This is a genomic window from Microbacterium sp. X-17 (assembly GCF_039615055.1).
In genome coordinates this window covers 268,250-324,942 of the sequence record NZ_JBDHNI010000001.1, presented here as the reverse complement: position 1 = coordinate 324,942, position 56,693 = coordinate 268,250, and the positions used below count along the sequence as shown (strand labels likewise).

The 56,693-nt window shown below is 68.6% G+C and carries 54 protein-coding genes and 4 tRNA genes (1 of these 58 cut by a window edge); 23 read left to right on the top strand and 35 right to left on the bottom strand.

What is annotated here, in order from left to right; all coding sequences use genetic code 11:
• The 6 genes from ABCS02_RS01525 to ABCS02_RS01500 all read right to left on the bottom strand — a co-directional run.
• Positions 1–652, bottom strand: partial view of an RICIN domain-containing protein gene (locus ABCS02_RS01525; protein ID WP_345833845.1) — the start only. Its footprint begins 1,163 nt before the window's first position; only the first 652 of its 1,815 coding nucleotides appear in the window; the start codon lies at positions 650–652; the stop codon falls past the left edge of the window.
• A gap of 173 nt (positions 653–825) precedes the next feature.
• Positions 826–3,714 (bottom strand): carbohydrate-binding protein, encoded by a 2,889-nt coding sequence (locus ABCS02_RS01520; RefSeq protein WP_345833844.1) that lies wholly within the window; start codon positions 3,712–3,714, stop codon positions 826–828.
• A gap of 166 nt (positions 3,715–3,880) precedes the next feature.
• Positions 3,881–5,221, bottom strand: coding sequence for a sugar ABC transporter substrate-binding protein (locus ABCS02_RS01515; RefSeq protein ID WP_345833843.1), 1,341 nt, complete (start codon positions 5,219–5,221; stop codon positions 3,881–3,883).
• A gap of 96 nt (positions 5,222–5,317) precedes the next feature.
• Entirely contained in the window at positions 5,318–6,127 is an 810-nt protein-coding gene (locus ABCS02_RS01510) for a carbohydrate ABC transporter permease (protein WP_345835156.1), read from the bottom strand.
• A gap of 104 nt (positions 6,128–6,231) precedes the next feature.
• Complete coding sequence (locus ABCS02_RS01505; protein ID WP_345833842.1) at positions 6,232–7,152, bottom strand: sugar ABC transporter permease; 921 nt, start codon at positions 7,150–7,152, stop codon at positions 6,232–6,234.
• A gap of 8 nt (positions 7,153–7,160) precedes the next feature.
• Positions 7,161–9,218: a beta-galactosidase gene (locus tag ABCS02_RS01500; protein WP_345833841.1), complete on the bottom strand. Its 2,058-nt coding sequence runs from the start codon at positions 9,216–9,218 to the stop codon at positions 7,161–7,163.
• A 203-nt stretch (positions 9,219–9,421) separates the two neighbouring features.
• On the opposite strand from ABCS02_RS01500, the gene ABCS02_RS01495 reads away from it, so the two are divergent.
• Positions 9,422–10,456, top strand: a complete 1,035-nt coding sequence (locus tag ABCS02_RS01495) for a substrate-binding domain-containing protein (protein WP_345833840.1) — start codon at positions 9,422–9,424, stop codon at positions 10,454–10,456.
• A gap of 211 nt (positions 10,457–10,667) precedes the next feature.
• Positions 10,668–12,077 carry a ricin-type beta-trefoil lectin domain protein gene (locus tag ABCS02_RS01490; RefSeq protein WP_345833839.1) on the top strand — a complete coding sequence of 470 codons (1,410 nt, stop codon included), beginning with the start codon at positions 10,668–10,670 and terminating at the stop codon, positions 12,075–12,077.
• A gap of 732 nt (positions 12,078–12,809) precedes the next feature.
• On the opposite strand, the gene ABCS02_RS01485 is transcribed toward ABCS02_RS01490, so the two are convergent.
• Both ABCS02_RS01485 and ABCS02_RS01480 read right to left on the bottom strand, forming a co-directional pair.
• Positions 12,810–13,004 carry a hypothetical protein gene (locus ABCS02_RS01485; protein WP_345833838.1) on the bottom strand — a complete coding sequence of 65 codons (195 nt, stop codon included), beginning with the start codon at positions 13,002–13,004 and terminating at the stop codon, positions 12,810–12,812.
• A gap of 88 nt (positions 13,005–13,092) precedes the next feature.
• A complete protein-coding gene (locus ABCS02_RS01480; RefSeq protein ID WP_345833837.1) occupies positions 13,093–13,311 on the bottom strand; it encodes a hypothetical protein in 219 nt (72 codons plus the stop codon).
• Between the two features lie 522 nt (positions 13,312–13,833).
• On the opposite strand from ABCS02_RS01480, the gene ABCS02_RS01475 reads away from it, so the two are divergent.
• Positions 13,834–14,121, top strand: coding sequence for a hypothetical protein (locus ABCS02_RS01475; protein WP_345833836.1), 288 nt, complete (start codon positions 13,834–13,836; stop codon positions 14,119–14,121).
• Between the two features lie 385 nt (positions 14,122–14,506).
• Positions 14,507–17,350, top strand: coding sequence for an AAA family ATPase (locus ABCS02_RS01470; RefSeq protein WP_345833835.1), 2,844 nt, complete (start codon positions 14,507–14,509; stop codon positions 17,348–17,350).
• Positions 17,351–17,358: 8 nt separating this feature from the next.
• On the opposite strand, the gene ABCS02_RS01465 is transcribed toward ABCS02_RS01470, so the two are convergent.
• On the bottom strand, positions 17,359–17,658 hold the full coding sequence (locus ABCS02_RS01465; protein WP_345833834.1) for a hypothetical protein: 300 nt from the start codon (positions 17,656–17,658) through the stop codon (positions 17,359–17,361).
• A 198-nt stretch (positions 17,659–17,856) separates the two neighbouring features.
• On the opposite strand from ABCS02_RS01465, the gene ABCS02_RS01460 reads away from it, so the two are divergent.
• Together ABCS02_RS01460 and ABCS02_RS01455 are read left to right on the top strand one after the other, a co-directional pair.
• The gene (locus tag ABCS02_RS01460; RefSeq protein WP_345833833.1) at positions 17,857–18,933 is read left to right on the top strand and encodes a site-specific integrase; all 1,077 of its coding nucleotides are present in this window, start codon (positions 17,857–17,859) and stop codon (positions 18,931–18,933) included.
• Positions 18,934–19,025: 92 nt separating this feature from the next.
• Positions 19,026–19,775, top strand: coding sequence for an NYN domain-containing protein (locus ABCS02_RS01455; protein ID WP_345833832.1), 750 nt, complete (start codon positions 19,026–19,028; stop codon positions 19,773–19,775).
• A gap of 269 nt (positions 19,776–20,044) precedes the next feature.
• Here ABCS02_RS01455 and ABCS02_RS01450 read toward each other — a convergent pair.
• Positions 20,045–20,134, bottom strand: a tRNA-Ser gene (locus tag ABCS02_RS01450).
• A 102-nt stretch (positions 20,135–20,236) separates the two neighbouring features.
• On the opposite strand from ABCS02_RS01450, the gene ABCS02_RS01445 reads away from it, so the two are divergent.
• Positions 20,237–21,001 carry an SGNH/GDSL hydrolase family protein gene (locus ABCS02_RS01445; RefSeq protein WP_345833831.1) on the top strand — a complete coding sequence of 255 codons (765 nt, stop codon included), beginning with the start codon at positions 20,237–20,239 and terminating at the stop codon, positions 20,999–21,001.
• Here ABCS02_RS01445 and ABCS02_RS01440 read toward each other — a convergent pair.
• The 6 genes from ABCS02_RS01440 to ABCS02_RS01415 form a co-directional block, all read right to left on the bottom strand.
• Complete coding sequence (locus ABCS02_RS01440) at positions 20,998–21,936, bottom strand: alpha/beta hydrolase (RefSeq protein WP_345833830.1); 939 nt, start codon at positions 21,934–21,936, stop codon at positions 20,998–21,000. The two genes, ABCS02_RS01445 and ABCS02_RS01440, sit on opposite strands and share 4 nt — an antisense overlap.
• A 286-nt stretch (positions 21,937–22,222) precedes the next feature.
• Complete coding sequence (radA, locus tag ABCS02_RS01435; RefSeq protein ID WP_345833829.1) at positions 22,223–23,584, bottom strand: DNA repair protein RadA; 1,362 nt, start codon at positions 23,582–23,584, stop codon at positions 22,223–22,225.
• A gap of 115 nt (positions 23,585–23,699) precedes the next feature.
• Positions 23,700–24,332: a hypothetical protein gene (locus ABCS02_RS01430; RefSeq protein ID WP_345833828.1), complete on the bottom strand. Its 633-nt coding sequence runs from the start codon at positions 24,330–24,332 to the stop codon at positions 23,700–23,702.
• Positions 24,333–24,377: 45 nt separating this feature from the next.
• On the bottom strand, positions 24,378–24,890 hold the full coding sequence (locus tag ABCS02_RS01425) for an amino-acid N-acetyltransferase (protein ID WP_345833827.1): 513 nt from the start codon (positions 24,888–24,890) through the stop codon (positions 24,378–24,380).
• An 87-nt stretch (positions 24,891–24,977) separates the two neighbouring features.
• A complete protein-coding gene (locus ABCS02_RS01420; protein ID WP_345833826.1) occupies positions 24,978–27,506 on the bottom strand; it encodes an ATP-dependent Clp protease ATP-binding subunit in 2,529 nt (842 codons plus the stop codon).
• 104 nt (positions 27,507–27,610) lie between these two features.
• Positions 27,611–28,042, bottom strand: a complete 432-nt coding sequence (locus ABCS02_RS01415) for a hypothetical protein (protein ID WP_345833825.1) — start codon at positions 28,040–28,042, stop codon at positions 27,611–27,613.
• 42 nt (positions 28,043–28,084) lie between these two features.
• Between ABCS02_RS01415 and ABCS02_RS01410 the strand changes: the two genes are divergently transcribed.
• The 3 genes from ABCS02_RS01410 (at position 28,085) to ABCS02_RS01400 (ending at position 29,951) form a co-directional block, all read left to right on the top strand.
• Positions 28,085–29,065 carry a pirin family protein gene (locus ABCS02_RS01410; RefSeq protein ID WP_345833824.1) on the top strand — a complete coding sequence of 327 codons (981 nt, stop codon included), beginning with the start codon at positions 28,085–28,087 and terminating at the stop codon, positions 29,063–29,065.
• Positions 29,066–29,166: 101 nt separating this feature from the next.
• Positions 29,167–29,493 carry a hypothetical protein gene (locus tag ABCS02_RS01405; RefSeq protein ID WP_345833823.1) on the top strand — a complete coding sequence of 109 codons (327 nt, stop codon included), beginning with the start codon at positions 29,167–29,169 and terminating at the stop codon, positions 29,491–29,493.
• On the top strand, positions 29,490–29,951 hold the full coding sequence (locus tag ABCS02_RS01400) for a type II toxin-antitoxin system VapC family toxin (protein WP_345833822.1): 462 nt from the start codon (positions 29,490–29,492) through the stop codon (positions 29,949–29,951). The genes ABCS02_RS01405 and ABCS02_RS01400 overlap by 4 nt, the downstream gene beginning before the upstream one ends.
• Here ABCS02_RS01400 and cls read toward each other — a convergent pair.
• Positions 29,932–31,410, bottom strand: coding sequence for a cardiolipin synthase (gene cls, locus ABCS02_RS01395; RefSeq protein ID WP_345833821.1), 1,479 nt, complete (start codon positions 31,408–31,410; stop codon positions 29,932–29,934). The genes ABCS02_RS01400 and cls overlap by 20 nt on opposite strands.
• 86 nt (positions 31,411–31,496) lie before the next feature.
• On the bottom strand, positions 31,497–31,670 hold the full coding sequence (locus ABCS02_RS01390; protein ID WP_185276234.1) for a hypothetical protein: 174 nt from the start codon (positions 31,668–31,670) through the stop codon (positions 31,497–31,499).
• Between the two features lie 27 nt (positions 31,671–31,697).
• Between ABCS02_RS01390 and ABCS02_RS01385 the strand changes: the two genes are divergently transcribed.
• Positions 31,698–32,609, top strand: a complete 912-nt coding sequence (locus ABCS02_RS01385) for a cytochrome c oxidase assembly protein (RefSeq protein WP_345833820.1) — start codon at positions 31,698–31,700, stop codon at positions 32,607–32,609.
• Between the two features lie 6 nt (positions 32,610–32,615).
• Here ABCS02_RS01385 and lysS read toward each other — a convergent pair whose 3' ends face one another.
• From lysS to tilS, 15 genes are all read right to left on the bottom strand, one after another.
• On the bottom strand, positions 32,616–34,142 hold the full coding sequence (lysS, locus tag ABCS02_RS01380; RefSeq protein WP_345833819.1) for a lysine--tRNA ligase: 1,527 nt from the start codon (positions 34,140–34,142) through the stop codon (positions 32,616–32,618).
• A gap of 50 nt (positions 34,143–34,192) precedes the next feature.
• Complete coding sequence (gene panC, locus ABCS02_RS01375; protein WP_345833818.1) at positions 34,193–35,068, bottom strand: pantoate--beta-alanine ligase; 876 nt, start codon at positions 35,066–35,068, stop codon at positions 34,193–34,195.
• Positions 35,069–35,141: 73 nt separating this feature from the next.
• Positions 35,142–35,948: a Rossmann-like and DUF2520 domain-containing protein gene (locus ABCS02_RS01370; protein WP_345833817.1), complete on the bottom strand. Its 807-nt coding sequence runs from the start codon at positions 35,946–35,948 to the stop codon at positions 35,142–35,144.
• Positions 35,945–37,633, bottom strand: coding sequence for a PH domain-containing protein (locus ABCS02_RS01365; RefSeq protein ID WP_345833816.1), 1,689 nt, complete (start codon positions 37,631–37,633; stop codon positions 35,945–35,947). Before ABCS02_RS01365 ends, ABCS02_RS01370 begins: the two co-directional genes overlap by 4 nt.
• The gene (locus ABCS02_RS01360; protein WP_345833815.1) at positions 37,630–38,115 is read right to left on the bottom strand and encodes a PH domain-containing protein; all 486 of its coding nucleotides are present in this window, start codon (positions 38,113–38,115) and stop codon (positions 37,630–37,632) included. Before ABCS02_RS01360 ends, ABCS02_RS01365 begins: the two co-directional genes overlap by 4 nt.
• Entirely contained in the window at positions 38,099–38,578 is a 480-nt protein-coding gene (locus tag ABCS02_RS01355) for a DUF3180 domain-containing protein (protein WP_345833814.1), read from the bottom strand. Before ABCS02_RS01355 ends, ABCS02_RS01360 begins: the two co-directional genes overlap by 17 nt.
• Positions 38,575–39,123 carry a 2-amino-4-hydroxy-6-hydroxymethyldihydropteridine diphosphokinase gene (folK, locus tag ABCS02_RS01350; protein WP_345833813.1) on the bottom strand — a complete coding sequence of 183 codons (549 nt, stop codon included), beginning with the start codon at positions 39,121–39,123 and terminating at the stop codon, positions 38,575–38,577. The genes ABCS02_RS01355 and folK overlap by 4 nt, the downstream gene beginning before the upstream one ends.
• Positions 39,120–39,518, bottom strand: coding sequence for a dihydroneopterin aldolase (gene folB, locus ABCS02_RS01345; RefSeq protein ID WP_345833812.1), 399 nt, complete (start codon positions 39,516–39,518; stop codon positions 39,120–39,122). The genes folK and folB overlap by 4 nt, the downstream gene beginning before the upstream one ends.
• Positions 39,511–40,314 carry a dihydropteroate synthase gene (gene folP, locus ABCS02_RS01340; protein ID WP_345833811.1) on the bottom strand — a complete coding sequence of 268 codons (804 nt, stop codon included), beginning with the start codon at positions 40,312–40,314 and terminating at the stop codon, positions 39,511–39,513. The genes folB and folP overlap by 8 nt, the downstream gene beginning before the upstream one ends.
• Positions 40,311–40,898, bottom strand: coding sequence for a GTP cyclohydrolase I FolE (gene folE, locus ABCS02_RS01335; RefSeq protein WP_345833810.1), 588 nt, complete (start codon positions 40,896–40,898; stop codon positions 40,311–40,313). The genes folP and folE overlap by 4 nt, the downstream gene beginning before the upstream one ends.
• A 12-nt stretch (positions 40,899–40,910) precedes the next feature.
• Positions 40,911–42,914, bottom strand: a complete 2,004-nt coding sequence (ftsH, locus tag ABCS02_RS01330; protein ID WP_345833809.1) for an ATP-dependent zinc metalloprotease FtsH — start codon at positions 42,912–42,914, stop codon at positions 40,911–40,913.
• A gap of 110 nt (positions 42,915–43,024) precedes the next feature.
• Positions 43,025–43,375, bottom strand: a complete 351-nt coding sequence (locus ABCS02_RS01325) for a nuclear transport factor 2 family protein (protein ID WP_345833808.1) — start codon at positions 43,373–43,375, stop codon at positions 43,025–43,027.
• 137 nt (positions 43,376–43,512) lie between these two features.
• Positions 43,513–43,938, bottom strand: coding sequence for a DUF1801 domain-containing protein (locus ABCS02_RS01320; protein WP_345833807.1), 426 nt, complete (start codon positions 43,936–43,938; stop codon positions 43,513–43,515).
• Between the two features lie 12 nt (positions 43,939–43,950).
• Positions 43,951–44,502 (bottom strand): hypoxanthine phosphoribosyltransferase, encoded by a 552-nt coding sequence (gene hpt / locus ABCS02_RS01315; protein ID WP_345833806.1) that lies wholly within the window; start codon positions 44,500–44,502, stop codon positions 43,951–43,953.
• A gap of 16 nt (positions 44,503–44,518) precedes the next feature.
• Entirely contained in the window at positions 44,519–45,622 is a 1,104-nt protein-coding gene (tilS, locus tag ABCS02_RS01310; RefSeq protein ID WP_345833805.1) for a tRNA lysidine(34) synthetase TilS, read from the bottom strand.
• A gap of 44 nt (positions 45,623–45,666) precedes the next feature.
• Between tilS and ABCS02_RS01305 the strand changes: the two genes are divergently transcribed.
• On the top strand, positions 45,667–46,158 hold the full coding sequence (locus ABCS02_RS01305; RefSeq protein WP_345833804.1) for an inorganic diphosphatase: 492 nt from the start codon (positions 45,667–45,669) through the stop codon (positions 46,156–46,158).
• Positions 46,159–46,249: 91 nt separating this feature from the next.
• Here ABCS02_RS01305 and ABCS02_RS01300 read toward each other — a convergent pair whose 3' ends face one another.
• Positions 46,250–47,569 carry an NlpC/P60 family protein gene (locus ABCS02_RS01300; RefSeq protein ID WP_345833803.1) on the bottom strand — a complete coding sequence of 440 codons (1,320 nt, stop codon included), beginning with the start codon at positions 47,567–47,569 and terminating at the stop codon, positions 46,250–46,252.
• Entirely contained in the window at positions 47,562–48,821 is a 1,260-nt protein-coding gene (locus ABCS02_RS01295; protein WP_345833802.1) for a M23 family metallopeptidase, read from the bottom strand. The genes ABCS02_RS01300 and ABCS02_RS01295 overlap by 8 nt, the downstream gene beginning before the upstream one ends.
• A gap of 346 nt (positions 48,822–49,167) precedes the next feature.
• Here ABCS02_RS01295 and ABCS02_RS01290 point away from each other — a divergent pair.
• The 11 genes from ABCS02_RS01290 to ABCS02_RS01240 all read left to right on the top strand — a co-directional run bounded on the left by ABCS02_RS01290 (position 49,168) and on the right by ABCS02_RS01240 (position 56,603).
• Positions 49,168–49,240, top strand: a tRNA-Glu gene (locus ABCS02_RS01290).
• 39 nt (positions 49,241–49,279) lie between these two features.
• A tRNA-Asp gene (locus ABCS02_RS01285) sits at positions 49,280–49,356 on the top strand.
• Positions 49,357–49,415: 59 nt separating this feature from the next.
• A tRNA-Phe gene (locus tag ABCS02_RS01280) sits at positions 49,416–49,488 on the top strand.
• A gap of 261 nt (positions 49,489–49,749) precedes the next feature.
• Positions 49,750–51,426, top strand: a complete 1,677-nt coding sequence (locus tag ABCS02_RS01275) for an ATP-binding protein (RefSeq protein ID WP_345833801.1) — start codon at positions 49,750–49,752, stop codon at positions 51,424–51,426.
• Positions 51,423–52,034 (top strand): response regulator transcription factor, encoded by a 612-nt coding sequence (locus ABCS02_RS01270; RefSeq protein WP_345833800.1) that lies wholly within the window; start codon positions 51,423–51,425, stop codon positions 52,032–52,034. The genes ABCS02_RS01275 and ABCS02_RS01270 overlap by 4 nt, the downstream gene beginning before the upstream one ends.
• Before the next feature lie 209 nt (positions 52,035–52,243).
• Positions 52,244–53,206 carry a hypothetical protein gene (locus ABCS02_RS01265; protein WP_345833799.1) on the top strand — a complete coding sequence of 321 codons (963 nt, stop codon included), beginning with the start codon at positions 52,244–52,246 and terminating at the stop codon, positions 53,204–53,206.
• Between the two features lie 147 nt (positions 53,207–53,353).
• Positions 53,354–54,334: a hypothetical protein gene (locus ABCS02_RS01260; RefSeq protein WP_345833798.1), complete on the top strand. Its 981-nt coding sequence runs from the start codon at positions 53,354–53,356 to the stop codon at positions 54,332–54,334.
• Between the two features lie 27 nt (positions 54,335–54,361).
• A complete protein-coding gene (locus ABCS02_RS01255) occupies positions 54,362–54,667 on the top strand; it encodes a hypothetical protein (RefSeq protein ID WP_345833797.1) in 306 nt (101 codons plus the stop codon).
• Between the two features lie 210 nt (positions 54,668–54,877).
• Positions 54,878–55,600: a hypothetical protein gene (locus ABCS02_RS01250; protein ID WP_345833796.1), complete on the top strand. Its 723-nt coding sequence runs from the start codon at positions 54,878–54,880 to the stop codon at positions 55,598–55,600.
• Positions 55,597–56,013 carry a phage holin family protein gene (locus ABCS02_RS01245; RefSeq protein WP_345833795.1) on the top strand — a complete coding sequence of 139 codons (417 nt, stop codon included), beginning with the start codon at positions 55,597–55,599 and terminating at the stop codon, positions 56,011–56,013. The genes ABCS02_RS01250 and ABCS02_RS01245 overlap by 4 nt, the downstream gene beginning before the upstream one ends.
• Positions 56,010–56,603, top strand: coding sequence for a DUF3618 domain-containing protein (locus ABCS02_RS01240; protein WP_345833794.1), 594 nt, complete (start codon positions 56,010–56,012; stop codon positions 56,601–56,603). The genes ABCS02_RS01245 and ABCS02_RS01240 overlap by 4 nt, the downstream gene beginning before the upstream one ends.
• Positions 56,604–56,693: the final 90 nt, after the last annotated feature.

Sequence of the window (56,693 nt, the reverse complement as noted above, 5' to 3'; positions counted from 1 at the left end):
CGTTCGAGACGTTCTGGCCGATCGCGCCGGCGCTCCCGCCTTGCCAGCTGCCAGTGGTGACGACGTTGAGGAAGTTCCACGACGCACCGCTGTCGGTACTGGAGTACAGGGCGATGGCCATGTCTTTTCGGTCACCGTCATTGGTGGGCACCCAGCTCGGGTTGGCGGCCTTCTGCTCGAGGTAGTAGTAGTCGTCGCCGGAAACGACGGCCGCCATGACGAGCGTGCCTGCGGCGAGATTGCCGACCTGCTGGGGAAGCACGTACAGGTAGGGGTTGGTCCAGGCGCTGGTGTACTTCGCGATGGACGGGTCGCTGGACAGGTAGGCGGGGGCCTGGACCTGCGAGAGCAGCTGCCAGGTGGTTCCGTCGTCGTCGCTCTTGTAGACCGGCAGGGTCTGGCCGACGGCACTGCCGGAGGAGGGCACCGTGGACTGTTCGAAAGAGGCGACGAGTCGCCCGCTGGAGAGTTGCGCGGCCTTCGGGTAGATCGCGCAGTTGCCGCGACCCTTCAGACATGCCTGGTTGGACGGCAGCTGATAGATGGTTCCGGGGGTGGGGCTGTATGCCTGCGCCGAGATCGCGGTCGCGACGACCAATGCCGTGGCGGCGATCAGACTTCCGATGGCGCGGCGGATGGTGGATTTCTTCATAACCTCTTCCTTGGGGTTCTGAATCCGGGACGCGGACCGTCCCGTGCTGCCGGAGCGCTGTCGGCGCTCCGGCTCCCTGGCCGACGGCACCGATGACAACCGCCGACCAGGAAGTATCCGCCCGAGTGAGGGTGCGGGATCTTCGTCGCACACCCTCACTCGGCATGTGAGCGTCAGCTCAGGGGTGCCCAGGGGCCGTTTGCGCTGCCGGGAACCTGATTGCGGGAGTACCACTTGGCGACGTAGATGACGCCGTTGTAGCTCGCCTTGTCGCCGGCGTTGAAGACGCGCGAGGGTGTCCATAGTGCGGTTCCGTCGGGTGCGGTGGCGATCTCCTCCCACGGGCCGGTGGTCGAGCCCGGGGTCTCACCGCGGGTGTACCAATCGGCGCGGAACGTTCTGCCCTGATAGAGGACAGTGTCGCCGGCGAGGAACACCCGCGATGCCGTCCAGACGGTTGCACCGCTCTCGGTCATCGCCTGCTGCTGCCACGCGCCGGTGGTGGTGGACCCGGGCGTCTCGCCCTTGGTGTACCAGCCGGCCTTGTAGACCGAGCCGTTGTAGCTGACGATGTCGCCGGTCTGATAGGCCGTTGTCTTGTTCCACGCAGCCGGAAGGACGACGGTCACCTTCGTGGAGGTGCTCGCAGCCTGAACCGTGTCACTGCCGGAGTAGGTCGCGGTGAGGGGGTGGTCGCCGGCGGCGAGGCCGACGGGGAGCGTGAACGTGGCGGTGCCGTTGTTCAGTGTCGCGAGACCTCGATCGGTTGTTCCCTCGGTCAGTGCGACCTGGCCGGTCACCGGCAGCGGTGAGCTGACGGTGACGGTGACGGTGACGGTGGCCGCGGTTCCCCAGTTGCTGGTGACGGCGGGGGCGCTGACCGTCGCTGCGACTTTGCCGGTGGTGCCGGTGTCCCAGAGCAGCGGGGTGCCGTCGAAGACGACGGCGACCTTATAGGTCAAGTTGAACGGGAGGCTGGCTGGCAGTGTGACCGAGCCCTTCTGATCCGGCCCGAACGCGACGCTGCCAAGATCCGTTGCGGCGCCGTCGCTGCCGAACAGGTAGGCGTGACCAGTGACGTTCGCGTGCAGGAGGTTTCCGGCCGGGTCGGTGGCCGTCGCGTCTAGCGGGAGGGTGCCGCCTGCGCCCACGGGCGCATCGCCGACCAATGCCGTGGACTGGGTGCCGGGGGTGAGGTCGCCGACCGCTGGGGCCTGCTGGATGAGGGTCCAGTCCTGTGTTCCGTCGCCGTTGGTCGAGGGCTGCAGGGTCAGGCTTGCGCCCGAGGCCGAGCCGGTGAGGAAGAGCGACGGGTTCTGCACGCTCTGGAAGTACACGGTGCCGTCGGCTTTGGTGTGCAGCGAGAACAGACCGTTGGCGGTGTTGTCTACCCACTGCCCGATCCGCTGGCCGGTCGTCGCGTTCCCGGTCCAGCTCGCCGCAGCACGTCCTCCGGACTTGTTCAGCAGCGTGACGTTGCCGTCCTGTTTGGTCGTAATGTGCCAGAGCTGGGTGTCGGCGTTGGCCGCCGATCCGGCGTCTTCGAGGCGGACGTCGGGGACGTCGTGGTTGCCGATGTTCGCGTCAGTAGTGTTGTTCGTCGTGCCGATGACCTGGCCCGTCTTCTTGTTGACGATCTGGTAGTACGCCCCGTCAGAGTGCCCGAAGTCGACGTCGGCGTAGCGGATGATCGCGGAGCTGGAGGCCCCGCCCCAGGTCCCCTGGAGGATCTCGAGGCGTCCGGTGCCGGCCACGTATTGGAGGTTGCGGCTGTAGCCGGAGCCGAGTGTGGTCTGGTACTGGGTCCAGACGCCGTCGCTGCGCCCGGACTGATTGACCCAGACATCGCCGCTTCCGCTGGCGTTGTAGGCGAGGGCGCCGTCTGGCATCCGGATCAGGACGGGGCTGCCGCCCCAGGAGAGTCCGCGCGAGCCTGCGGCGTACGGGAGCACCCCCTGGCTGCCGTTCGCGTGGCTGATCTCATCGCCGGCCGCGCCGCCGACGGAGAAGAACTTCAGGGGGTCGTCCGCGATCTTGACGCGGACGTTCGCGCCGCCGCCCCAGTACTCGTAGGTGAGCATCCATTTGCCATCAGCGGTCTGGACGACGTTGGCCATGCCGGGACGGCCGCCGCCTATTTCCGATGTGCCGTTCGCCGCGGTGAAGGTCGTGCCCGACACGTCCACGACGGGCGCGCTCCAGGCGCTGCCGCTGGTTCCGTCCCAGGTGCGGTGGGCGAGGATCTGCGCGCCCGGGTCGGGTGCGGTCGCGTTGGCCGAATCCAGTGTCGCAACGCCCGTGATGGGGTCGTAGCCGGTGTAGTCGTTCTCGTCGGAGTAGTAGGTCACGAGCTGGCCCTGGTAGGCCATCAGATAGGGCTCCCAGACCGGGTCGACCTGCTTGTAGGTATTGGCAGCCGCGATATTGTGGCCGATCGCTCCGGCGCTGCCGCCTTGCCAGCCGCCCTGCGCGACGATGTTGTCGAAGCTCCAGTTCGTGCCGCCGTCGGTGCTGGAGTAGAGGGCGATGGCGACGTTGCTGCGGTCGCCGTCGTTGTTCGGAACCCAGTTCGGGTTGGCCGCCTTATGTTCGGTGTAGTACGCGTCGTCACCGGAGACGACCGCGGCCAGCACGAGAGTGCCCTTCTTCAGAGTGCCCACGTCCTCGGGCAGGACATAGAGGTAGGGGTTGGTCCAGGCGCTGACGTACTTCGCGTAGGCCGGGTCGGAGGACATGTAGGCCGGAGCCTTCACCTCGGAGAGGTGGCTCCACGTGGTCCCATAGTCCCCGCTGGTGTAGATGGGAATCGTCTGGCCGTCTGCGCTGCCGGAGGCAGGGACGGTGGAATTCTCGAAGGCGGCGACCAGCCGCCCGTCGGGCAGCTGCGCGGACTTCGGGTAGACGGCACAGTTGCCGAGCCCCTTGAGGCACTGCGCGTTGCCGAGGTTGAACAGGACTCCGCCGGTCGGGGCGTACGCCTGCGCGCTGGTCATCGGGATGACCGCGAGGGCGGATGCGGTCAGGACGACGCTGAGCGCCGTCGCGATTCGTGTTCTTTTCATTGCCCCTCCAGTGGGGTCTGGGGAGACGATGCGACGCGCGCGAGCGTTCCTCGCCAGGGCGTCGTCGACCGTCGTGAGGTCTGGTGCGTGGGCAGCTCGAACCGCGAGCCGTAAGAATGGGCGGTGGTGCCGGCGCCCTCTTCGCGCCGGCACCACCTGCTCGGTGTTACTTGTTGACCTTGAAGCCCTGGCTGTTGCCGTAGGTGACAAGGTTGTCCTGCCAGGCCTTGAGGCCCGCGTTGAGGTCGCTCTTGGCGGCGTACTCCTTGCCGACGGTGTCGGGGAAGACACTGTTGGCGTAGACCTGGAACGGCAGGTACTCCCAGCCCTTGGCGACGTGCTTGGAGGCGTCGACCAGGACCTTGTTGATCTGCTGGCCACCGAAGTAGGCCGGTGCTTCGTTCAGGAACGAATCCGCGTTGAGCTGGGCGGTGGTGGACGGGAAGCCGCCGCTCTTCAGGAACACATCGATCGAGCTGTTCGAGCTGTTCAGCCAGCGCAGGAACGCCGCCGCGAGGGCCGGGTTCTTGCTGCCCTTGATCACGGACTGGGCGCTGCCGCCGTTCTCCGCAGTGGTCGGGCTGCCGTCGTAGCTGGGCAGCGGGGCGACGCGCCACTGGCCATTGCCGTCCTTGACCGAGCCCTCCAGGATGCCGGGCATCCACGCGCCGGTGACGATGGTGGAGAGGGTGCCGTTGCCGAGCGCCTTGAACCAGTCGTCGCTCCAGGTCGGGATGTCCGAGAGCAGGCCCGGCTCGAGCATCTTGTTCCAGGTGTCGGCCCACTTCTTGGTGCCGGCGTCCTGGAGGTTGATGGTGACGTTGGTCCCGTTGGTCTTGTACGGGTGTCCGCCGGCCTGCCAGATCAGCGGGTCCGCGAAGCCGGGGTCGCCGGCGTCGTTGGTGATGTACTTCGTCGGGTCCGCCTGGTGCAGCTTGGCGGCGTCGGCAACGTATTCGTCCCAGGTGGTCGGGACGGTCAGGCCGTACTTGTCGAAGATGGTCTTGTTGTAAAGCAGCACCATGGGGCCGGAGTCCTGCGGGAGACCGTAGATGCCGTTGTCGATGTTGACTGCGCCCCAGGTGGAGGCGGTGTACTTGCTCTGCAGCGAACCGAAGCCGTACTGCTGCAGGTTGGTCAGGCCGCCGGAGAGGGCGAACTGCTGGAGCGCGTAGTACTCGACCTGGGCGACGTCGGGCGCGCCGGAGCCGGCCTTGATCGCGTTCTGCAGCTTGGTGTACTCGGCGGTGGCTGTGCCGGCGTTGACGACCTTCACCTTTACGTTCGGGTACGCCTTCATGAATGCGTCGGCCTGGGCCTGTCCGGACGGGGTCCAGGTCCAGTAGGTGAGGTCGCCACCCTTCTTGAGCGCGGCGTCCAGGTCGGAGGACGAGCCGCCGCTGGAGCCGGAGGTGCCGCTGCAGGCGGCGAGGGAGACAGCCGCGACCGCGGCCACGGCCAGGGCCGCGAGCCCGCGTCGGCGGACGCCCTTGCGGAGGTTGAACATGTGATGTCCTTTCACTTCATTGTGCGTGAGGGTGCAGGTCACCCGTTGCGGTTCGAGAAGGGAGGGGGTGAGACGGCGTCTGGCAGTGTTCTCGGGTCACTGCTTGACGCTTCCAGCGCTCAGGCCGGACTGCCAGAAGCGCTGCAAGAACAGGAAGATGATCACGATCGGGACGATGGTGATCAGGGACCCGGTGATGACCAGGTTGTAGATCGGCTGGGCGGAGACGCCGGTCGCCTGGGCGCTCCACTGGTTGAGGCCGACGGTGAGCGGGTACCAGGTGGGGTCGCTGAGCATGATCAGGGGCAGGAAGTAGTTGTTCCAGGTGGCCACGATGGAGAACAGGGCCACGGTGACGACGCCCGGTGTGAGCAGTCTGAGCGAGATGGTGAAGAAGGTGCGCATCTCGCTGGCGCCGTCGATCCGTGCGGCCTCCAGCAGCTCGGTGGGCACCGAGTCGATCGTGTAGACCCAAATCAGATAGAGCCCGAACGGGGTGATCAGGGACGGGATGATGATCGACCAGGGGGTGTTCGTGAGCCCGATCTGGCTGAAAAGAAGGAACGTAGGGACGGCGAGCGCTGTGCCGGGCACCGCGACGGCGCCGAGCACGACTGCGAAATAGGCTTTCTTGCCGGGGAACTTGTATTTCGCCAACCCGTAGCCAGCGAGCGTTGCGAGCAGTGTCGCGCCGCCTGCGCCGACGACGACGTAGAGCAGGGTGTTGCCGAGCCAGCGTAGGAAGATGCCGTCCTTGTAGGTGAATGTCTCGACGATGTTGTCCCAGAGGGCGAAGTGGCTGCCGAAGCCGAGGCCGAAGCTGCTGAACAGGTCGTTTTGGGTCTTGCTGGCATTGATGACCAGCCAGGCCAGGGGCACGATCGCATACAGCAGGAACAGCACCATGATTATCGTCAGGACGACGGACTTGCGCGGACGGTCGAACGCGTAGCGGCGGCGACGCGCGTGCGGGTTGACGGTGCGCAGGGTGCTGGAAGGGCGCAGGGTGGTCATCGGTCTTCCTTCCGGGTTCCGCGCAGCTGGACGACGTAGGCGATCACCGCAGTGATGACGCCCATGACGATGGCGATGGTGGCGGCGTAGTTGAACTGCTGGCCGGCGAAGGACAGGTTGTAGGCGTACATGTTCGGCGTGAAGTAGGACGTGATGGCGTTGTTCGCCAGCGGCTTGAGCACGTTGGGCTCGTTGAAGAGCTGGAAGCTGCCGATGATCGAGAAGATCGTCGCGATCACGATCGCGCCGCGCGCGGCCGGGAGCTTGATCGCCCGGATCACTTGGAAGCCACGAGCCCCATCGATCTCTGCTGCCTCGTACAGGTCAGCGGGGATGGTCTTCAAAGCGGAGTAGAAGATCAGCATGTTGTAGCCGACGTACTCCCAGGTGACGATGTTGCCGATCGACGCGAGGATCCAATGCGTCGAGAACGGCTGCAGCACTTGGCTGCCGAGGAGCTGGTTGATGTTCGCGGTCAGCCCGAAGTTGTTGCCGTACATGAAACCCCACAACAGCACGGCCACGACCGCCGGCACCGCGTACGGGAGGAAGATCGCCATTCGGAACAGGCCGGTCGCGTAGAGGCGCGCGCTGTCGATGGCGAGAGCGGCGACCAGCGCGAGGATCAGCATGATCGGCACCTGGACAAGCAGGAACAGCACCACCCGGCCGAAGCCGTCCCAGAACTGCGGGTCGGCTAATGCCTGAACGTAGTTGTCGAGGCCGACGAAGCTGTTGCCGCCGATCATCCGGTTTTGGAACAGGCTCAGGTAGAGCGCGTATCCCAGTGGGGCGATGAAGACGAGGACGAACACCGCTGCGAATGGGCCGGTGAACTGCCAGCCGCGCCAGTCCTTCTTGGCTTTGCGGTGCACGGGGATGCTCCTGCTCAGTTCGACGGGTCGAGTCTCTTGCATGACGGCCATCATCGGCCCCCTTCCTCGGAGTGGAAGACGCGCACGTCCCAGGCAGCGAGTTCGATGGTTGCTCCGTCGCGAAGCGCCGTACCAGACGTCGCGTCGGTCAGTGATGCCGATAGAGCTACCGTTTGCGGTTCCCAGCTCCAGTTGAAGATGAACCAGTAGCGGCGGCCGGCTGCGGTGCCCGACGAAACGGTGACAGGGAGCCCCGTGAGGCCGAACGGGCTCGTCCGTGTCGATTCGATGGCTGCGGCGGCGATCGAGGACGCGTACGCGGCGTCCGGCACAGTGCCGACAACCGTGATCCGGCCCGCACCGTGCGCGTTCGTCGTCGACGCTGCGAAGTCCTTGAAGCGCGGGTGGTCATAGGTTGCGAGGGCCCGTGCGCCAGTCGGGCGGAGACCGTCGATCCAGAAGGTGGCCGCGGACCCGTCTGCCAGGTCGCCGGCGAGCGACTCGACCGGAACGGGCGACTCGAGGTTGGAGTACTCCTCGTACCGCACCCCGGCTGGACCAGCCAGCCCAGCGGGAGCGACCTCTACGCGGACACGCGCCTCGTCGTCGGCGTAGGCGGTGCGGGGTCCGAGGATCAAGTGGCCGCCCGCTGCCGCATACTCCCGGAGCAAGGTGAGGTCTTCGTCGGTGCTGATGTAGAGACCTGCCGCGATGAGAACCGGGTAGCGGTCGGCGAGAGTTGCGCCGCCGAGCGCGCGTGCCTGCTCGACATGCAGGATCCGGGCCTGGTACCCGGCGTCGATCACACCACGGTGGAAGGCGTCCACGATGTGCTCGTACGACTCGTCGTCGGGCTGGTCATCGCGCCCGAACGGCGGCATGAACTGCAGGGCGTAACGACTGGAAGTGGACCAGAGGATCGCGGCGTCCGCGTCGGGGACGTAGCCGTCCAAGCCTCCGCGCAGCGCCTTGAGCTGGCGGCCGATTTCACTGACCTCGTCATAGACACGGCCGGGGACCAGGCTGTGCGGAAGGACCCCGCCCCAGTAGGTCTCCGTCCCGTACGGCAGGGTGTGCCAGTGCCAGTACTCGATCATCGCCGCACCGCGCGAGATGAACGCGAACGCCGCCTGCCGCAACTGCCCCGGGTAGGGCGGGAAGTTGCAGAACGGACCGTCGATCGACTGCGCGTTGGTCTCGGTGATGAGGTACCGCTGCTGCTTCGACGAGAACATCCGGTCGGCCTGGCGGAACAAGCCGGCCACTCCGGTGGTCGTCCAGTAGTTGAGCTGACTGAGTTCCTTGGACGCGTCGAGGCGGTCCTGCATCCCGTAATACGGGTTGCCGGAGCCGACATCGAGGGTCTCGAACACGGTGCGGTCGTCGACGCCGCGCCGCGGGTACTGCAGGCAAGTGGTGACGAACTGATCGTCGCGGGCGTACTCGCGCACGATCTCGGCCTGCCAGGCGATGAAGTCGGTGGTGACCTGGGCCTGGTACCGGCGCCAGGCGAGGTCGTACTGCGGGAACGTGTTGCCGTCCGGCCGCCAGAGCTCGCTCCAGTCGCCGATGCGGTGCGACCAGTAGGTGAGGCCCCACTCCCGGTTCAGCGTTTCGACGTCGCCGTACTTCTCGCGGAGCGAGCGGATGAAGCCGGTGAAGACGCCGTGGTTGTGCAGCAGCTCCAGGCCCGGCTCGTTGTCGACCTGGTAACCGATGACCGCCGGGTGCGAGGCGTAGCGGGCGATGATGCGACGGATGACACGCTCGGCATGGAAACGGAACGTCGGGTGCGAGTAGTCGACCTCCTGGCGGGCGCCCCAGGCGATGCGCTCACCGGTCTTCCGCTCCCCCGCGATCTCCGGATACGCCGTCTGCAGCCACGGCGGCACCGCGTACGTCGGGGTGCCCAGGATCACACGGATGCCGCGGGCGTGCGCGGCGTCGAGGATGCGCTGCATCCACTCCAGGTCGAACTCGCCGTCGCGCGGCTCCCAGGTCGACCAGACCGACTCGCCGACGCGGATCACGTTGACGCTCGCGCTCACCATCAGATCAAGATCGAGTTCGAGCCGGTCCGTCTGGTGGTACTCGGCGTAGTACGCCACCCCGAAAAGGATCTCGGGCGGAAGCGTTGGCGTCGTCGCGGGCATCTAGGTGGAACTCCGTTGTCTCGATTTCTAACTGTTCTCGGTAACAGTTTGCGGGAATGGCTATATTGTTACCGATAAAAGTACGGATCGCAAGTCGATCGGAAAATCCCCGACGACGGGGATCAGATACTCTGCTATGCACCAGAAGGGGGCCATCAATGTCGGAGGCGGTCGAGGCGAACCCGATTCACGCGAACGGGCCACGAAGAAGCGCCACTATCTACGACATCGCCGCCGCCGCCGGCGTCTCCCACCAGTCCGTCAGCCGCTACATGCGCGGCATGGACATGCGCGAGTCAACCAAGACCAAGATCGAGAAGGCACTCGAAACGCTCAGCTATCGGCCGAACCTCACCGCCCGCGCTCTCATCACCGGCCGCTCCCATCGGATCGGCGCACTGACCCACGAGATCAACCAGTACGGCCCCAGCCTCATCATCCAAGGCGCGACCACGGCCGCACGCCAAGCCGGCTATCTGCTCGATGTCGTGTCACTGGACATGGGAAACGTGGACGAGCTCAACGAAGCTCTTACGCAACTCCTCCAGTACGACATCGCAGGAATCCTCGCCTTCACATCGACGGACAGCGCGCGAACGGTCTTCGAGAGCACCGAATTCGATGTGCCGGTGTTGATTGCGAGCGAAGAAGATGATTTCGCGCCGGGCGAGCACCTCGAATCGTCTGGAATCGGCGCCGTGGTTGCACACCTGGTTTCCCTTGGGCACCGACGCATCCTGCACATCGCCGGCCCAGAAACATGGTCCGCAGCGCGCAACCGTCTGCGCACATTCGAGGCAGCCCTCGAACATCACAACCTCCAAGCAGCAGGAATAGTTCACGGCGACTGGTCCGCGCGTTCTGGCTACGAAACGATCTCAGCCCTGGCAGCTAAGTCGCTCCCAACCGCCATCGTCGCGGCAAACGATCAGATGGCGCTCGGGGCAATACATGCACTCGCAAAGCGTGGCCTGCAGGTTCCAGAAGACATCAGCGTGACGGGAGTGGACGACACGCCTGAGGCGCCGTACTTCACTCCCTCGCTGACCACGGTCCGGCTCGACTTCCGCGCGCAAGGACGAGAAGCAGTCAGCAGCCTTCTTGCCGCAATCGAGCCCACAGCACCACAGGAATCGACCAGACCCGCTCCCGAACTCATCATCCGCGATTCGTCGGGCCCCCTCCGCAATTAGACCGTCGGCTCGCGGTCGAAGCCATCCCACCGCAATGTGACCGGTCTCTTGACGAATCTAAGTCCCGATGGCAACATCGTGCCACCGGGGTCGACTGCCGACCAACCCGACGGAATCCATCACCGAACAGATCGACGAGGATCAGATGCGCAGCAAGATGTTGACGTCAACATTGCAGAGAACCACCCGGAGAGGCCTGGTTGCCCTCGCGGTGGCGGGCGCACTCGCACTGACCGGGATCGGCGTCGCCGCCCCCGCACTCGCCACCCAGCCCCAGCCGTCGAAGGGACCGGGCACCTCCGAGTTCAAGGGCGTGAACTGGGCCGACCCGCGGGACAACTACGCGAGCGACGCGGTCGTCCCGACCGGGCTCAGCAGCTCCGACAGCTACGACCAGGTACTCGCTGCCTCGCAGCGCATCCTCGGCGGCTTCGAGCACAACCTCGGCGCGAACACCGTGCGCCTGCCGATCAATCCGGCCAGCGTCGGCACGCCGTGGTGGAACTCCTACCGCGCCACCATCGACGCCGCCGCCGCCCGCGGCGACAAGGTCATCCTCAGCTACTGGGAGTCCGACACCAGCAAGGACGGCCTGATCGACGACGTCCCCGCCTGGAAGGCGATGTGGGACACCGTCGTCGGCGAGTTCCTGCACACCCCCAACGTGTACTTCGAGCCGATGAACGAGCCGCACGGCTACACGCTCGACCAGTGGATCGCCGTCACCTCGCAGTGGCTGACCGACCACCGGCAGGTCCCGCGCAATCGCGTCGTCATCAGCGGCACGGGCTACAACGACAACGTGGTCGGGGTCGGGGACGCGCCCCAGCTCAAGGGCACCCTGCTGTCGCTGCACTTCTACGGCTACTGGGCGAACCACACCACCGAGGCCGACTGGACCGCCGACCTCGCTGCCAGGATCGGCGCCTACACCGGCCGCACGATCATCGACGAGGCCGGCTCGCCCATGACCATCGGCCTCAACTACGGAGCGCACAACGGGAACGTCTACACGTCCTACCTCGCGGCGGTGACCGACTTCGCCCGGCAGCACCGGATGGGCATCGTCTACTGGCCGGGACTGCGCGCAGGCGACTCGTACTCGATCGAATCCCTCCTGCCCGACGGCACCCTCACCGACAACAGCACCTCGGGAGTAGCGCAGCTGAAATGGGGCTACGGCTACGGCGACCAGGAGCCGGTCAACGACCTCCCCGCCGCCCCTCAAGGCCAGTCGCTCGTCGGTCAGGCGTCCGGCCGCTGCGTCGACGTCCCCGGCTTCAGCACCACGCCCGGCACGGCGCTCGACCTCTGGGACTGCAACGGCGGAGGCAACCAGACCTGGAACCTGACCGCCGACCAGCAACTCACAATCTACGGGAACCTCTGCCTGCAGGCCGGCACGGACGGCACGACCGCTACCGCCGGCGACCAGGCCGTGATCGCGGACTGCACCGGCGCCGCCGTTCAGCGCTGGAACGCGAACGCCGACGGCACCATCACGCCCGCCGCCGCGCCCACCCTGTGCCTCGACGCCGCCGGCGCCGGGACCGGCAACGGCACCGCCGTCGACCTCTGGCACTGCAACGGCGCCCCGAATCAGGTGTGGGTCCGCAAGTAGGTCTCAAACAATCGAAGGCGTCGATCGTTTGGATCCCACCCGAATCCATCGACGACGAAGCCCGGTTACCTGCTCTCAGGCGACCGGGCTTCGCGCGTCGACGGGCTAGTTGACCGGGTTTGACTTTCGAGCCACTCCTTGTCGGGGAAGGCACAAGACAGAGACTCGGTCGGGGCTGCAGTCATGCGTAGCGACGACCTGTTCTCGTAGACACTGGTCGAGTCGTCCGATTCGCCCAAGATTCGTGCTGCCGGAGCACCGGATGTTCCGGTTTCGCCACGAGCCCGTCGCAGCGACCGCAAGCCCGGCAACGTGGATGGCGATGACGCGACGCCATTCCTCAGTGTGGTCGAACCTGCAGTTGCTGGGTTCGCCGAACCCACTCGCTAACGGGATAGTCCCGCGAACCCGCTCGCTAAGCGGTCCCCAGCTCTAGCCGAAGTGGAGCGCACCCAATGCCACTTCGGCTAGAGCTTCTGGAGATGAATGATCGGGACCAAAAATAGAACACCAGAAACAAGAACGACCGGCCAAGACAAACGAGGCAAGGAGCAAGAGCTACAGAGGACAGGAGATACAGGACCCAGGAGAAGAAGCTAAGAGCTGATGCACGTAGGCACTTTGAGTGAGGCACCCCTGACTCGACGAGGGGCCACGACACAGTGTGGCGCTTGGCTTCGTGGTGGAAGCAGGATCGTCTTCGGCTGCGACCTCGCTCGGGAGGTGTCCTGGCTAGAGCTGCGGCGTATAGCCGCGCGAGGTGTAGACGGGATAGCCGTTCTCCCACGTTGCGAGTTCGAACAACTCCAGCCAGTCGTCATCGGCGCAGAGGCACAGGCTGTCAGGCAAGCACTGCCCCATTCGCAGTAACTGGATGGTGGAGTCGCCAGCGGGGCGTCTGAGGATACCGTCCTCCCACTCCTGCAAGCGAGCCTCCTCCGTTAGCCAAAGGATACGTGGGATGGCTCGATCGCGGTGTGGCCAATTGGTTCACCCAGATCGCCGACTCCCCCGCTCACAATCGAAAGCGGGAGCGCTCCGTCTTGGCGGCCCCAGCGCGAACCGGAAGTCGCTGGCGGATGATCGCTTGGATCAACTGTTCCGGCGTCAACTTCAGGCCGGCGGCCATGCCCAGGATTTCGGTCCGCTCCTGCGGTCTGAAGTGCAGGTGCAGCAGAGGGATGCCGTTCTCATCAGCTTGGGCCAAGAACCCGTCGTCGGCTGTCCCATCCATGCACACAGGATGACCCCCGCATCGGGTTGCCACCAGGTCCCGCGTCTGAGGGTGCTCTCAGGCCGCGGCGCGGAAAGCCAAGCACCGCACCAGCCGTAGGGAACAGAACAACTGCCGCGACATGACGGACGGCTCTCTGAACGGGGCCGCCCGTTTCCCGGGAGCACCCGGGGCGGGCTGTCGGAGCCGCACGGAAGCGGCGCTGTTCTCCATGTTGAACGCCGTCGGTGTGCTGTTCTTTTGGGTCTTCTTTCCGATCCGGCAGCCGATCATAGCGAGCTCCACCAGCTGCGTTCCCTCCACTCGCTATTTGCAGACTCCACTCGCTGCGCTCCCTGCGCTTAGCAACCACTCCCTCCGGGCACTGCGCTGCCTCCGCCCGCTCTCGATCTTTGTGCCGGAACGGCAAGAAAAACGATCAGGAGCAGGACAGCATCAACGCCCCCACCTGATCACGCCGGCTCGGCAGACCAATTTGACACCGGCCCATAGAAGGGTCGCTCGACCTTTGGAGTGAGTGGGATGCGGGTATTCATCATCGAGACCAGCAACATGGCACCGGAACTGCACGGCGGACTTGTTGGCGTGGAAGGGTCACCGAACCCGACAGCAGTGGAGAAGCGGGAGTGCATCGAGACCGTCAGCACGTACGTGATGGACGGGTGGGCGATCGCCGCCGACCCACACACTCCCATCGGATGGCTCGCCGCCTTCACCGCGGAGACCGCATGTGTGCCCTTCGTCAACCTCACCCGACTCGCTCCCGCCGGGCCAAGGCCGAAGCCGGCTCCCGCCCGCGTCGGTGGTTAGTCGCAGCATGGTCGAGCGGCCCCCGTCGTGGTTCGAGTCGGAAGTCCGCTCGATTCGAACAGAGTATTAGCGGGTTTCGGACATTTGAGGGGTTAGCGCGTCAAAACCGGCTGCGAAACACAACGTGTAGGTATGAAGGCAATCGATTCGGACACCACATCGCTGCACGGCTCTCTGACAGCCGCGCCGGTCCCCCTTGGCGTGAGCCGCCGCTCTGAGACGGACGGATTTGCACTCAATGTGCGCTCCGAAATCGTCGCGGGCTGCAAATTCACAGCTGAGGTCGATTCGCGCGCCCAAAAGGCCGGAAACACAGGCCAGAACTGGCCGGTCACCGTCTGCCGGGGAGGGAGCGACTTCCGGAAGGAGAGCGGGTGCGCGCCAAATGCGCGCCAAAACGCGCGCCGAACCGGAAGTAATAAGTAGAGGAACTCATTTTCAAAAGGACAAGACCGTCCAGTTTCGGGAAGCCCAAGACGAGGTTAGCGGGAGGTCAGTGCAGGTGCGAGGCGGAGTAGCCAGATGGAAGCGGGGACAGCAGTCCCACGGGGTCAAGCAAGCGGTCAACTACGCCTTCAGCGGCACCTGTGACGCCACCCTCACCGCCAAAACCGCCGACGGGGTCATCGCCGCCGCCGGGTACGCCGACGCCGTGATGACCCGGTACATCGTCGAGAACGGCGCCATCCGCGACGACCTCCTCACCCGTAACCAACTCAAGGACTGGGTCGACGGACTCGACCCCCTCACCGGGGAGCGCCGTGGGCGTGACCTCGAGTCCCCCGTTGCCGATCTGGTTCTGGATGCGACGATCAACGCGCCGAAGTCGTTCTCGATCGCCGCGATGCTCGACCCCGAGTTGGCTACTGCCTATGAAGACCTCCAAGACCGGTTGCGAGACCGGATTGTGAAGCTGTGGCAGTCCGAGCTCAACGCCCGCCGCGGCAAAGGCGGATCCCTCCGCGAAGACCTGGCCCGGATCGAAGTCGTCGAACTCCGCCACGAACGCTCCCGCTCCCTGGACCCGCACAAGCACCGCCACCTGTGGCTGAACGTCAAAGTTCAAGGCCAAGACGGCAAATGGTCCAACATCGACACCCGCGTGGCGTTGCGGTTCCAGAACGTCATCAACGCCGAGGGCGACCTCGCCTCCCGCACCGACCCCACCTGGATCAATGCATTGGCCTCGAAAGGGTTCACCCTCAACGACGACGGGGAGATCACCCAGTTGCAGCATCTGGTGCGGCCGTTGTCGAAGCGGTCCGCGCAGATCGAAGCCAACAAGATCGCCCGCACAGCCTGGTGGAAGCAGCAGCACCCTGGACAGGAACCGTCGCACGATGTACTCAGTCAGATTGACCATTGGGCGTGGGCCGTCGGCCGGCCGAACAAGCCTGGCGAGCTGGACGAAGACGACTGGGCCGCGCTTGTCCGTGAGGAACTACATGCCGCCGACCCTGCGCTCGGCATACAGCGTTCTCCCGCACTCCTGCCGTCTGTCGACGTGGAGGATCTCGACCTCGAGTTGCTGGCAGACAAGGCCGTTGTCGACGCGGACGCCCGCTCAACAGGCAGCGGCGGCCGCTTCAGCTGGATGGACGTGCGCGCCGGCGCGCTCCGCGCAATCGCGGAGACTGGCGTCGTCGCCGACCGCGGCATCCTTACGACGCTCGCTGACGACGTTGTGGCGCACTCACACACGGTGACCTTGATCTCCGAACCGAACGCCCCGAAGCACGTCAAGCACCTCATGGCGGTCACCACCGCAACACTGAAAGCCACGCTCGCCCAAAAGGTCGACGCATTCTCCGCCCCCGGACAAATCCTCGACACGGCGGAAGTCGCCGCGATCGGCCACGCAATCGAACCCGACCGAGCTCTGGATGATGGGCAGCTCGATGGCGCGGCGGCCATAGGTGGCACCTCGCGCAGCGTCGTCGTCTCCGGCCCGGCCGGCACAGGCAAGACCACGATGCTCAAGGTCGCGGGCGCAGCCCTGCGGCGTCGCGGCCACAAGATGATCATCGTCGCACCAACCAAGAAGGCTTCCGCTGTCGCCGGACGCGAGACGATGACTTCATCATCGTCCCTCCACCAGCTGCTTCACGATTACGGGTGGCGCTGGGAGGCCGCCGCGTCCGGCGCAACTGAATGGCGGCAGCTCGCTATCGGCGAGATTGACCCGCCTTCTGGCGGCGTCTACCGCGGTCCCCGGATCAGAATCAACCCTGGTGATCGCATCGTCGTGGACGAAGCCGGCATGCTGGACCTCGAAGCCGCATCCGCGCTCCTCGATGTCGTGCACGCCACCGGCGCGGGAGTAGCTCTCGTGGGCGACCAGCAACAAGCCCTTCCAGTCGGGCACTCCGGCGCCATGGCTTTCTTCTGGCGGCGCTCGCCAGACCGGGTGGAGCTCGCGACGACCCACCGCTTTGCGGACCCGGCCTGGGCGGACATTGCGCTTCGGCTCCGCGACCCTCGAGGCAATGATGCGATGCGCGGGGTGGCCGAAGACCTCATTCGAACTGATCATGTCGTACTGACGAATAGCGATGTCGCTGCTCGCGAGGCGATGGTCCAAGGGTGGTTCGACGCCGCGCGCGATCGCGAGACGATCGCGCTTGTCACGGCAACTCACGCCGAAGCGCAGGAGATCAGCGAAGCGATTCAACGCCGACGACTTGAATTTGGGGCGATCCGCCCCGAACGTGCGCTTTCTGGACAATCGGGTCAGACGATCTTCGTCGGTGACGTTGTCCAGACCCGACGCAACGACAGTTCTGCGGATGTTCAGAACCGCCAGAGTTGGATCGTCAAGACGATCGGCAACGACCACGCGATCCTCGCCGCGAGCACCGACACAACCGATCTGCGGAAGGTCAGCCTCGACTACGCCGCGTCGTACATCCACCTCGCCTACGCCACTACCGTCTACGGCGTTCAAGGCGAGACGACCGACCGTGCACTCGTCGGACCAGGAGTCGACGCTGCCGGCCTCTACGTCGGCCTCACTCGCGGAAAGCAGCACAACGCCGCCGTACTAGTTGCCCCAACCGAGGACTCGGCGAGCGCCCAGCTGGTCGAGATGATGCAACGCCAACCGCTGGAAGAGACGATGGAGAAGTCGCGAGCGGCAGCACAGACCGAACTCAGCCGGGCTGCCCACTCGTCCACCGGACCGATCATCGCCACGCCCGATCGCAAACTCACCTCGGTCGGCCTCAAGTGATCAAGCCGCTAGGCCTGTCGGGCCTGAGCCGCCGCGAACAGCTCGCGGCCAAGCAGACTAACGCCATCCAGCGTTCCACCCTGAGGATCGAACCCGAAGATCGCGATTCCAAGCTCGTCCGCCCTCATCCGCGCAGCGGGACTCACGCCACGACGGGCGAAGACCAACGCTTTGCGTCCGTCAGCCGCGACGACCGCCGCAGCATGTTCAACCACTTCGATCTTCAAGTTCCCCGTCTTGTTCTCGACCCAGCCAAGATGGCGAGACCCGTACAGATCGCAGATCTGGCGCACTTCACCCGTTGCCACGACTGCGTCTGTGGCACCGAGGTACCGCATCCACTCCCCGCAAAGCTCGACAGCTTCCTCGTCCGATACTCCCCACGGTTTTCGTTCAGGCGTCTCTCTCACACATCCAGAGTGCACCCATCTTCTGATAGCCGGTCAACTCAGTCGTCATTACTAAGGCAGTCCGAACCCGTCGGTGGCGGGCGCTAGGTTCTGCCCATGGGAAGTATCACTCCCTACGAGACGGCAGGTGGGCGGCGCTATCGCGTCCGCTGGCGGGCGCCTGACCACACGCAGAAGGAGAAGCGCGGTCTTCGCACCAAGCACGCCGCCGAGATCTACTTGGCGTCGGTGCAGATGAAGATCGCGACTGGTGAGTACATCGACCCGGCCCTCTCGCGCGCGACCATGGGCGAGCGGCACGAGACCTGGCTCAAGGCTCGCAAGGCGGCGATGAAGCCGTCAGCGTATCGGGTCCTTGAAATCACATGGCGCCTTCACGTTGCCCCGCGATGGGAGAAGGTGCGGCTCACCGACGTGTCTTACAGCGATGTCCAGGACTGGCTGACCGAGCTCGCTGAAAAGCGAAGCGCTACAGTCACGCTCCGGGCCTACGGCATTCTGGCCGGCATCCTCGACGTCGCCGTCCGCGACCGACGGATCCCGAGCAACCCGGCGCGTGGCGTCGTGCTGCCCCGCAAGAACAAGAAGCGTCACGTTTACCTCTCTCACAAGCAGGTCGAAGCACTCGCGGTCGAGTCCGGCGGCCACGGGACGCTCGTTCGCCTGCTCGCGTACACCGGACTTCGCTGGGGCGAGGTCGTTGCCCTTCACGTCGACAACATTGACATCGAACGACGCCGTCTCCAGGTCGACGAGAACGCGGTCATGGTCGGCGGCGACATCGTCGTCGGAACGCCGAAGACGCACAAGCGGCGGAGCGTCCCGTTCCCGGAATTCCTCGTCGAGCCACTAGAGCAGCTCTGTGCCGGGAAGCCGAGCAGGGCGCTTGTTTTCGGGGACGGGTTCACCCACCAGCGCCGACCCGATCAGCGCAAGGGTTGGTTCGTCTACGCGAAGAAACGCTCCGGCGTGCCCGCCGAGCTAACGATTCACGACCTCCGTCATACCGCGGCAAGCCTCGCGATCGCGTCGGGCGCGAACGTCAAAGCCGTGCAACGGATGCTCGGCCATGCGTCGGCCGCGATGACGCTGGACGTGTATGCCGATCTCTTTGACGATGACCTGGATGCCGTCTCCACTGCTCTTCATGAAGCGAGAGGTCGGTCAATCTGAGCGCTGGTGTCGAATTCGACACCAGCTGGATCCGAGTCGAGCGTCGGTCTTTCGCTCCTCCTCAAGCCAACCTGAGATGCCATGCTTGTCGAATGGCTCAGCCGAATGACCTCTTCGCCGTGCTCGTTGACGCTGACAACATCTCGCCTTCGAGGATCGGAGCTGTTCTCGCGGAAGTAGCCAGGTTCGGAACGGCGTCGGTGAAGCGCGTCTACGGCGACTGGACCCGGCCGAACCTTGCCAGCTGGAAGCCCGTCGCGAGCGAGCACGTCATCCAGCCGATGCAGCAATTCGCTAACACAACCGGCAAGAACGCGACTGACAGCGCGCTCATCATCGACGCGATGGATCTGCTGTACACTCGCCGATTCGGTGGGTTCTGCATCGTGTCCTCGGACAGCGACTTCACACGACTCGCTTCACGAATTCGAGAAGAAGGTGTCACAGTCTACGGATTCGGTGAGCGCAAGACGCCCGAAGCGTTTCGCAACGCATGCGACCGGTTCACCTACCTCGACGTGATTGAGGAGGGCGACGTGCACAACGCCAGGACAGCGCCCACGCGTGCGGCATCGGCGAGCCTCCAAGGCGACACGAAGCTCGTTTCCGGATTGCGTACCGCTGTGGCGACGGCCACTGGCGAAGACCTTTGGGCCAACCTCGCAACGGTGGGCCATCTAGTGCGAGCGCAACAGCCAGACTTCGATTCTCGCAATTGGGGCTACGCGAAGCTTTCGGATCTGGTTCGCGCGACCGAACTCTTCATCGTCGAACCCCGGAGCGGTGGGGGCTATCAGGTGCAGAACCGCCGGAAATCTGGTGAGCCCGAGCTCTCAAGCTGAGGCGACATCCGCCGTATCTCCGATCGCGGCGCGCGGGACCGACACTCAACACGTCCCAGCCCACCCACGCCGCCAGCAACATCGCCAGCATCTCGGGCACCGCTGCTGCGTCGATAGCGCCGCCGCTAGTTGATTCTTCGCACCGCACACATTCTGCGCGGGTCACACTCTTCCCGCGAGTGTGGGCAAAATGTGGGCAAATGGCCCTTTCCGGGAAAGCAAAAACCCCCGCATCCCATGTAAACACTGGGATCGCGGGGGCTTGCACGTGGCGGTACCGGTGGGATTTGAACCCACGGTGGGCTTTCACCCACACAACTTTTCGAGAGTTGCACCTTCGGCCGCTCGGACACGGTACCGCCGACGAGTTTACTGGATGCGCGCGGTCACCGCGAATCGGCGGAGGACCGGGCGCGTCCGAAGCTCAGCGAAGCGCAAGAGGGCCGCAGTACGCTGCCGGGATGGGGATTCTGAAGCCGGTGGTCTGGCTGGGCGGCGCCGTGGTCGTCGCGGCGGGCGCGGTGGCCGGGCGGGTGTGGGTCGCGCATCAGCGCGCGTCGATCGCGGCCGGGAAGGAGCGCATCAACCAGACGCTGCCCGTGCACTCCGCGTGGTGGCGCGACCACGCCAAGGCGGAGGGCGAGATCCTGTACGTGGCCATCGGGGACAGTGCCGCGCAAGGGATCGGCGCCTCCGTGCCGCGCAACAGCTACGTCGGCGTGATCGCGGACCACGTGCGCTCCGCGACCGGGCGCAGCGTCCAGGTCGTCAACCTGTCCGTGTCCGGGGCGACCGTCGCGCTGGCCGTCGCCGACCAGTTGCCGCGGCTCGCCGACCACGCCCCCGACCTCGTCACCGTGTCCATCGGGGCGAACGACATCGCCGACTTCGACGCGGAGCGGTTCCGGGAGGGCATCCGCCGGGTGTTCGACGCGCTGCCCGCGGACGCGATCGTGGCCGACCTCCCGTACTTCTACCTGCCGCGCAACGAGCGCAAGGTCGCGGTCGCGAACGGCATCCTCCGGGAGGCGGCCGCCGAGCGCGGGCTCACGGTCGTCCCGCTGCACGAGGCCATGCGGCGGGAGGGGTGGCGCGGGGCGCTGCACCAGTTCGCCGACGACTGGTTCCACCCGAACGACCACGGCTACCGGGTCTGGGCGTCCGCTTTTCTGCCCGCGGTCATCGAGCAGGCGACGGCCAAGTTCCCGCGGCGCGCTGCGCTCTAACCGGCGTCGTGCAGCGGCTCCGGGTGCGGCGACAGGAACGACAGGACCCGCGCCCAGGCCGGCGCGATGACGAGGTGGCCCGCGCCCGGCACCATCTCCATCCGGGCGTCCGGGATGGCCTTCTTGTACCAGGCGGCGTGCGCGTGGCCGGCGATCCGGTCGGCGTCCCCACCGATGATGAGCGTCTTCGCCTGCACGGCTCCGGGATCGAAGCCCCACGGCCGCGCGGTGTAGCTCAGGATGTCGTCCGCCACGCCGCCCGGACCCTGACGGTAGGCGTCCTTCAGCATCCGGCCGAGCCGGTCCTCCAGGCCGCGGAGGCCGAGCACCCCGGCGTCCACAGGCCCGACGCCGAGCGCGTCGAGAGGGACGCCGCTCTCCAGGTCCGCGGCCCGCATGGCGTCGGCCTGACCCTGCAGCATGGCCGACAGCCGGCTCCGCGCCTCGTCGGGTGCGAGGCGGCCCAGCTCGTCGGACTGCTTCTGCAGCTCGGGCGCGATCCACGGCACGGCCTCGTTCGGGGCGGGCGTCGCGACCACCGCCACCCGGTCGACGAGCTCGGGATGCCGCGCGGCGAACGCGAGCGCGACCCGGCCACCTGCTGACCAGCCGGCGATGCCGATCTTCGGCGGGCGGTTGACGCCGATCGGCGACTCCAGCCGCTTCATCTCGCGGATGTACTCGGCGATGTCATCGGCGGCGCCCACGATGCTCGGCCAGGAGCCGGCCGGCCACGGGTCGCTGGAGCCGTAGCCCGGCCGGTCGAGCGACACGATGTGGACGCCGCGGTTCGCCGACGCGTCCGGGTCGGGGTCGAACACCGACGAGCCGGGGGCGGGATGGCAGAACACGATGACGCGCGCGGCGAGCGGGTCGCCCAGCGTGGTGACGCCGACACGTCGGCCCGAGCGGAGGGTGAACGTCAGGTTGGCCATGCGGCCCATTGTGGCCCGCGCGCCCCGCGGCGAGAACCCTCGCGTGGCTGCGGGAGGAGATTCCGCTCGGCACGCCGAGCGCGAGCAGTCAACGGAGGAGCCGCACCGCGTGTCGGGGGCTGAACTCCTCCGTTGGCTGCGGGCCCGGGGGTAGCCGGTGCGCGAGCCGGGACGGGGAAGCAGCCAACGGAGGAGCCGCACGGCGTGTCGGGGGCGGATGTCCTCCGTTGGCTGCGAGGCACGGCTGGTCGCGGGCAGAACTCCTCCGCTGCTCGCGAGGCGGGGGTCAGAAGGCGGCGTCGAGCTCGCGCTCGCGCGGGGTGGCGGCAGCGGTGAACGCGACGCGCAACGCTTCGCGCACGGTGGCGGCGCGCTCGTCGATGCGCGTCGAGAAGCCGAGCCGCGTTGCCTCGGTCGCCCGCTGCTTGCCACTGGTCACCGGACGGATCTCCCCCGCCAGGCTGATCTCGCCGAATGCGACCAGTGTGTGCGGGATGGCCCGGTCCGTCGCCGCCGACGCCACGGCCAGCGCGATGGCCAGGTCGGCGCCCGGCTCGGCCAGCCGCACGCCGCCGACGGTGGACACGTACACGTCCTTGTCGCCCAGCCGGATGCCGGCCCGCCGCTCCAGGACCGCCAGCAGCATCGCGACGCGCGAGGAGTCCACCCCGTTCGTCACGCGCCGCGGGTTGGGCGCCGTGGTCGCCACGACGAGCGCCTGCACCTCCACCGGCAGCGGCCGCCGGCCCTCCATCGCCACGGTGACGCAGGTGCCGGACACCGGCGTCGTCGTGCGGCTGAGGAACAGTCCGCTCGGGTCGGGCACCTCGGCGATGCCGTCGCCGACCATCTCGAAACACCCGACCTCGTCCGTCGGCCCGAACCGGTTCTTCAGCGCGCGCACGAACCGCAGCGCCGTCTGGCGGTCGCCCTCGAACTGGCACACGACATCAACGAGGTGTTCCAGCAGCCGCGGCCCGGCGATCGAGCCGTCCTTGGTGACGTGACCGACGATCAGTATCGGGAGGTCGCGCTCCTTGGCGACGCGGATGAGCGTGCTGGCGACCTCGCGCACCTGGCTCGGGCCGCCCGCGATCCCCTCGGTGGACCCGCTCGACACGGTCTGCACCGAGTCCACGATCACGAGCGACGGCCGCACGGCGTCGATCTGGCCGATGATCGTCGCCAGGTCGGTCTCGGATGCGAGGAAGAGCTGGTCGTGCAGGGCGCCGGTGCGCTCGGCGCGCATCCGCACCTGGCTCACGGACTCCTCGGCGCTCACGTAGAGCACCGGCCGGCCCTCGCTCGCGGCGCGGGAGGCCACCTCCAGCAGCAGCGTCGACTTGCCGACGCCGGGCTCACCGCTCAGCAGGATGGCCGCGCCTGGCACGATGCCGCCGCCGAGGACCCGGTCGAACTCGCCGATGCCGCTCGGCCGGCGCTCCGCCGGCTCCGTGCCCACCGATGTGATCGCCCGCGCCGCCCGGTCCGCGCCCACGACGACCGGTTTCAGCGCCCGCAGCACGCCCGTGGGCGCCGAAGCCTCCGCGACCGTGCCCCACTCCTGGCATTCGCCGCAGCGGCCGACCCACTTCACGGTCGTCCAGCCGCACTCGGTGCAGCGATACGTCACAGCGGCCTTTGCCACGGAACCTCCTCAGTCGCGCTCCACACTACGGTCGGCCACCGTCATCCGCGGGAGGATCGCGGAACTCGTGGAGGAGTCCCCGCAGAGCCCGAGCTGTGAAGGACAAAACGCGCACTCAGTTCAACGAGAACTGCTTCGTCGTCGCCGAGGTGATCCCCGCGACCGACACCTGCAGGTGGTACGACGCGCCACCCGCGGGCACCTGCGCGCGCTGCGCCTGGCACGTCGTCGGATCGGATCGCGTGCGGTCCCACGTGATCGGGGTCTGCGACGAGATCGTCTTGCCCGGCTGCAGCAGCACCTGGGCGTCGACCTTCGAGCTCTGGCAGTCCGTCGACTTCCAGTAGACCTCCGAACCGCTGGTGATCGTGAACACCTGCTGAGCCGTCCCGGCGTCGAGGACGCACGCGTTCGCTCCCGTGTTGGTGAGGGCGACGGAGAGCTGCGGGAGCTGGCCCGCGGAGTAGCTCGCGGCGTCGGTCACGGCCTCCACCTTGACGTCCGCCGGCTTGCACGGCTGGCCGCTCGCGCTGGCGCTGGAGGTCGGGATGCTCGTGGCGGCGGTTGTCGGGGCCGGCGTGTTCGTCGTCACGGGCGCCTTGGCGGGCTCGCCGACCGACGAGCCGGGCCGGACCACGATCAGGACGATGACCACCACGACCGCGACGAGGCCGAGGAGGACGATGAGCCGACGGCGCCAGTACACGGCGCTCGGCTTCGGGCCGACTGGGTGCTTGAACGTCGACATGCCCGCAGAGTAGCGCCGACCCGCGACACGCCGGGTCAGGCGCGCTCAGAGACGCTTCAACATGCGCGTGTTTCCCAGGGTGTTGGGCTTCACGCGGGCGAGGTCGAGGAACTCCGCGACGCCCTCGTCGTGCGAACGGACGAGCTCGGCGTAGAGCGAGGGGTCGACGGTCTCCGAGCCCATGTCCACGAAGCCGTTGCGCTCGAAGAAGCCGACCTCGAAGGTGAGGCAGAACAGCCGGCTGAGCCCGAGCTCCGCGGCGTCGGCCTCCAGCCGGCCGAGCAGCGCGCGGCCGACGCCGCGGCCGAGCCACGGATCGGCGACGGCGAGCGTGCGCACCTCGGCGAGGTCGCTCCACATCACGTGCAGCGCGCCGCAGCCGATCAGCTCGCCCTCCGGAGTCTCGGCGACGCGGAACTCCTGCACCGACTCGTAAAAGGTCACCGCCTCCTTGCCGAGCAGGATGCGTCGCTGCACGAGCGGCTCCACGAGCTCCCGGATGCCGGGCACGTCGCTGGTGCGCGCCCTCCGAACCACGTACGCGCCCTCAGAACTCACGCTTCCCACCCTAAAGGAAACCGCCGAGTACGCAGATTGTCTGCGTACTCGGCGGTTTCGAGCGGATTATTCGCGTACTCGGCGGTGTCAGTCGTTCGCGTTCGCGGCGAGGTCCGGGGTGGCCGGGCCGGTGCCGATAGCGGCGGTGGCGTTGACGCCTGCGCCGACGGACTCCTGGCGGGTGGTGGTGGTGAACACGAAGTCGCCGTCCACGAAGTCGACGTGCACGTGGTCGCCCGCGTTCAGCTCGCCGTGGAGGATCTTCTCGCTCAGCCGGTCCTCGATCTCGTGCTGGACCGCGCGGCGCAGCGGTCGGGCTCCCAGCGTCGGGTCGAAGCCGACCTCGATCAGGCGCTCCTTGGCGGGGACCGCCAGCTCGATCGTCATGTCACGGTCGAGCAGCCGGTCGGAGAGGCGCTTGATGAACAGGTCCACGATCTGCAGCAGCTCCGCCTTGTTGAGCTGCGGGAAGACGATGATCTCGTCCACGCGGTTGAGGAACTCCGGCTTGAAGTTCTTCTTCAGCTCCTCGTAGACCTTGCCGCGCATCCGGTCGTAGCCGGTGGTCGGGTCGCCCTCGATCTGGAATCCGACGGGGCCGCCGGAGATGTCCTTCGTGCCGAGGTTCGTGGTCATGATGATCACGGTGTTCTTGAAGTCGACCACGCGGCCCTGACCATCGGTCAGACGTCCCTCCTCCAGGATCTGGAGCAGCGAGTTGAAGATGTCGGGGTGCGCCTTCTCGATCTCGTCGAACAGCACGACGCTGAACGGCTTGCGGCGGACCTTCTCGGTGAGCTGGCCGCCTTCCTCGAAGCCGACGAACCCGGGAGGGGCGCCGAACAGCCGGGAGACCGTGTGCTTCTCGCCGTACTCCGACATGTCGAGCGAGATCATCGCCGACTCGTCGTCGAACAGGAACTCGGCGAGCGCCTTGGCCAGCTCGGTCTTACCGACACCGGTGGGGCCGGCGAAGATGAACGAGCCGGAAGGACGCTTCGGGTCCTTGAGCCCGGCGCGGGTGCGGCGGATGGTCTTCGAGAGGGCCGAGATGGCCTCCTCCTGGCCGATGACGCGCTGGTGCAGCGCCTTCTCCATGTAGACCAGGCGGGCGGACTCCTCCTCGGTGAGCTTGAACACCGGGATGCCCGTGGCCTGCGCCAGCACCTCCGCGATCAGGCCCTCGTCGACCTCGGCCGTCGTCTTCACGTCGCCCGAGCGCCACTGCTTCTCCAGCCGCAGCCGCTCGCCGAGGAGGTTCTTCTCCTCGTCGCGCAGGGACGCGGCCTTCTCGAAGTCCTGGTCCTCGATCGCGGCCTCCTTCTGGGAGCGCACGGCGGCGATCTTGTCGTCGAACTCGCGCAGCTCCGGCGGCGCGGACAGGATCGACAGGCGCAGGCGGGCGCCGGCCTCGTCGATCAGGTCGATGGCCTTGTCCGGGAGGAAGCGGTCCTGGATGTAGCGGTCGGCCAGGTTGGCCGCGGCGACGATGGCGCCGTCGGTGATGGACACCTTGTGGTGCGCCTCGTAGCGGTCGCGCAACCCCTTGAGGATGTTGATCGCGTGGGGCAGCGACGGCTCGGCCACCTGGATGGGCTGGAACCGGCGCTCCAGCGCGGCGTCCTTCTCGAAGTGCTTGCGGTACTCGTCCAGCGTGGTCGCGCCGATGGTCTGCAGCTCGCCGCGGGCCAGCAGCGGCTTGAGGATGCTGGCGGCGTCGATCGCGCCCTCCGCGGCACCCGCGCCGACGAGCGTGTGGATCTCGTCGATGAACGTGATGATGTCGCCGCGGGTGCGGATCTCCTTGGTGACCTTCTTCAGGCGCTCCTCGAAGTCGCCGCGGTAGCGGGAGCCGGCGATGAGCGAGCCGAGGTCGAGCGTGTAGAGCTGCTTGTCCTTCAGCGTCTCCGGCACGTCGCCGCGCACGATCGCCTGGGCGAGGCCCTCCACGACGGCGGTCTTGCCGACGCCGGGCTCACCGATCAACACGGGGTTGTTCTTGGAGCGGCGCGACAGGATCTGCATGACGCGCTCGATCTCTTTCTCGCGCCCGATCACCGGGTCGAGCTTGTTGTCGCGCGCGGCCTGCGTGAGGTTGCGGCCGAACTGGTCGAGGATCTGGCTGCCTGCCTGCGCGGTCGCCTGATCGTTGCCCCCGACCTGGACCTGCTCCTTGCCCTGGTAGCCGGAGAGGAGCTGGATGACCTGCTGGCGCACGCGGTTGAGGTCGGCGCCCAGCTTCACGAGCACCTGGGCGGCGACGCCCTCGCCCTCGCGGATGAGGCCGAGCAGGATGTGCTCGGTGCCGATGTAGTTGTGGCCGAGCTGGAGGGCCTCGCGGAGGCTCAGCTCCAGGACCTTCTTGGCGCGCGGGGTGAACGGGATGTGGCCGGTCGGCTGCTGCTGACCCTGGCCGATGATGTCCTGGACCTGCTCGCGGACGGCGTCCAGCGAGATACCGAGCGATTCCAGCGCCTTGGCGGCGACACCCTCACCCTCGTGGATCAGGCCGAGCAGGATGTGCTCCGTCCCGATGTAGTTGTGGTTGAGCATCTTGGCCTCTTCCTGGGCCAAGACGACGACGCGGCGAGCGCGGTCGGTGAATCTCTCGAACATGTCTACTCCTTGGCGACGCCGTTGCAGGGTCGGCGCCGATACATCGAGAGTAACCGCGGCATCCCGTGCCGCGGAGGCATGTTCGCTGGAGGCGTGACGCCGTGTCAGCCGCGGATGGCGGCGATCGTGAGGGTGGTGTCGGGGAGCTTGACGGTGACGTCCGAGCTGGTCGTCACACCGCTGGGCGTGTCGAACACGGTGGTGTGCGGGACGATGTCGTGCGTGCAGACGCCGCCGGACGCGGGGGCGAGCATGGCCTCCAGTTGGTTGGACGCCACGACCTTGACCGACTGCACGGTCGGCGGGCAGGTGGAGCTGCCGTTGAGCACGATCCCGAACTGCTTGCCGTTCTCCAGCCAGGTGGCCCAGGAGGCTCCCCCCGCGCTGCTGGCCGGGGGCTGGACGCCCTGCGGCTCGCCCGCGTAGTCCTTCGCGGGTTTCACCTGCGTGCTCGTACATCCCGCGAGCAGCAGGGCCGCTGCGACGAGGGCGGCGGAGGCGGCGACGGAGGTCCGGGGGCGCGCTGCACGATTCACGCGCTCATTCTATGGGCGCGCCCCGACGCCTACGATGCCTCTATGAGCAACCTCGAACGCGACCCGGTGGAGGTCCTGGCAGGCGACGACGTGGTCGTCGCGGACGCGGGAGTGGAGATCCTGGAGCCGCGCGAGGTCCCGCTCGGCGGCCCGCGCGCGATGACCGTGCGGCGCACCCTCCCGCAGCGCAAGCGCTCGCTGATCGGCGGCTGGTGCTTCGTCGACCACTACGGCCCGGACGACGTCTCGCTGACCGGCGGGATGCAGGTCCCGCCGCATCCGCACACCGGGCTGCAGACGGTGAGCTGGCTGTTCGAGGGTGAGATCGACCACCGCGACAGCGTCGGCAGCCACGCCCTGGTGCGGCCGGGCGAGCTCAACCTCATGACGGCCGGGCGCGGGATCAGCCACTCGGAGGTTTCCACACCGGGGACGCAGCGGCTGCACGGCGTTCAGCTCTGGGTGGCGCTGCCGAGCGCGTCGCGGGAGGTCGCCCCGTTCTTCGAGCACCACGTCCCGTCGCCGTCACTGCTCGGGGACGCGACGGTGCGGACGTTCGTCGGCGCGCTGGCCGGGAGCGGGACGGCGGCGACGGTGTTCTCCCCGCTGGTCGGCGCCGAACTCGTCGTGCCGGCCGGGACGCGCGTGACGGTTCCGCTCGATCCGGCCTTCGAGCACGGTGTCCTGGTCGACGCGGGGGACGTGACGGTGGCCGGAACGGCCGTGCCGCTCGCGCATCTTGCGTACCTCTGCCCGGGGCGGGACTCCGTGGAGGTGGAGGCCGGCGCCGAGCCTGCGCGCCTCCTACTGCTCGGCGGCGAGCCGCTGGGCGAGGAGATCGTCATGTGGTGGAACTTCATCGGCCGCAGCCACGAGGACGTCGTCGCCGCGCGTGCCGAGTGGCAGCGGGATGTGATCGACGGGGAGGACCCGGAGGGGCGGTTCGGGACGGTGCGCGGGTACGACGGCGGCGCGCTGCCGGCGCCGGTCCTGCCGACGGTGCGGCTGAAGCCGCGCGGCTGACGGATCAACCTCCTCCACAACGTCGCCTCCCCGGCGACTTCTCCACAGATTCCCGCATCGTCCACCGCCGAGGACTCCCACGCCCCACAATTGATTCATGCATGCACTTCATCTGGTTTTGCATGCACGATCCATGTACGCTCGAATCTATGGGAGTCACAGTGCAAGTACGAGATCTCGACCCGGCGGTCGACGCCCGCCTGAAGAACGCCGCGAGCGCGAAAGGCCTTTCATATTCGGAGTACCTCCGCAGGGAGCTGACCCGCATCGCGGAGCGACTGCGGATCGAGGAGCGGTGGGCGCAGGTCGTCGCGGCGGATGCGGCGAGGGTCGAGGCCGCCGCAGAGGGCCACGCGCCGTTCACCGGTCTCGGTATCAGCAGCGAGGAGATCGTTGAGATCGTCCGCGAGAGCCGGAGCGAGCGATGATCGCGGCGGTGATCGACTGCAGCGCGATGGTCGACCTCCTCGGCTCGACGGGATCCGCCGGCCCTCGGACGAACGGCGAACTGGCCGACTGCGTGCTCGCGGCCCCGCACCTGATCGATCCGGAGTTCACGAGCGCGGCGCGCCGGCTCGCCCGGCAGCATCCCGACCGAACGGAACAGGTGGAGCGATTGCTGACGGAGTTCTCGCAGGTGCCGATCATGCGGTTCGAGCACGGGCCGCTGCTGCACCACGCGTGGAAGTGGCGTCACGACCTGTCGGCGTACGACGCGATGTACGTCGCGCTTGCGCACGAGCTCGGCCTACCGCTGGTCACGAGCGACGCTCGGCTCGCGGCCGCAGCTCAGCGGTGGTGCGAGACGAGACTGCTCGCGGAGGTGGTCGGGCAGGAGCACCCGACCGAGCCGACCGTCGCGTCGACTACTGCAGGGCGGAGGTGAGCCGGGCGAGGTTGTCGAGCACGGTGGAGCGGAGGGGCTGCTTCATCCATTCGTCCAGGGTCAGTTCGCGGCTGTCGCGGCGGTAGCCGTCCTCCACCTCGCGCATCTGCTGCACGAAGGACTTCCCGCGGACCATCAGCGAGACCTCCATGTTCAGCAGGAACGAGCGCATGTCCATGTTGCTCGACCCGATGACGGCCACGTCGTCGTCGATCGTGAAGTGCTTGGCGTGCAGGATGTAGGGCGCCTTGTACATCCAGATCCGAACGCCGGCCCGCAGTAGCGCCTCGTAGTACGAGCGCTGCGCGTGGTACACCAGCGCCTGGTCGCCGATCTCTGAGACGAACAGGTCGACGGCGATGCCGCGCTGGGTGGCGGTCGTGATCGCGGTGAGCATGGCCTCGTCCGGCACGAAGTAGGGGGAGGTGATGACGATGCGCTCCTGCGCGTAGTACAGCAGCGCGAGGAAGAGCCGCAGGTTGTTCTCGCCCGCGAACCCGGGCCCGGAGGGCACCACCTGGGCGTCGAGCTCCTCGGGGTCGCTCGCGTTGCGGGCGTCCTCGTCGGTGATCGGCTCCGTCTCGCGGCGGAGCAGCTCGTCGGTCTCGCTGTACCAGTCGGTGATGAAGATCGCGTTCAGACCGGCGACGATCGGGCCCTCCAAGCGGACGATGAGCTCCTTCCACTTGAGCCCGCGCTTGATGTTCGACTTCTTGTTGTAGCTGCGGTCGATGACGTTCTGCGACCCCATGAACGCCACCCGGCCGTCCACGATGAGCAGCTTGCGGTGGTTGCGGAGGTCCGGACGCTGGTACTTGCCCTTGAACGGCTGCACCGGCAGCATCAGGTGCCACTTCGCGCCCATCGCGGTCAGGCGCTTGATCGTGCGCTTGTAGTCCGGTGTGCGCACCGACGCGATGTGGTCGAGCAGCACGCGCACGACGACACCGCGCGCGACCGCGGCCTCCATCGCCTCGAAGAACGGCGTGGTCGTCTTGTCGAGCGTGAGGATGTAGAACTCGACGTGCACGTAGCGCTTCGCGTTGGCGATCGCGGCGGTCATCGCGGCCAGCGACTCGTCGTAGTGCCCGTCGAGGCTGGCGCGGTTGCCGCCGACGAGCGGCATCGCGCCGAGGTTGCGGTTGAGCTCGACCACCGACTCCAGCCACGCGGGCCACGGGTGGTCCTTGCGCACCCGCTCCATGCCCTCCGTGCTGTCGAGGATGAAGCTGTTGATCTCCTCCTGCTTCTCCCGGCGCTTCTTCGGGAGCTTGTAGCTGCCGATCAGCAGGAAGAACAGCACGCCGATGTACGGGATGAGGAAGATGGCGAGCAGCCACGCGGTCGCGGAGGTGGGCTTGCGGTTGCGTGGGACGACGATGATGGCGATGACGCGGATGACGAAGTCGAGGAGCAGCGCGAGGACGACGATCGTCGTGGTCAGCAAACCCGCGTCCATTCAGCCCCCTCCGGCGTCGAGGACCGGGATCCGCCCTCAGTGCCTACCGTAGTGGGCGCGGAGCCCTGGGAGCGAGACAGCGCGGCTCAGCTCTTTGGAGCGAGGCCGCGGCGGGCGCGCTCCTCGTTCTCCATGCGGGAGTACACCTTGCGCTCGGTGCGGTCGGCCCGAACGATGGCGCGCATGATCATCCAGAACAGCAGGCCGACGAGCACGGTCGGGGCCAGCGACCAGACGATTCCACCGATGATGTCTCCCATAGCGGGATAATGGTACCTCCCGCACATGTGAATCCCGACTCCCCCGAAAGCAGCACCACGCCTCCCTTCCTCGTCTTCCTCACCACCTGGTCGTTCGACCCGGCGGCTGCGATCATGCTCGTCGCGGCGGCCGCCCTCTACCTCGGCGGCGTGCTGTCGCTGCGGCGCCGCGGTCATCACTGGCCGGCGCGGCTGACGTGGATGTACCTGCTGCTCGGGCTGGGCTCGTACGCGGTCATCTCGTTCGGCTTCCTCGGGGCCGAGAGCCAGGTGCTGCGGTGGGCGTTCACGACGCGGATCGCGCTGCTGCTGTTCGTCGTCCCGGCGCTCGTGAGCCTCGGGAGGCCGATCGCGCTCGCGCGGGTGGCCCTGGGCAGCACGGGTCAGGGACGCACCGACCGATTCCTGCAGTCGCGGCCGGTGAAGCTGTTCGGCAACGCCATCTTCGCGACCGTGTTCGCGTGCGCGGCGTTCATGATCTTCCTGACGCCGGTCGCGGCAGTCCTCCGCGACAACCCGTGGTCGGAGTGGACGATCTCCGTGATCGTCCCGCTCGCGGGGCTGCTGATGGTGCTGCCGATCGCCGCGCACTCGGTGATGCACACCAGCTTCTTCATCACGGTCGAGTTCCTGCTGGCGTTCGTCGCGCTGCTGCTCGACGCCATCCCGGGCCTGCTGCTACGGCTCAACGACGCCGTGCTCGATCACGCGCCGGCGATCGTCGGCCCGTTGCCGTTGTGGTTCCCGAACGCCCTGCACGATCAGCATCTGTCCGGCGACTTCCTGTGGTTCATCGCCGAGGTCGCGGACGTCCCGATCCTGGTCATCCTGTTCATCCGGTGGATGCGCCTGGACCGCCGCGAGGGCAAGAAGCTGGACGAGTTGAGCGACGAGGAGATGGAGGCGCTCACCCAAGCGCACCTGCACCAGCGCGGCTGAGCCCCACTACTTCACGAGCGGGAAGAGGATGGTTTCGCGGATGCCGAGGCCGGTGAGGGCCATGAGGAGGCGGTCGATGCCCATGCCCATGCCGCCCGTGGGGGGCATGCCGAACTCCAGGGCGCGGAGGAACTCCTCGTCCAAGCGCATCGCCTCGTCGTCGCCGGCGGCCGCCAGGCGCGCCTGCTCCACGAAGCGCTCGCGCTGCACGACCGGGTCGATCAGCTCGGAGTAGCCGGTCGCCAGCTCGAAGCCGCGCGTGTAGAGGTCCCACTTCTCCACCACGCCCTCGCGCGAGCGGTGCGCGCGCACGAGCGGGCTGGTGTCCACCGGGAAGTCCATCACGAACGTCGGGCGCACGAGACCCGACTTCACGTGGTGCTCCCACAGCTCCTCGACGTACTTGCCCGGCAGCGGGTGCTGCACCTCGATCTCGGCGTCCGCCGCCAGCTCGCGCAGCCGCGACATCGGGGTCTGCGGCGTGATCTCCTCGCCGATGGCCTCCGACAGGCTGTCGTACATCCGGATGCGGTCCCACTGGCCGCCGAGGTCGTACTCGGTGCCGTCGGCCCAGGTGACCACGTGCGAGCCGGAGACGGCGACCGCCGCGTCCTGGATGAGCTGCTGAGTCAGATCGGCGATCGAGTTGTAGTCGCCGTACGCCTGGTAGGCCTCCAGCATCGCGAACTCGGGCGAGTGCGTGGAGTCCGCGCCCTCGTTGCGGAAGTTGCGGTTGATCTCGAACACCCGGTCGATGCCGCCGACGACGGCGCGCTTCAGGTACAGCTCCGGCGCGATGCGCAGGAACAGCTCGGTGTCGAACGCGTTGGAGTGCGTGACGAACGGGCGGGCGGAGGCGCCGCCGTGCATCACCTGCAGCATCGGCGTCTCGACCTCCACGAAGCCCTGCCCCGCGAAGGTGCTGCGGAGGCTGGCGACGGCCGCGGCGCGGTCGAGCACGTTCCGGCGGGCCTGCTCGCGGGCGATCAGGTCGAGGTAACGGGAGCGGACCCGCGTCTCCTCGTTGAGCTCGTTGTGGAGGTTCGGCAGCGGCAGGATCGCCTTGGACGCGATCTCCCAGCCGCGGACCATGATCGACAGCTCGCCGCGGCGGCTGGAGATGACCTCGCCGGAGACGAAGACGTGGTCGCCGAGGTCGACCAGCTCCTTCCAGCGCGCCAGCGACTCCTCGCCCACCTCGGCCAGGGAGACCATGGCCTGGAGGCGCGAGCCGTCGCCCGCCTGGAGCACGGCGAAGCAGAGCTTGCCGGTGTTGCGCTGGTGGACGACGCGGCCGGCGAGGCCGACGGTCTCGCCGGAGGTCTGGTCGGCCTCCAGGTGGCCCCACGCGGAGCGCACCTCGGGGATGGTGGTCGTCACCGGGACCTGCACCGGGTAGGCGCCGCCGCCCGCGTCGCCGGCCTCGGCGATGAGACGCTCGCGCTTGGCCAGGCGGACGGCCTTCTGCTCGCTGATCTCGTCGGCGGTGAGGTCGCCGTCGGCGTTGAGGTCGGTGGCGGGCGCTTCGGTCATCGTGTCTTTCCGTTCCGGCGGTTCATTCGGGGCGTGCGGCGTGGGGAGGCTCAGCCGAGCGTGATGCGGGCGTTGTCGATCAGGCGGGTGGAGCCGACGCGGGCGGCGATCAGCAGGAGCGCGGGACCGTGGAGGTCCGCACCCGCTTCGAGGAACGTGTCCTGATCGACGATCGCGAGATAGTCCAGTTTAACGACCGGCTCGGCCTCCACGCGCGCGGTCGCGGCCTCCAGAGCGGCAGCCGCTCCCCCGGACGCCGCGGACGCGCCGGCGGCGAGCGCCTGCGACAGCGTGATGGCGGCCCTCCGCTGGTCGTCGTCCAGGTAGCGGTTGCGGCTGGAGAGGGCGAGGCCGTCCTCCTCGCGCACGGTGTCGACCACCGCGATCGTCACCGGGAGGTCGAGGTCGTCGACCATGCGGCCGACGAGGTGCACCTGCTGGGCGTCCTTCTGACCGAACACGGCGACGTCGGGCTGGACGATGTTGAGCAGCTTGGCGACGACCGTCAGCATCCCGTCGAAGTGGCCAGGACGCGAGGCGCCCTCGAACAGCCGGCCGACCTCACCGGCGGTGACCCGCGTGGAGGACGGCCCGTCCGGGTACATCTCGGCGGCGGTCGGCGCGAAGACCAGGTCGGCGAGGCCGTCGAGCGCGGCCACGTCGGCGTCGAGGGTGCGCGGGTAGCGGTCCAGGTCCTCGTCCGGGCCGAACTGCAGCGGGTTGACGAAGATCGAGACGACCACGAAGCCGCCCAGGTCGCGGGCCCGGCTCACCAGACTCAGGTGGCCGCGGTGGAGGGCGCCCATCGTCGGCACCAGCACGACCCGGCCCACGGGGGCGTCGGCAGGACCGTCGAGCGCGGCCTCCCGCCTGGCGTGGGCCACCCGCTCGCGCAGTTCGGCGATGGTGGTCACGACGTCGGGCATGACGGTCCTTCCGGGGTGGTGGCGGTGAGGTCGCGGGCGCCGGCGCAGTGCGGGCGACGCGGCCGCATCCAGGCTACTCGCCGCGGAGGTACCAGCCGCGACCGTCGTCGCCGGGGTCGCCCTCGGCCGGGCCGTCCGCCGCGCCGCCGAGGGCCTCCAGCACGTCGCCGACATCGAGCGCGGTCGGCGCGCCGGCGCGGGTCAGGGCGTTGTCGACGGCCGAGCGCAGCAGCGAGCTGAGGAACGATCCCGGGTTCTCCACGCCGATCCCCGCGAGGATGCCGGTGGACTGCTCCACGATCGAGCGCGAGAACGCGGTCGCCGTCGCGATGGCCTCCGCGTAGGCGGGGCGGTCGGCCTCCGCGATCACGACCGGCTCGCCGCCCATCTCGACCACCAGTGCCTGCGCGATCGGGAGCACCGGGGTGGGCGCGGTGACGGCGAACCAGCTCTCCGCCAGCCGGGCGAGGTCGAGGCTGGTGCCCGTGAACTCGAACGCCGGGTGCACGGCGAGCGGGATGGCGCCGGCCTCCGCGGCCGGGCGCAGCACCTCGACGCCGTAGGCCGGCGCGGTGTGCAGCACGAGCTGACCCGGCTGCCAGGTGCCGGTCGCGGCGAGGCCGGCGACGAGGCCGGGCAGCTCGCGGTCGGGGACCGCGAGGATGACGAGCTCGCTGCGCTCCACGAGGGTCGGGACCTCCAGGATCGGCGCCTGGGGCAGCATGGCCTGGGCGCGTTCGCGGCTCTCGGCGGACACCGCTGAGATGCCGACGATCGCGTGGCCCGCTCCGGCGAGCGCGGCGCCGAGCACGGGTCCGACGCGTCCCGCGCCGACGATGCCGAGGCCGAGGCGGCCGGAGCGGCGGGTGCTGTCGTTCATGCGTCCTCCTCGGGGGATTCGTGCCGAATGGTGCTTGTGGTGTCGCCGGAGTCGCCATTCGGCACGAATCCCGGGGCCGTGCGCCAGCGGTGGGTGCGGTCGGCGGCGGCGGCCACCACGGCGCGCACCGCCACGGTCTCGAACAGGCGCTCACCGGTGGCCGCGTCCATCGCGCCGAGCCGGGGATGCACCGGGCCGGACACGGTGTGGAAGCGCGCCTCCGCCAGCCCGAGCAGCCGGTCGAGCGGGCCCTGCTGCAGCTCCAGGCTCTGCAGCCGGGCCAGCGGAACCACGGCGAGGCTCCGCCACACGAAGCCGCGGCGCAGCAGCACGGCCCCGTCCACCATCCGGAAGCCGGTGCGCTGCCACGAGAACGGCCGCAGCCAGATCGCGCGGCGCGGGCTGCCGGTGAACGCGTCGCGGCCGCGGGAGGTCATGCCCTCCAGGATCGCGGCGCTGTGCTCCTCGGTGAACGCCGGAAGCACCAGCGACAGCACCTTCGCCACGTCGGCCTGGTCGCCGACCGGCAGCATGGTCGTGTTCGGCTGGCCCGCCGCGCCCTTCTCGCGCGTGTGGCCGGCCGTGTCGATGCGGATCTGCCACCAGCCGAACGGCCGCCAGAGCAGCGGCTGCAGCACCTCGACGGCGTGGATGCGGCCGGGCGGCAGCGTCTCGTTGCTCGTCGTGAGCAGGCCGAAGCCCATCCGGACGCCGTCCGGCGTGCCCGCGATCGAGTACCGCAGCGACTTCGTGAAGCGGTTGATGTAGAAGCTCGCCGAGCCGATCAGCCCGGGGAGGACGACGATCAGCAGCCAGGGCGCGCCTCCCGCCGAGCCGATCACCAGCAGGACGATCACGGCGATGACGAACACGGTGAAGCCGCTCAGCACCAGCGAGCCGGCGAGGCGCGCGGGCGGGATCTTCACGACCGACTCCGGCGGCGCCGCGTTCGGGTCGAGCTCCGGCGCGAGGAAGTCGTCGATGCGCCGGCTCACGAAGTCGCCGACCTGTGCGGTGCGCGAGGCCGGGACGGCGACGCCGTCGGCCGGGTCCGCGGCCTCCGCCTCCCGGACACCCGACGCGAGCCGAAGCACGTCCGACCGCAGCCCGTCGGCGAGCACCGAGCCGAGGTACGCGAGAGTCACGTTCGCGTCGTGCCCGGCCACGGAGATCTCCAGCTTGGCCGCCCCGAAGATGCGCGCGAGCAGCGGCCGCTGCACGTTGATGCCCTGGATGCGGTCGAGCCTGGCCTTGCGCTGGGTGCGGAACAGGATGCCGCTGCGCACCTCCACCGCGTCGCCGGTGATCCGGAAGCTGTGCATCCGCCACGACACGTAGAACGCGGCGAGGCAGCCGAGCAGGACGACCGCGACGCCGAGCAGCGCCCAGCCCTCCCAGCCGTGGTTGTAGATCGCGTCGATCGGGTCGCCGCCGAGGTCCGGCGCTCCGACGAAGAAGCTCACCAGCCGCTCGCGGAGGTTGGACAGCACGAAGCCCAGGACCGCGATGAACACGATGCCGCCGCGCAGCAACGGCGTCGCGGGGTGGAGCCGGTGCCACTCGCCGTCGGTGAAGCGCTCGGCGGCGCGCTCGGCGGCGTTCAGCGGGCCGCCCGGCAGCGGCGCTCCCGGCAGCGGTGCGCCCGGCGCCCCGCCCTGCACGCCCCCGGGCTCCGGAACGGTCACAGCCCTGCCCGGCGGCTCTCCGCCAGCTCCACCAGCCGGTCCCGCAGCTCCGCGGCCTGCGGCTCCGGGAGTCCGGGGACGACGACGTTCGTCGACGCCGCCGCGGTCACGAACTTCAGGTCCGCCAGCCCGAGCATCCGCCCGACCGGCCCGCGCGTGATGTCGATGAGCTGCATGCGCCCGTACGGCACCGACACGAAGCGCTGGAACATGATCCCGCGCCGGAACAGCAGGTCGTCGGCGCGCAGGATGTACCCGATCGACCGGGTGCGCCGGTTCGCGATGAACAGCCCGATGAGCGTCGCGACCACGACGACCGCCAGCAGTATCCACGCCCACGACCAGCCGGCGACCAGCCAGAGGAACACCGTCCCTGCGCTCAGCACGATCCCCGTAAGGAGGGTGCTGACGACGACCACCACGACATACTTCGGCGAGACACGGTTCCACTCCCCGACGGCGAGGTCAATGCGACCGGGCACGAGCGGCCTCCGGATCGTCGTCCTTGTCGTCGGGCGGGAGGGTGCAGAAGAACTCGGCGACCAGGCCCGCGACGAGCAGGATGACAGCGCCCGCGGTGCCGAGCGCGGTCAGCAGCACCGCGTTCGAGGCGGGCAGCACGTCCCGGGTGAGGATGTAGATCAGGATGCCGGCGCCCGCGCCGGTCAGCAGCGCGCCGCTCAGGCTGCACGCCTTGGCGAGGACGACGATCCGCGTCGCCTGGAACGGGTCGATGCGGCGCGAGCTGCGGCCGCGCACGGCCCGGCGGATCGGGACGGCGAACGCCACGACGATGATCGCGACGGCGACCAGCGTGATCGGCAGCGTCAGCGGCGGGATGAACACCGCGACGCCCGTGCCCGACGCCGCGAGCTCCCCGAGGAAGCCCACCACCAGTCCGAGCACCCCGAGGCCGATCAGGGAGGTGGGACGCGTGCGCTTCATGCGTCGCCCGCCTCGTACAGCGTCACCGGGTCGGTCGCCTGGGCAGCCAGCGCGGCCACCGGCCCGTAGCCCGGCAGCACGGCGTCCGGGTCCACGTCCAGCCACGGCACCAGGACGAAGGCGCGCTCGTGCGCCCGGGGGTGCGGGAGGACGATGCGCGGGTCGTCGTCGGCGACGATCCCCTGGTAGTCGACGATGTCGATGTCGATGGTGCGGTCTCCCCAGCGCTCCTCGCGCACGCGGCCGAGGGCGTCCTCCACCTGGTTGACCGCCGCCAGCAGCGCCAGCGGGTCGAGGATCGTGTTGATCAGCGCGACGGCGTTGAGGTAGGCGGGCGCCTCCTCGTCGATGCCCTCCGGCTTGAGCGCGGGCGTCTCGTAAAGCCGGGAGACGGCCTCGACGCGGAGGCCGGGGTCGTCCGCGAGCAGCCGGAGCGCCTCCCGGATGGTGGCGACCCGGTCGCCCAGGTTGCTGCCGAAGGCGAGCACCGCCGGCACGCCGACGCGCAGGCGCTCGGGCCGCCCGATGCGGTTCGGCGGCGTCATGGCCGACCCCGCAGGATGCGGACGGCCACGTCGCCGAACGGCACCTCGATCGGGGCGTCCGGCTTGTGCACCGTGACCTCCACCGAGCGCACCGGGTCGTGCGCGAGCACCACCCCGGCCACGCGCTCCGCGACCGTCTCGATGAGGTCGACCGGGTCGCGGCGGACGGCGTCGGCGATCTCATTCGCCAGCTCGCCGTAGTGGACGGTGCGGGCGAGGTCGTCGGAGGTCGCGGACGGCGACAGGTCGAGGTATGCGGTCACGTCCACGACGAAGTCCTGGCCGTTCTCGCGCTCGAAGTCGAACACCCCGTGGTTCGCCCGCACGCGCAGCCCGGTCAGCACGATCGCGTCCGTCGGCGTGCGCGAGACGGACACGGCAGCGGAATCAGTCATCGCGTCCAGCTTGCCACGCCTGCACCACATCCAGGGCCATCCGCGTGGACGCCACGTCGTGCACGCGCACGGCCCAGACGCCGGCCTGCGCGGCGAGCGCGGAGATGACGGCGGTCGGCGCGTCGCGGTCCTCGACAGTGCTGCCCTCGCCGAGCAGCGTGCCGAGGAACCGCTTGCGCGACGCCCCGATGAGCACCGGGTAGCCGAGGGTCTCGAACTCGTGGAGGCCGGCGAGCACCTGCCAGTTGTGCTGGGCGTTCTTCGAGAAGCCGAGGCCGGGGTCGAGCACGAGCTTGGCCGGGTCGATCCCGTGGTCGAGGAGGCTGGTGACGCGGGCGGACAGCTCGGCGCGCACCTCCGCCACGGTGTGACGGTAGACGGCGCGCGAGTCGGCGGCGTCGAGTCGGCCGCGCCAGTGCATGACGACGTACTGGAGCCCGGTGTCGAGCACGGCGTCCGGCATCCCGGCGTCGGCCAGGCCGCCGGAGACGTCGTTGATGATCGCGGCGCCCGCGTCGGCGGCCGCGCGCGCGGTGGAGGCGTTGAGGGTGTCGACGCTGACCGTGACGCCGTGCTCGGCGAGCGTGCGGATGACGGGGACGACGCGGGCGCGCTCCTCCACCGGGTCGACGCGCAGCGCCCCGGGCCGGGTGGACTCGCCGCCGACGTCGATCAGGTCGGCGCCCTGCGCGACGAGGTCGAGCGCGTGCGCGACCGCCGCCTCCGGCTCCAGCCACAGGCCGCCGTCGCTGAACGAGTCGGGCGTCACGTTGAGGACGCCCATGATGAGCGTCACGCAGACGCCTCGTCGCGCGGGGCGCCGATGAGCGCGATCAGCTCGGCGCGGGAGGCCGGCTCGCTGAAGGCGCCGCGCGCGGCGACCGTCACGGTGGTGGCGCGGGTCTGGCGGGCGCCGCGGGTGGTCACGCACTCGTGGGAGGCGTCCAGCACCACGAGCACGCCGCGCGCCCGAGCGCCCTCCTCTATCGTGTCCGCGATCTGCTCGGTGAGGCGCTCCTGCAGCTGCGGCCGGGACGAGAGCGTCTCGATCACACGCGGGATGCGGCCGAGGCCGATCACGGCGTCCCCGGGCAGGTACGCCACGTGCGCGACACCGAGGAACGGCAGCAGGTGGTGCTCGCACACCGACCGGAAGGCGATGTCGCGCAGGATCACAGTCTCGGCGCGGGCGTCCTCCAGCGGCACCGGCTCGCCGAGCTGCTGACGCGCGTCGACGCCCACGCCCGAGAAGAACTCGGCGTAGGCGTCGGCGACGCGCGACGGGGTGTCGCCCAGGCCCGGACGCGACGGATCCTCGCCGATGGCGGCGAGGATCTCGGCGACGGCCGCCTCGATGCGTGCGCGATCGAATCCGGTCATGCGGTGCGCGGCCTAGGCCGTTGCCGGCCGCGGCTTGATGGCGGGAGCCCGCTTCGGCTTCGACGACGGGGGCTCAGAGTCCACTCCGCCGTCCACGGCCCCGGCGTCGATGGGCGCCTTGGGGAACGGGATGGGCGGCAGGTCGGAGATCGGACGCTTGTCGCTGGAGAGCCACTGCGGACGCTCCGGCAGCTTCTTCACGTCGGCGAAGATCTCGGCGATCTGGTTGTGGTCGAGCGTCTCGTGCTCCAGCAGCGCGGCCGCGAGGCGGTCGAGCACGGCGCGGTTGTCGTTGATGACCTCCCATGCCTCGTCGTGCGCCTTCTCGATGAGGGCGCGCACCTCGGCGTCGACGCGCTCCGCGATCCGCTCCGAGTAGTCGCGCTGGTGGCCCATGTCGCGGCCGAGGAACATCTCGCCGTTCGCCTGGCCCAGCTTGACCGAGCCGATGTCGGCGCTCATGCCGTACTCGGTGACCATCTTGCGGGCGATGGAGGTCGCCTTCTCGATGTCGTTGGAGGCGCCGGTGGTCGGGTCGTGGAAGACGATCTCCTCCGCGACGCGGCCGCCCATCGCGTAGGCGAGCTGGTCGAGCAGCTCGTTGCGGGTGACCGAGTACTTGTCCTCCAGCGGCATGACCATCGTGTAACCGAGGGCGCGGCCGCGCGGGAGGATGGTGATCTTGGTCACCGGGTCGGTGTGGCGCATCGCCGCGGCGGCGAGGGCGTGGCCGCCCTCGTGGTACGCGGTGATCAGCTTCTCCTGGTCCTTCATCACCCGGGTGCGCTTCTGCGGGCCGGCGATGACGCGGTCCACGGCCTCGTCCAGCGCGCGGTTGTCGATGAGCTGCGCGTTGGAGCGGGCGGTCAGCAGCGCGGCCTCGTTGAGCACGTTGGCCAGGTCGGCGCCGGTGAAGCCCGGCGTCTTGCGGGCGAGCACTTCGAGGTCCACGGAGGCCGCCAGCGGCTTGCCGCGGCCGTGCACCTCCAGGATCTTCTTGCGGCCGAGCATGTCCGGAGCGTCCACGCCGATCTGACGGTCGAAACGGCCGGGACGCAGCAGCGCGGGGTCGAGGATGTCGGGACGGTTGGTCGCCGCGATCAGGATGACGTTGGTCTTCGGGTCGAAGCCGTCCATCTCCACCAGGAGCTGGTTGAGGGTCTGCTCGCGCTCGTCGTGACCGCCGCCGAGACCGGCGCCGCGGTGACGGCCGACCGCGTCGATCTCGTCGATGAAGATGATGGCCGGGGAGTTCTCCTTGGCCTGCTGGAACAGGTCGCGGACGCGGCTGGCGCCGACGCCGACGAACATTTCCACGAAGTCCGAACCGGAGATGGAGTAGAAGGGGACGCCCGCCTCACCCGCGACGGCGCGGGCCAGCAGGGTCTTACCGGTTCCGGGAGGGCCGTACAGCAGCACACCCTTGGGGATGCGCGCGCCGACCGCCTGGAACTTGGCGGGCTCCTTGAGGAAGTCCTTGATCTCCTGCAGCTCCTCGATGGCCTCGTCGGACCCGGCGACGTCGTCGAAGGTGACCTTCGGCGTCTCCTTGGTGACGAGCTTCGCCCGGGACTTGCCGAACTGCATGACCTTGTTCCCGCCGCCCTGCATGCCGGAGATCATGATCCAGAAGAACACGCCGATGAGCAGCGCCGGGATGAGGAAGCCGAGGATGTTCACGAACCAGTTGGGCTGCGGGACGGAGTCGTCGTAGCCCTTGGGGAGGTTGGCGTCGTCGATCGCCTTGACGATGTCCGCGCCGCGCGGGGTGACGTAGTAGAACTGCACCTGCGTGCCGTTGGCGCCGTCCGCCTGCTTGAGCGTGAGGTCGACGCGGTTCTCGCCGTCGACGATCTTCGCGCTCGACACCTTGTCCTGCTGCAGGAGGTCGAGCCCCTGCTGCGTGGTGACGGGCTTGAAGCCCGACATGGTGATCAGACTGGAGCCGATCCACACCGCGATGATCGCGAGCACGACGTACAGGATCGGGCCGCGGAAGATCTTCTTGAGGTTCATGGTGCGACCACAGTACCGCCTGGGCGCTGTGGGTCGGCTGCGTGTTCGCTCTGGGCGCGCTTACCGCCGACGGCCGTCTACGCCAGTCGTCGCGCCGATCCTGGGCCGGATCAGGAGGCCGGGAGGATGGCCGGCCAGTACTCCGCGATCACGCCGTCCTCCACCCGGACGAAGTCGTGCCCGGCGAACGCCATCGTCTCGTCTCCCAGGAAGCAGGTGAGGACCCACCGCGCCGCCACGAACCCGTCCCCGACGAGCGGCCCGGCCTGCACGTCGAACTCGACGCGGTCGAACTGGTCGACGGTCTCGGCGATGGCCCGGGCGAACCCGCGCGGCCCGACGACGTCGCCCTCCGGCCAGTGCCCGACGGCGTCGCCCGCGATGATGGGCTCCAGCGCCGCGTGCCGGTCGCTCCACGCGGCGAGCCAGCGTCGGTACAGCTCGGTGGGTTCGTAGGGCATGCGGTCATCGGACCACGGCGCGGGGGCGGGCGCAAGTCGACAGGTTCGAATCGGAGCGGCCGAGTCGCCGTCCTGGTCGACGCCGACGACTGGAGGCTGGTCATCCTGGTGCTGCGGGTCGCACACCGGCGCGAGGTCTACCGGCGCTGAGGGTCGTCCTCGCGCCCCCACGCGATAGCGATGAGCCGGCGCAGCACGGCGAGGTCGATGTCGTCCAGCGTCCGCACGTACACGCAGCCGGCGCCCTCGGTGAACGTGCCGAGCGACGGCAGCAGGGCCGCGCCCTCCGGGAGGTCCTTGAGGCCGTAGAGCGAGAGCTGCGCCTTGCGCGGCGAGAAGCCGGTCTTCGGCCAGTCGCCCTGGCGACGCGGGTCGGACGGCGAGACGTAGCGGTAGCTGCCGTAGCCGACGATCGACGGGCCCCACATGACCGGGTCGGCGCCCGTCACCTCCGCGAAGATCCGGGCGAGGGCGTGGCCGTCCTCCCGGCGGCGGGCCGGGGTCGCGGCGTCGAGGAACGCGGTGACATCCGCGTCGGTCGGCGCCGTCTTCGGCGCGGTCACGTCGACCGCCGCCTAGCTGTAGACGGCCGGCGCCAGGATGCCGACGCCGCGGAGGTTGCGGTAGCGCTCGGCGTAGTCGAGGCCGTAGCCGACGACGAACTGGTTCGGGATGTCGAAGCCCACGTACTTCACGTCGATCTCGACGCGGGCGGCCTCCGGCTTGCGCAGCAGCGTGAAGATCTCGATCGACTCCGGGCCGCGGCTGTGCAGGTTCGCGAGCAGCCACGAGAGCGTGAGCCCGGAGTCGATGATGTCCTCGACGATCAGCACGGTCTTGCCGCTGAGGTCGGTGTCCAGGTCTTTGAGGATGCGCACGACGCCGCTCGACGCGGTGCCGCTGCCGTAGGAGCTGACCGCCATCCAGTCCATCGTGACGGGGATGCGCAGCTCGCGGGACAGGTCGGCCATCACCATGACGGCGCCCTTGAGGACGCCGACGAGCAGGACGTCCTTGCCCGCGTAGTCGGCCTCCACGACCCTGCTCAGCTCGGCGATGCGGGAGCGGATCTGCTCCTCGGTGATCAGAATCTCGGTCAGGTCGTCGTGAACGTCCGTGAGTTCCATGGGGGAGGCGCTGTCCTTAGCTGTCGGGGTGAAACGTGAGCAGGCCGTTCTGCCTGACAACTCTAACGCCTGGCAGGCTGAGCGGTCCCTGGCCGTGCCAGCCCGTGATGAGCTCCGCGACGGCGAGGGTGTGCGCCCGGCTCAGGGACACCCCGAACTCGGCGGAGACGACCAGCCGGATGATGCGCTGGCGGAGTGCGGCGGGGTCGGCGGCGAGGCCGCGGACGTCGAGCGCGACGGCGCCGTCCTCGGTCTGGCTGACCAGCTCCTGCGCCCACTCCAGGGCGAGGCCGTCGAGGGCGTCGTCGTCCTCACGGAGCTGCTCGGCGGTGCGCGCGAGCGCCTCGGCGACGCCGGGGCCGAGCTCGTCCTCCAGCGCGGGCAGCAGCCGGGTGCGCACGCGCACGCGCGCGTACGCGGGGTCGGTGTTGTGCGGGTCGTCCCACGGGGTCAAGCCGCTGTCGGCGCAGAAGGCGCGCGTCGTCCGGCGGCGGAGGCCGAGGAAGGGGCGCAGCAGTGTTCCGGTGTCGGGGCGCATCCCCTGGAGGCTGGACGGGCCGGAGCCGCGGGCGAGGCCGAGCAGGACGGTCTCCGCCTGGTCGTCGAGCGTGTGGGCGAGCAGGATCCGGGCGGCGCCGGTGGCCGCGCGGGCGCGGTCGAACGCGGCGTGCCGTGCGGCGCGGGCGTCGCCCTCGGGGCCGGAGGCTCCGGTCGCGACGGTCACGCGCTCCACGAGCACGGGATCGAGTCCGAGCTCGCGGGCCTGCGCGGCGGCGGCCTCGGCGACCTCCGCGGACCCGGGCTGGAGGCCGTGGTCGACCACGATCGCGCCGGCCCGGTAGCCGCGGCGCGGGGCCTCGAAGGCGGCCGCCGCGGCGAGGGCGAGGGAGTCCGCTCCCCCGCTCAAGCCGACGAGCACGAGCGCGCCGGGGGCGAGCGGCGCGGGCCGGGCCGGGCCGTGGTCGTCGTGCGGGTCGACAGCGGGAAGGTCGGCCGCGGCGGCCAGGGCCTCCCGCACCGCGCGGCGGGCGTCGGCGATCGGCGGCGTCAGGCGCGGCCGGCGCGGAGCCCCGTCCGGCGCTCCACCCGCAGCTTCACCCGAGGACCCGTTGAGGCGCATCCAGTAACGTTAGTGCAGATTTCCAACAGCTAAGGAGCATCGGCATGGCCGCATACGACGTCGTCATCGAGATCCCGAAGGGGAGCCACAACAAGTACGAGGTGGACCACGAGACCGGTCGCGTCTACCTGGATCGCGTGCTGTTCACCAGCTTCGTGTACCCGACCGACTACGGCTTCTTCGAGAACACCCTCGGCCTCGACGGCGACCCGGTCGACGCGCTGGTGCTGCTCGAGTACCCGGTCTTCCCGGGCGTCGGCGTCAAGGTGCGCCCGGTCGGCGTGCTGAACATGTCGGACGAGGCCGGCAGCGACGCCAAGGTGATCGCCGTGCCGTACAAGGACCCGCGCTGGCTGCACATCCAGGACGTCAACGACATCCCGGAGCAGACCCGCAAGGAGATCGAGCACTTCTTCGCCCGCTACAAGGACCTCGAGCCGGGCAAGTTCGTCAACATCGAGGGCTGGGGCGACGCCGCGGAGGCCGAGGCCATCGTCGAGGCCGGCTTCGCCAAGCTCGCCGCCGAGGGCCACTGACCCAACCCAAAACCGCCGAGTGGGCAGATAATCTGCCCACTCGGCGGTTTTTTGCGTATCTTGAGCCGTCTCGACGGCTTCGGGGTGGGGGTTAGGCGCTGGGGCGGGCTACTTGGCCCCAGGGGGAGCCCCAGACGGACTGGATCTTGACGACGTCGCCCTCGGTGGGGGCGGCGATCATCATGCCGCCGCCGAGGTAGATGCCGACGTGGTAGAAGTTGCCGGGCGAGTCTCCCCAGAAGATGAGGTCGCCGGGCTGGCGCTGGCTGTACGGCACGATCTGGCCGCGATTGGCCGCGGTGAAGAACTGGTCGTTGACCGAGTGGGAGCCGATGTAGACACCCGCGTAGGCGTACGACTTCATCGTCAGGCCGGAGCAGTCGTAGCCCGTCGGGCCCTCGCCGCCGAAGATGTACGGCTTGCCGAGCTGCGCCTTCGCGTACGAGATGGCGGTGTCGACCACGTTCCCGTTCGGCGGCGCGACCGGGCCGCCCCCGCCGCCACCACCGCCGGACGACCCGCCGCTCTGCTGCTGCTGGGCCTGCTGCTGCTGTTGCTGCTGCTGGCGGATCGCCGCCTGACGCTGCGCCTCCGCCGCCGCCGCGGCAGCCGCTGCGGCCGCCGCCTGCTCCTGCCGGATCTTCTCGCCCTGCAGGTACGCCGCCTCCACCTGGGTCGAGGTGTTCTTGAGCGTCGCGAGCTGGGCGACCAGCTCGGTCGACTTGTTCTGCTGCTCGACCAGCGCCGCCTGGGCGGCGGACTGCGCGTTCTGCGCGGCGGTCAGCGCCTGGTCGGCGGCGGCCGAGAGCTTCTCGCGCTCGGTCTTGGCCGTCTTGGCCTGCGCGTTCAGCGACTCGGCGGTGTTCTTGTCCTTGGTCGCCTGGTCGTAGACGGCCTTCGACTGCTCGGTGAGCTTGCTCATGGTGCCGAGCTGGAACAGCAGCTTGTCGGCGTTGGAGCCGGAGCCTCCGCCCTTCAGCAGCAGCTCGGTGCTGACGTCGGTGCCGCCGCCGGACTTGGCCAGGTGGGAGGCGAGGAGGCCGGCACGCATCTGCGACGTCTTGGCCTTCGCGGCCGCGTCCGCCGACTGCTTCTCCAGGTCGGCCTGCTTCGCCGTCGCCTTCGCGAGCGCGTCCTTGGCCTGGAAGTAGGCCTCCGCCGCCTTCTCCGAGGCGATGCGGGCGGCGTCGACGCTGCTCTGGAGGCCGCTGATCAGGGTCGTGATGTTCGCGATCATCGCCTGCTGGTTGGCGACGTTGGCCTTCGCCTGCTGCACGTCGTTCCAGGACGGGTAGTCGACGGCCTGCGCCGGGGCGGCGATGCCGATGGAGGCCGTGACGGCGCCCATCACGCCCGCGCCGATCGCGAGGCCGGTGCGGGTGCGGGAGTTCTTCGAAGTGTCGCTAGCCAAGGGGTGCCTGCCTTGCTCTCATGAAGGGGATTCCGTCGATCTTCTGACCGTTCACCCGCACCTCGAAGTGCAGGTGGCAGCCCGTGGACGCGCCGGTGGTGCCGACGTGGGCGATGGGCTGGCCGGCTCCGACGCTCTGGCCGATGCCGACGAGGATGCCGCCGTTGCGGATGTGCGCGTAGCCGGTGTCGATGCCGCCGCCGTTGTCGATGAGGACGAAGTTGCCGTAGCTGCCGTTCGGGCCGGCGTAGATGACGGTGCCGCTGTGCGCCGCGTAGATGGGCGCGTTGCAGGAGGCGCCGATGTCGATGCCCATGTGGTACGTGCTGCCGACGCCGCCGGGCGACGGGCGCGGGCCGAAGCCGTCGGTGATCGGGCCGGCGGCGGGGACGGCCCAGCCCTGCGGTCCGACGTAGCCGCCGGGGAGGCCTCCCGAGCCGCGCGCCGCTGCTGCTGCGGCCGCTGCGGCGACGCCGGCCTCGTAGCCCGTGACCGTCTTGGCCGTGGTGTCGCGGAGGGCGGCGAGCTGCGCCTGCATGACGACGATCTGCTTCTGCTGTTCGGCGAGCTTGGCCTGCGCTGCCTTCGCGGCGGCGACCGCGGCCTGGAGGGCGGCCGTCGCGGAGACGCGGAGCTTCTCGCGCTCGGCCTTGGCGACCTCCGCCTGCGCCGACAGCGCCTTGGCGGTGTTCTGGGCGACGCGGGCGTCGGTGTAGACCTTGTCGGACTGCTCGGTGAGCTTGGACATGCTCCCGAGGCCGGTCAGGAGCGTCTCGGGCTTCGTGCCGCTGGCGCCGTTGCCGCTGAGGAAGAGGTTGGCGGTGAGGTTGCGCCCGCCGGTGCGGTAGAGCTGGGCGGCGAGCTTGCCGGCCTGGGCGCCTGCCGCGTCGGCCTTCTGCTGGCTGGCGGCGGCCTGGGACTCCAGGTCCCTGGCCTTCATGTCCGCCGCGTCGAAGGCCGCCTCCGCCGCCTGCAGCTCCTCGCCGCGCTTGACCGCGGCCGCCTGGGTGTCGGAGACCTCCTGGTCGAGCTGCGCGATCAGGGTCGTGATGCGGGTCACCTGGGCCGCGGCCGCAGCCTCGTTGGCCTTGGCGTTCTGGACGTCCTGCCAGCTCGGGTACTGGTCGGCGTACGCCGGCGCGGCGATGGAGCCGACGACCCCGGTCAGCGCGATGGCGCCGATGGCGAGGAGGCGCAGCACCGCCCGGCGCGGCCTGCGCCGGTGCGTGTCGTCTCTCGTCGCGTATCTCATCGTCACCTTCAACCCGTCGGATGGAACATCGGCTGTCACACGATCAACACGGGTCTCGTCATCACCAGGAGCAACATTAGCAACATCACCATACGCCGCCCGGGTCGGGGGGGTGGGCGGCGGCGCTCGATCGGAGACCACGTGCGGCTCGCACGGACGACAGGGGGGCCGTCGCTGGCAATCCTCGCTGGCGTCCGGCTTCTCACCGGGCATTTCACCGGGGCGTGGCGGGAAACCGGGACCATCGACCCGCCCGGGCTGCAACCCCGATTCGCATTCTGTCGGGGACTTCCGTATGCTTATGCGTCGGTGGTCATCGAAAAGCGAAAGCGATTCGAGACGATCCGGCCCCATCGTTTAGTGGCCTAGGACGCCGCCCTTTCACGGCGGTAGCACGGGTTCGAATCCCGTTGGGGTCACGATGGCATCCTCTACAATTCAATAAAGCACCACAGTTAGGCCCTGTAGCGCAGTTGGTTAGCGTGCCGCCCTGTCACGGCGGAGGTCGCGGGTTCAAGTCCCGTCAGGGTCGCCACGGCGACAAGCCCTTCCACTCGGAAGGGCTTCCGTCTAGGTGGGCACTTCGTGCCTCCCGGCTCTGTAGCTCAGTTGGTAGAGCGTTCGACTGAAAATCGAAAGGTCACCGGATCGATGCCGGTCGGAGCCACTGGAGAGAACCCCCGGTCCGAAAGGGATTCCGGGGGTTTTCTGTTTGCATCGGAAGGCCCGCGAAACGCCGTTCGACTACATTCTGACTACAACTGATTTCGCGGCTCGGGCAGCGAGTGCGTTCGCAACGTCATCAAGGTCATCGTCGAAGAGGTCCGCATAGACGTCGAGGGACTGGCGCAGTTCGCGTTCGTCCCGATCTTCGCGATTCCGGCGATACCGCTTTTCGCCAGGTCCCATCGCGCGGCAGAATCGGCGCATGTCCGATGAGCGACTGCGGCGTCTCCGGTGGCTCCCCGCCGTCGGCGTCGCCGCCTACCTCGCGGGGACTCTTCTGCAGGTCGCCGCACCATCGGCTTCGCACTGGGACGCGGCACTGATCGGGTCGGGTATCGCAGTGCTGTTGGCCACCTACCCGGACGGGAGAGTCCGGTATGTATGGGCGGCCGCGGCGGCGATCCTCATGATCGGGTTGTGCGCCGCGCTTCCCATCGCACCTGGCCTGCTGATTACACCATGGTGGAATCCGCTGATCCTGGTGCTCTCGGCGGTTCTCGTTGTGGGGGCGCTGACGCGGTATGCGAGTTCGCTCGATACGGGTGATCGCGAGCGTGTTCGATGGGCTGCGCTCGGGGCGCTTGTGACATTCGGCGGCATGGGGACGCTCGTTGTGATGTCGGCGAGGATGCATCCGCCCGGCATCGGAAGCCTGGGTCCGGCGGGGAACGCGGCGGCCGCGGTGTTCGTCTTCGCCTTCGCCGCATGTGTCATCGTCGGACTGGTCGCGCCGCGCCTCCTGCCGGTCGACTCCATACTGTGGTGGCTGATCGCGCTGGGGCTCGCGGCTGCAGCGCTTGGAGGAGTCGCTGCCATCATCGATCCCTGGGGGTCGGGCTGGAGCACGGCGGCGGTCGCGGTGCTCGCCCTGCCGGTCGTGGCGAGCTCGGCGTGGCTTGCAACCGGAATCGTGTACAGGGGGCGCCGTTCGCCGCGCGCTTCCGGCGAGCGCTTCCAGCGCCGACTCGAGGCCACAGGGCGTGCGGAGGCGGCCCCCGCAGTCCTCGTCACATCGATCGCCGAGTCGCTGCGATCCGCCGGGGTCGCATTCGATGTCGGAGGAGTCGTCTCCGCCGAGACGGGCCGCCTGCGAGGGGACGAGGAGCAGGTGTCGATTGCGTTCAACGGCTCGGTCCTTGGGGCGCTTCGGATCGCGCCACGCCCGGGTGAGACGACCCTCACGCGCCGCGACCGCGCCGTGGTCGCCGAGCTCGCACGCCGTGCCGCTCCGGCGCTCCACGACGCGGCCACCGTCACAGAGCTGCAGCACACCCGTGACCGTCTCATCCGAGCGCGGGAGGAGGAACGGCGGGAACTGCGGCGGGAACTGCATGACGACCTTTCTCCCGCTCTCGCCGGCGTCGCGCTCGCGGCAGACGGACTCGTTCGAAGCCTGCCGCAGGGCGCGGATCGACAGGCGGCTTCCACGCTCCTCGCTGACGCGAAAGACGCCGCTGCCCGGGCCCGGGAGCTGGCCTATGGACTGCGGCCCGCAGTTCTCGACGACCGCGGTCTGCTCGCCGCCATTCACGATCGGGTCGGCGCCGACTCTCGCGTCGAGATCCACGCCGCATCCCTTCCCGACTCCCTGCCCGCCGCTGTCGAGCTCGCCGCTCTGCGGATCGTTCAGGAGGCGGTGACCAACGCGCGTCGCCATGCCGACGCGACCAGGATCGCGGTGCACATCGGCGGGAATGACGGGGCAATGCGAATCCGGGTCGAGGACGACGGGGTCGGCATACCTGCTCTGCCCGCGCCGGGGATGGGGCTGCGCTCCATCAGGGACCGAGCCGAGGAACTCGGCGGGAGCGCGCGCATCGCGGTCGGCTCCCTCGGCGGCACCCTCGTCGAAGCATCGCTCCCACTGGGGGCGCCGTGACCAGCGTGTTGCTCGTAGACGACCATCCGGTGTTCCGCCGCGGACTCGCCGCGCTGTTGCGCTCGGCCGAGTACGAGATCGTCGGCGAAGCGGCCAGCGGCACAGAGGCGGTCGAGGCCGCGCTCAGCCATCGACCCGACCTCATCGTCATGGACCTCGGACTGCCCGGGCTGCACGGCGCGCGCGCGACCGCCCGGATCATCGCCGAGCTCCCCGACACGCGCGTCGTCGTGGTTACAGCCTTCGACGACGACGGAGCTGTTCGCGAGGCCCTCTCCGCCGGCGCGTCGGGGTTCGTGCTCAAAGACGCCCCCGGCGATGAGATCCTCGCGGCGCTCGCTGCCGCCCAGAGCGGCGCCCGGCTGCTCGGCTCGGGCGTGCCGCTGCCCGGAGAGACAAGCTCGGAGCGCGCGGATCTCGGTCTCACCCCCCGGGAGCAGGAGGTTGCGCGGTTCATCGAACGCGGGCTCGGCAACGCAGCGATCGCCCGCCGGCTCGGCATCAGCGAGAAGACCGCCGCGAACTACGTTTCCACAATCCTTGCCAAGCTGCACGCCAGAACCCGGCACGACGCGGCTGAGGTGCTCCGGGAGCACCCGGCCGAGTAGTGCCCCGCTCCGCGAAGTCCTCACCAGACCGAAAAGTCCCGCCTCTTCAGGGACATTCTTCCCTGGTATCCCGGGAAGCACGTGCGGGAGGATGTCGCGTGCAATGCGACGGAGGACAGTCCGCTCGCGTCATCCGCTGCATCGGATCACTCAACTGAGGAGACGCGGTCATGAGTGCATCACAACCGCCATCGGAATCGAACCCGGACGTGCCGGATCCGACGGCCTCCGATGAGCCGTCCGCCTCCGCGTCGGCGGTCCGTCGAACGTCCTGGTCGCTGACGAAGTCCGGTCGTTTTGTGTGGGTGATGCAATGGTGGGCACCGGTGATCCTTCCGTTCTGGGTGCTCCTCGGTCGAGGATTTGTCGGGGCGGGACTCGGGTATGTGGGCGTCCTCGGATTCTTGGCCATCGCACCCGCCATCCTCATCGCGCTCTACATCCCGGCGGTCATCACACTCGGCGACAACGATGTTCGAATTGCGCGGACGACGAGATTCGCATACAGCATCAGTGCGTGTTTCCTCTGGGGCTCCATGGTGGTCGCCGGCCTGTTCGTTCCCGACGCCGGCGATGGACCACCGATGCCGAGTGCGGTCATGACATGGACGAGCGGACGGATCTCGATCGCCCAGACGCTCATGATCATGACGGTGGGAATCGTGGTCGCCGTCGCAGCCGAGGTCGTCGTCATCGGACTGGCCATCGCCGGCTGCAACCGTCCCCAGCTCCTCAAACCCGACGACGCGTCGCAGTCGAAGATCCGGCGAGGAGCAGTGCTGACGGGGTTCTGGATCTGGTGGGCCGCCATCGGTATCGAACTCGCTTCCATCGTGAGCACCCTCGCGTATGCCGCACAGGGCTCGTGGGACCCGGTCTACTTAGCGGTCGACTTCGAAGACGGTTGGATCGTGCTTGAGGGCATCGTCGTTCTGGCCGCTCCGTTCTTCGTGCTGCGGCTCCGCTCGCGCTCCCGGGTGGCGCGCACCGTGCTCGCCGTGCTCGCGGTCGGCGTGATCATCGGCGTCAACGTGCTGACGAAACCCTTTGGGGCGCCATCGTTTGTCGACTACTTCGTCGCGATCCTGCTCGCCATCGGCACGGTGGCCCTGTTCGTGCCGTCGTCCAACCGCTACTTCTCCAAGCCCGCGGCTCCGACACGTACGACCTGACCGCGACAGAAATTCCGGACAGTCAGGTGGAGGCGTCGAGTCAAACGATGCATCGCTTTTTTCGGGAGATTCTTCCCTGGTATCCCGGGAAACCTGCGCGGGAGGATGTCGCACACGAACCCATCGATCATGCTGGGAGGAGCCAGGATGTCCAATCGTCGAACAGTCTCGATTCCGGTCCTCGCTGCATCGGCTGCTCTGCTGCTGACTGCATGCGCGGGGGTGGCGCCCGCGTCGCTGTCTCATCCGTCCCGGTCACCGCACCCCAGTCCCAGCAGCACCCCGTTGCCCCTGCCATCGCCCACTTCTGTCCCCGCGCCCGCAAGTCAGAACGATGCGTACATCGGCGCGCAGCTCGCCCTGATCCGCTTTGACGGGGTCGCCGACGACGCGTCGGCGGGAAAAGCGAGCGACGCCCTGATCAGGCTCGTCGCGACCGGCGCTGCGGCGCGGGACCTGCATCGGCAGAACAGCCACGCAAAACACACCGAAAACGGACACTCCGCGTTCGTGTTCGTCGACTGGACCGTCGACACCCTGAGCGCGGCGGGAGTTGAACCCGTCGCCCAGGGAAAGGTCACGGTCACCGGTTGCATCGACGCGGCCGGCGCGGCCGTCACGGAGCGGCGTCTCACGATCGAGTACTCCCGCACCGCAAACCGATGGCTTGTTTCCTCCGCCACAACGCTGCCGGGGGACGACTGCACGACCTCGGACGTCACCAGCGAGGTCGATGACGTCACCCGCACCGCCGCAGCGTTCAGCGACGCGGAGGCCAGCGTCGGAAAAGGCGCGAACCCGCAGACCCAGGCCGCGGGGATCGCGAAAGGTCACGCCGCCGATTTCCTCGAGCAGGAGTTCCCAGGCGGGCTCGCCGCTGCCGGCTCGAGCACGTACGAGGTCCGGTTCATCGCCCACTACCCGCCCGAGGGGACAATCCCGTACGTGGACGACGCGATGGACGTCTTCGGATGCCTCGGCCAGCCGTCAACGCTCTACGTCGACGGTTCCGGGAACCTGTGGCCCCCCGGCGACTTCGCCTACCTCGACATCTCACACGTCACCACAGACGACCAGCTCTATGTCACCGGCCTGAACTACACCGACGACGACCCATGCCAATACTGATGATCAGCCTCCAGCTAGCGTCGGGGCATGTCTGAATCGGCTCAGTCGCGGCATTCCCGCCTCCCCGCGCTGGCGATGGCGGTCACGCTGATCGCGCTGGTCGCGGCAATCACGACGTGCGTGTGGTCGTCGGTCGATGGCGGCGAGGCGGGGTGGTCCGACGCCCTCATCGGTGCGATACCGATCACGATCCTTGCGATCGCATCCGTCGCGATCAGCATCCCCGCTCTTACGAGAGACCTGCGCCCGAGGTGGGTCGCCGTGACGGCGTTCCTCATCAGCGGGGTGCTTGCGTTGTTCTTCGGGCCCCCGCTGTTGATGGCACTACTGTAAACGGCCTCTACTCCTGCGTCGGTCGGATGGAAAGGTCGCCGGATCGATGCCGGTCGGAGCCACTGGAGAGAACCCCCGGTCCCTTATGGGATCCGGGGGTTTTTGCGCGCGTTATGCCCCGCCGTCGTCACCGTGTCAACCCGCTGACCCTGCCGCGCCTCGCGTGGATGTATGGACGCCACACATCCGACGAGCGAAAGGGAGTCGAGTATGACGAACCCGGAGGGCGGATTCGGCGGCACGCCGGTATTCGACACAACACGCCAGTATCACGACGATGCGGTCGACCATCACGACGATGCGGTCGACCATCACGACGATGCGATCGACGACGCGAGCACGACCGACATCGCCAAGGAGGAGGCGGGCCGCGTGGCGGACTCCGCCGTCGACGCCGGCAAGGATGTCGCCGCCGTCGCGAAGGACGAAGCGCACGCGGTCGCGCACGAGACCAAGGCGCAGGCGCAGGACCTCTACCGGCAGACCCAGCAGGAACTGCGCGAGCAGGCCGCGGTGCAGCAGCAGCGGGTGGCGGACGGACTGCGGTCGATCGGCGACGAGTTGCAGCAGATGTCGCGGTCGTCCGAACAGCAGGGAGTCGCGAGCGACCTGGTCGGACAGGCGGCGGACCGCACGCAGTCGGTCGCGCGCTGGCTGGACGAGCGGGACCCCGGGTCGCTGCTGCGCGAAGTCAAGTCGTATGCGCGCCGCAACCCGGGCACCTTCATCGCCGTGGCCGCCCTCACCGGCGTGGTCGCCGGGCGGCTGACCAGGGCCTTGGCCTCCGGGGACGACAACGGCATCAGCAGCGGGAGCGGCACCAGCCACTCCACCCCGGCGCCCGGCGGAACACCCATCGGCGGCCCCGCGCTCGACGACACGACGTTCCGCGGGCCCGGCACGGCCGGCTACCCGGCCGGGGGCTCGCTGTGACCGATCAGCCCACTCCGTCGGAGGAGCGCGCTGAGCGCGAGTCCCTCGGCGACCTGCTCGCCGAGGTGAGCCGCGACCTGTCGACGCTCGTCCGGCAGGAGGTGGAGCTGGCCAAGGCCGAGCTGAGGCAGACGGCCACCCGGGCCGGGAAGGGCGCCGGGATGATGGGCGGCGCCGGCTACGCGGCCCTGATGGCGGTGCTCTTCCTCTCCATCGCGCTCTGGTGGGCGCTCGGATACCTGATGGGCAACGCCTGGTCCGGCGTCGTCGTGGCCGTCATCTGGGCCATCGTCGCCCTGATCCTGTTCGTGGTCGGGCGCAATCAGCTGAAGACGGTGAAGGGGATGCCGCAGACCGTGGAGACGGTCAAGGAGTTCCCGGAGACCCTGAAACGAAACGGAGAGAACCGATGACTGACGACCCCGATGTGATCCGCGCCGAAATCGAGAGCACCCGCCGCAACCTGAGCGGCGACGTGGACGCCCTGGCCGACAAGGTCACGCCCAGCAAGATCGCCGAGCGGCAGAAGCGCAAGGTGAAGGGCGCCTTCCACTCCTTCACCGAGCGCATCATGGGCTCCGACGATCCGTACGACCCTCACCGCGGCGTGGGCGAGGCGACGGGAGACGCGATCGGCGATGCGAAGGACGCCACCGTCGAGGCCGGTCGCCATGTGGTCGCCAAGGCGGAGGGCAACCCGGTCGCGGTCGGCCTGATCGCTTTCGGCGTCGGCCTGCTCGCGGCCTCCCTCATCCCCGCCAGCGACAAGGAGCAGGAGCTGGCCGCCAAGGCCAAGGACGCCGCGCAGCCGATGCTGCACGAGGCGGCCGAGGTCGGCAAGCAGGTGGCCCACGACCTCCAGGAGCCCGCCCAGGAGGCGGTGCAGGCCGTGAAGGACACGGCGCAGGAGTCGGTCGAGACGGTCAAGGCGGAGGCCGCCGAGCGTGCGAACGACGTGGCCGAGGACGCCAGGGACGCCGGACAGCACGTGCAGAACGGCTGACGAGACCGGAGAACAACCTGGCGGGGGGGGGGGGGGGGGGGGGGGGGGGGCCCCCCCCCCCCCCCCCCCACCCCCCCCCCCCCCCCCACC

Coding starts and splice junctions, on each gene's coding strand:
- ABCS02_RS01520 (WP_345833844.1), bottom strand. CDS start 3,714: ATGAAAAGAACACGAATCGCGACGGCGCTCAGCGTCGTCCTGACCGCA.
- ABCS02_RS01515 (WP_345833843.1), bottom strand. CDS start 5,221: ATGTTCAACCTCCGCAAGGGCGTCCGCCGACGCGGGCTCGCGGCCCTG.
- ABCS02_RS01510 (WP_345835156.1), bottom strand. CDS start 6,127: ATGGTGCTGTTCCTGCTGTATGCGATCGTGCCCCTGGCCTGGCTGGTC.
- ABCS02_RS01505 (WP_345833842.1), bottom strand. CDS start 7,152: ATGCAAGAGACTCGACCCGTCGAACTGAGCAGGAGCATCCCCGTGCAC.
- ABCS02_RS01495 (WP_345833840.1), top strand. CDS start 9,422: ATGTCGGAGGCGGTCGAGGCGAACCCGATTCACGCGAACGGGCCACGA.
- ABCS02_RS01480 (WP_345833837.1), bottom strand. CDS start 13,311: ATGGATGGGACAGCCGACGACGGGTTCTTGGCCCAAGCTGATGAGAAC.
- ABCS02_RS01475 (WP_345833836.1), top strand. CDS start 13,834: ATGCGGGTATTCATCATCGAGACCAGCAACATGGCACCGGAACTGCAC.
- ABCS02_RS01470 (WP_345833835.1), top strand. CDS start 14,507: ATGCGCGCCAAAACGCGCGCCGAACCGGAAGTAATAAGTAGAGGAACT.
- ABCS02_RS01460 (WP_345833833.1), top strand. CDS start 17,857: ATGGGAAGTATCACTCCCTACGAGACGGCAGGTGGGCGGCGCTATCGC.
- ABCS02_RS01455 (WP_345833832.1), top strand. CDS start 19,026: ATGGCTCAGCCGAATGACCTCTTCGCCGTGCTCGTTGACGCTGACAAC.
- ABCS02_RS01445 (WP_345833831.1), top strand. CDS start 20,237: ATGGGGATTCTGAAGCCGGTGGTCTGGCTGGGCGGCGCCGTGGTCGTC.
- ABCS02_RS01440 (WP_345833830.1), bottom strand. CDS start 21,936: ATGGCCAACCTGACGTTCACCCTCCGCTCGGGCCGACGTGTCGGCGTC.
- ABCS02_RS01430 (WP_345833828.1), bottom strand. CDS start 24,332: ATGTCGACGTTCAAGCACCCAGTCGGCCCGAAGCCGAGCGCCGTGTAC.
- ABCS02_RS01420 (WP_345833826.1), bottom strand. CDS start 27,506: ATGTTCGAGAGATTCACCGACCGCGCTCGCCGCGTCGTCGTCTTGGCC.
- ABCS02_RS01410 (WP_345833824.1), top strand. CDS start 28,085: ATGAGCAACCTCGAACGCGACCCGGTGGAGGTCCTGGCAGGCGACGAC.
- ABCS02_RS01405 (WP_345833823.1), top strand. CDS start 29,167: ATGCACTTCATCTGGTTTTGCATGCACGATCCATGTACGCTCGAATCT.
- ABCS02_RS01400 (WP_345833822.1), top strand. CDS start 29,490: ATGATCGCGGCGGTGATCGACTGCAGCGCGATGGTCGACCTCCTCGGC.
- cls (WP_345833821.1), bottom strand. CDS start 31,410: ATGGACGCGGGTTTGCTGACCACGACGATCGTCGTCCTCGCGCTGCTC.
- ABCS02_RS01390 (WP_185276234.1), bottom strand. CDS start 31,670: ATGGGAGACATCATCGGTGGAATCGTCTGGTCGCTGGCCCCGACCGTG.
- lysS (WP_345833819.1), bottom strand. CDS start 34,142: ATGACCGAAGCGCCCGCCACCGACCTCAACGCCGACGGCGACCTCACC.
- panC (WP_345833818.1), bottom strand. CDS start 35,068: ATGCCCGACGTCGTGACCACCATCGCCGAACTGCGCGAGCGGGTGGCC.
- ABCS02_RS01370 (WP_345833817.1), bottom strand. CDS start 35,948: ATGAACGACAGCACCCGCCGCTCCGGCCGCCTCGGCCTCGGCATCGTC.
- ABCS02_RS01355 (WP_345833814.1), bottom strand. CDS start 38,578: ATGAAGCGCACGCGTCCCACCTCCCTGATCGGCCTCGGGGTGCTCGGA.
- folK (WP_345833813.1), bottom strand. CDS start 39,123: ATGACGCCGCCGAACCGCATCGGGCGGCCCGAGCGCCTGCGCGTCGGC.
- folB (WP_345833812.1), bottom strand. CDS start 39,518: ATGACTGATTCCGCTGCCGTGTCCGTCTCGCGCACGCCGACGGACGCG.
- folE (WP_345833810.1), bottom strand. CDS start 40,898: ATGACCGGATTCGATCGCGCACGCATCGAGGCGGCCGTCGCCGAGATC.
- ftsH (WP_345833809.1), bottom strand. CDS start 42,914: ATGAACCTCAAGAAGATCTTCCGCGGCCCGATCCTGTACGTCGTGCTC.
- ABCS02_RS01325 (WP_345833808.1), bottom strand. CDS start 43,375: ATGCCCTACGAACCCACCGAGCTGTACCGACGCTGGCTCGCCGCGTGG.
- hpt (WP_345833806.1), bottom strand. CDS start 44,502: ATGGAACTCACGGACGTTCACGACGACCTGACCGAGATTCTGATCACC.
- tilS (WP_345833805.1), bottom strand. CDS start 45,622: ATGCGCCTCAACGGGTCCTCGGGTGAAGCTGCGGGTGGAGCGCCGGAC.
- ABCS02_RS01305 (WP_345833804.1), top strand. CDS start 45,667: ATGGCCGCATACGACGTCGTCATCGAGATCCCGAAGGGGAGCCACAAC.
- ABCS02_RS01295 (WP_345833802.1), bottom strand. CDS start 48,821: ATGAGATACGCGACGAGAGACGACACGCACCGGCGCAGGCCGCGCCGG.
- ABCS02_RS01275 (WP_345833801.1), top strand. CDS start 49,750: ATGTCCGATGAGCGACTGCGGCGTCTCCGGTGGCTCCCCGCCGTCGGC.
- ABCS02_RS01260 (WP_345833798.1), top strand. CDS start 53,354: ATGTCCAATCGTCGAACAGTCTCGATTCCGGTCCTCGCTGCATCGGCT.
- ABCS02_RS01255 (WP_345833797.1), top strand. CDS start 54,362: ATGTCTGAATCGGCTCAGTCGCGGCATTCCCGCCTCCCCGCGCTGGCG.
- ABCS02_RS01250 (WP_345833796.1), top strand. CDS start 54,878: ATGACGAACCCGGAGGGCGGATTCGGCGGCACGCCGGTATTCGACACA.
- ABCS02_RS01240 (WP_345833794.1), top strand. CDS start 56,010: ATGACTGACGACCCCGATGTGATCCGCGCCGAAATCGAGAGCACCCGC.